Raw genomic sequence first — 57,671 nt, 5'->3', positions numbered from 1 at the left:
CCCAAACAGATAGGAATTATGACCGGTATTTTTGCTGTATCAATGAACCTTACCGCAGCTTTGGCATCAGGTTTCAGCGTAAAAATCGGAGAATGGACAGGGTTTGGATGGCGTGGATCTTTAGGAGTTTGGCTGGTAATTGCCGCTTTGGCATTTCTGGTTCTGATTCTGGAATTTATCTTCAACAAAAAGAATACGGACCAGCCGAAAGCTACAATCAGTACCTCAGATTTTAATATGTTCAAATCTTCCCAGGCCTGGAATATCAGTATATTTATGGGATTACAGTCTTTATTTTATTATTGCCTGGTTGCCTGGCTTCCTTCATTTCTTGCAGATTATCATATGCCGAGTGATAGCTCAGGATGGGTTTTCTTTGTGATTCAGATTACGATGATCCCGGTAACGTTCTGCTGTCCTATTATTGCCAGTAAAATGAAAGATCAGAGAATGATGATCGTTTTTGTGTGTACCTTAATGTTTGTCAGCACAATGATGTTTGTATTCATGAAATCAAACTGGATCTACGTAAATGCTGTTATTATAGGCATTGCCAACGGATTATCTTTCAGCCTTTCTATTCTATTTTTTTCAACGAGAACCAAAAGCAGCATCAATGCCGTGAAGATCTCCGGAATGGCACAATCTGTAGGATATCTGATTGCTGCGTTTGGCCCTCCAGTATTTGGTAAACTTCATGATTGGGACGTTTCCTGGAACAGCTCATTTTATTTTATGAGTAGTGCCGTATTAGTCATGTTCTTTTTTGGAATGAAAGCGGCCAAAAACAAATATGTAGAAGATTAAAAAAATTAACCCCGAATGCCTTTGGATTGAAAAAAGGTATTCGGGGCTTTTTTATTGTATATAAAAGATGTAGAATCTTATTTTGAGGCTTTCAAAGATTTTAATTTTGCAGCCAGCAAACTGCTCACTTCTACTGCAACATTTCTTTTCCCCGCTTCTACGGATGCCGAAGAAATACTGGCATTAATTTCCGGGATATAAATAGCATCGGTTCCCAAACCTCCACCATGGTTATAAGCCATCATGCCTCCACTTTTAATTTTTCTGATTCCCAGGCAATAGTTGATTTCCAAATTGGGTGGAACGTCCGTATACATCAATTGTAATACTTTTGGATTTTTAATTATTTTTCCGTTAAACAGCATTTGGAAAAACTGAGCCATTTCTTTCACATTGGAAGCTATTCCACCACCACCGTAGAGATCCCATGATGGGTTTAGATCTTTGATCTGCCAATCAAACTGTCTCCAATATTGATTAACCAATGGAAGTGAACTTTCCGGTTTTTTCTCCAGCTGAATAAACCATGTACTTTTAATTCCAAGCTTTTTATAGTTCAAAAGACTTCTTAAGGCTTCATAGAATGGCTTTCCTGTTTTCTGTTCAATAATTTCAGAGATCAGAACATAATTGATATCTGCATACCTAAAAACAGTTCCGGGCTCCCCCACTTTTTTCTCTTTTCCAGCCAAAGCAATCTGTTCATCCCTCGTCCAATTATAGGTTTTATGGGTATTGATAAAACTGAAATAATTTTCCGTCACATAATCATTGATACCTGCAGTATGTGATAAAAGGTGGCGCAGATTTATTTTTTCCACATCATATCCATCATCGGAAAGAACTTTTAAAGTCTTTGCGCTGAGAAGATTTTTGATAGGAGTATCAATGCTCAATTTACCGTTTTCTACCAATCTAAGGATCGCTGCAGCCATGTAAGGCTTTGTTGTACTGGCAATCAGAAGAGGTTGCGCGGGATCGATAGGTTGTTGATTATCTTTTCCGTTTTTTCCGACAGCATAGCTCCATGAGATTTTATGGTCCGGAGATTCTACATCAACAATTAACCCAATCATTTCAGGATGAGCATTGTACGTGGAATCTACTATTTTTTTGAACAGGGCTTCTGTATTTTGTGCAAAAACATGAGCACTGAAAGCTACTGAAGCAGTGATTGAAAGGATAAGTCTCATAAGAATCGATTAGACGCAAAAATATTAAATCTTTTCTTAAAAAGCGTTCATCAGTTAGGAAAGAACAACTTGTTCATTATCATTTAACACAAAACATCTTTTTTCCAATCCTTTTTCATTCATTTTTTTCTGAATAAAGTTTCTATCTTCTTTACAATGGCTTACTGCTTCCAAATGAGTAACCCATACGGAAGCTTCCGGGGCGTATTCGCAGACTTTAGCAATATCTTCACTGGTCATAATAATAGGGTCTCCTACTACAAAAGTAGCAGCCCCACCGGCTACAATAATATGCTGAGGTTGATACCTACTGATCTCTGCTGCAATATCATCATACCAAATACTGTCTCCAACGATGTAAACGGATTCTTTTTCTGTCTTCAATACAAAACCGTTCACCAGCCCCATTTTCTCACCGATTTCCCCGGTTCCGTGCTGTCCTTTCGTGATAGAAATTTCAATATTATTCCAAAGGATGGAAGTATTGATAGGAAGAACATTTAAAAATCCTTGTTGAGCGATCTGGTCTGCAATAATTTCGGAACACAGTATAGGTGTATTCTTATCAACAAGTTCTATTGCTTTGGCATCCCAGTGATCCGGATGAAGATGGGTAACTGCAACGGCATCCACTGTTTGTAATTTTTCTATCAGCTCTTTTTCACTGAATGGAAGATCTACCAAAGGGTTCAACATTTCGTTATCTGTCATAGGAAACACTCCTAGAGATCCTTTTTCTCCAAGCATAGGGTCTATCAGTATAGAAGTTCCGTTAATATTCAATTCTAATGTGGCGTTGCGCCAAAGGTGTAATTTCATTTTGTTTACATTTGTATTACAAAACTATGGTGAGATCTGGGTAAAACAATCGAGGGTTACTAAAAGGTTAACCATATACATTCAAGTAATTTATGAATTTTGAAGAATTTAAAAACTGTGGTTTGAGAAAAAGCCTGGATATTCTTTCCGGAAAGTGGAAACCATTGATCTTACACAGTCTTTTCGAAGAAGAAAAAGTACGTTTTGTAGAACTATGGAGAAAAATGCCGAGAGTGTCCAAAAAAGTACTTTCCGAACAGCTAAAACAGCTGGAAGACGATCATATCATTCAACGGATTGAAGTGTATAATTTCCCTCCCGAAGTGTATTACAAACTGACCGAAAAAGGAGAAAAACTTGGCCCTATATTAAACCAACTGCATGCATGGGGCAATGAATTGAATTCGTAACAACATATATTATATTCAAACAAAGACTTTTAAAAAGACTGTTTTGGGGATATTTTGAATGATTTCGAGAAGATTTTATATATTAGCCCAAAATACAAAAGTTGCTTCTATTTTAATAAAAACTATAACCTTACCATTTTACAAATGAAAAGAATTATTATTTCAATTTACGGTGCATTTTGCATCTCTGTTACTGCACAGACTTCTCCTCCACCAACTCTTCAAAGATCGATTACTCCTTCCCGCGGATTGACAATCAATACAAGAAAAAGTACGTTAATTGAAAAACGGACGACCCATTTAAATAATTTCAAAAATTTAAATATCCAGAAAATTGTCACCAAAGATGTGTCGGACAATTCATCAGAAAGCCTTCTGGGAATTATGTATGAATACGAAACATTTGATGAGATCTCAAGAAAAACACTGACTATTGATAAGAATGAACTTGGTAAATTAATTCAGGCTCTTCAAACGATGGAACAGAAAGAGAATGAGAAAAACAGTCAGGAAGCAAAGTATAAATTTGTAACGACCAATAATATTGAATTTGGAAGTGTTTATCGTGAAAAATCTTCCAGCTGGGCTCATTATATAAAAATTCCTTCCTCTTATTACCATCAGAATTTAACTGAATTTTCTAAGGAAGAATTGAAGTACCTGATCAAGATTCTAAAGAATGCTGAACAGGAGCTATAAAGCTCATTTTACTATTTTACAACCTTATAGACTTTTGAAATCTATAAGGTTGTATATAGATTAATCTCCGAACTGATTCAGAACTTCCAGAATATTCTGATAAACAGATTCCAGCTCTTCCGCTGTGATACAATATGGCGGCACCAGATACAGTACATTTCCTAGTGGACGCATAATGATTCCGCGTTGTAAAAATTCCTGGTAAAGCTTTTTTCCTATTTCATTAAAATAGGAAGTTCCATGCCCTGTTTTGAAATCAAAAGCTAAGATTGTTCCGATCTGACGGGCATTTTCTACCTGAGAATGATTCGAAAGTACTTTTAAAAATTCTGAATGCTGATGAGTGATCCGTTTGATATTCATTTGAGTTTCTTCTTTAAGTAGCAGTTCCATACTGGCCAAAGCTGCAGTACATGCTAGAGGGTTAGCTGTAAAAGAATGACCATGGAATAACGTTCTGTGATGATCTTCCGACAAAAAGGCATTATAGATTTCATCTGAACAGGTGGTGACTCCCATAGGCATCGTCCCGCCTGTTAACCCTTTTGAGAAGCACATAATATCCGGTTTTTCCGTCAGATAATTGGCAGCAAAAAGATTCCCGGTTCTTCCGAATCCTGTAAAAACTTCATCCTGAACCATAAGAATCCCCTGTTCTCTACAGATTTTCATGAGAGCATTCAGATCTTCTGCTTTGTACATCAGCATTCCGGCCGCTCCCTGAACCAAAGGCTCGTAGATGATGCAGGCTACTTCATCAGCAAGTTCCTGCAGCTGAAGTCTCAGGTCCTCTATATTTTCAGCATTGGGAGTATCTATAAAAATGACTTCAAACAGCATACTTTCAAAAGGTTGCGTCCAATAGCTTTTTCCACTTACCGACATCGCTCCGAAAGTATCTCCATGATATGCATTTTTGAAGGCCAGGATCTTAGTCTTTTTTTCATCCTGATTATGAGCATATTGAATACACATCTTCAAAGCAACCTCCACGGCTGTAGATCCATTGTCCGAATAAAAAACCTTTTTTTGGTTAAATGGAAGCAACTTCAGTAAGTTTTCTGAAAGCTGAACAGCCGGTTCATGGGTAAAACCCGCAAAAATAATCTGTTCTGCAGTATTCAATTGTTCAAAAACACGTTGTGCAATATAAGGATGCGAATGGCCATGCAGAGTAACCCACCATGAAGAAACTACATCCATATATTCTTTTCCTTCTTCATCATAAAGATAAAGCCCTTTTCCTTTCACAATAGGGATAATGCTGTTGGCAGTCTTCATTTGTGTATAAGGATGCCAGTTGACTGCTTTATCCCTTTCCTGAAGACTGGTTGGTGTTATTGTATCCATATATTGATATCATATGTATTGATGAATGATAAGTTTGGAAATATTAATTTGAAAACATAAATGAGTTATTGATATCTTTTATATCGTATTTAGTTATCGTGCTATCAACACAATAAATCAGATAACAGTTTTACAATAAACTTAAGAATGCTCATTATTAAAATTCCTAAACCCATCACTCATTATTTATAATTATTTAGCAACAGGTTTCTTTTTTCATCATCGGTTTAAGACCAAGAGTTTGCAACATTTGCATATCTTCGGACACGCCCGGATTAGGAGTTACCAGAAGCGTTTCTCTTTCTCCTGTAAAAATAGAATTGGCCCCTGCCATAAAGCACCATGCCTGTTCTGTTTCATCCATTTCTATACGCCCTGCACTTAATCTCACCATTGAAGAAGGCATTACAATTCTTGCCGTAGCAATCATTCTTACCATTTCCCACGTATCTACTTTTTCATTGTTTTCCAATGGTGTTCCTTCTACTCTTGCTAATGCGTTGATGGGAACAGATTCTGGATGTTTAGGCATCGTTGCCAGTGTTAAAAGCATTGAAATTCTGTCTCTATGGGTTTCTCCAAGCCCGATAATTCCACCGGAGCATACTGTAATTCCCGCTTTACGAACGTTATTGATCGTATTGATTCTATTGTCAAACGTTCTGGTAGAGATGATTTCTTCATAATACTGCTCTGAAGTATCAAGGTTATGGTTATAGGCATACAAACCTGCTTCCTGAAGTCTTATAGCCTGTTCTTCTGTAAGCATTCCCAAGGTACAACAAACCTCTAATCCAAGATCATTTACTCCTTTTACCATATCAATCACACGGTCGAAATCACGGTTATTACGAACCTCTCGCCATGCTGCAGCCATGCAGAAACGGGATGATCCGCTATCTTTAGCTTTCTGTGCATGAGCAATAACTGTTTCTGTAGGCAGTAAAGCCTGTACTTTGATATTGGTATGATATCGGGCTGCCTGCCCACAATAAGAACAATCTTCCGGGCAACCTCCCGTTTTGATGGACAATAATGTGGAGATCTGTACTTCGGAAGGATCATGCCATTCTCTGTGTACAGTCGCTGCTTTATAAATCAGTTCCATAAGAGGTAAATGGTAGATTTCCTCAATCTCTTCTTTAGTCCAGTTGTTTCTAATTTCTGTTTTTTGATCCATTATCATAATTTTGTTATTGTTAATTGTTTTGCAGCAGCTTTTATCTGCTCTTTTTCAGTACTATCGACTTCAGGAATCCTGATAATTTTTGTTTCCTTATTCACAAATCCGCAAATCACGCGTTCTGTATCTTCCGGAAAACTTCCATTAAGGATTAAAAAACCCAACGGGATATTTCTTTGTTGTAAAGCCATGATTGACAACAAACTGTGATTGATACATCCTAAATAATTCCTTACAACAAGTGCTGCCGGCAGGTGTAATTTTTCGATCAGATCAATCATAAATGTGTGGTCGGAAAGTGGTACCATTAAACCTCCGGCTCCCTCTACAATCAAAGGCTGATCGGTTTCCGGAAGCTGAAATTCATCAAGACTGATCGTTATATTTTCTTCCCGCGCAGACTGATGAGGTGATGCTGCCAATTGTAAACGATAGGTTTCCGGATAGCATTTTTCACAGTCTGTCCAGGCTTCAATTTTATGACTGTCTGTATGATGAAGATCTCCGGATTGCACCGGCTTCCAGTATTCCGCTTTAAAATATTGAACCAAAATGGCTGAGCAAGCGGTTTTCCCAATTTCGGTTCCTATTCCTGTAATAAATAATTTCATAATGTTGTCATGAGAAAGCTGATCGAAAAAGACAATCTGAAATTTTATTCTTCTGTCTTTACCTTTCGCTTTATATAAATTCTCTGATGATTTCTGTAAGTCTTACAATTTCTTTTTCCGTATTAAAGCTGTGAAGACAGATTCTGAGTCTTTCACTCCCTTCTTTCACTGTTGGACTATAGATGGCGTAGGTTAAAAAACCTTCTCCATGCAAAGTTTGCTGCATTTGTTTAAGTCTTTGATTATTGGTCACAACAATCGCCTGAACAGGACTCTTTTCCGAGGAAGGAGAATTCAGGTTTTGGCTTCGGAATAGTTGAATGTTTTCATGAAGCTTTTCAGATAATTCCTGATGGGCTTTCAAAAATTCATATCCGGCCTTAATGCTTTCCCATTGAAAATCCTGTGCGGAAGTGGTATAAATAAACGGTGATGCAAAGTTGATCAGATAAGATTTTACCATTTCATTACAAAGTATTGCTGCTCCGTATGATCCTAATGCTTTTCCATACGTAACAACTGTTGCCAAAACATTTTCCTGCAACTGATACTGATCGATCAAACCATAACCAAAAACTCCAAAAGCATGGGCTTCATCTACGATTAAATCAGCATTATACTTTTTGGCGAGCTCCGCAATTTCTGAAATAGGAGCAAAATCTCCCTCCATAGAGTACAGACTTTCTACAGCAATATAGCAATGACCGCTCTGCCTTCGTAATATATCTTCTAAATCCTCCACGTTATTATGTAAGAATTTCAATTTCCGGGCATTTGACAATCTGCAGCCATCATGCACAGAGCGATGGATCTGCTCATCCACAATAATAGTATCATGGCGGTTGGGAAGCGTTGAAAACAAAGCCAGATTAGCATTATATCCTGACGGAAAAAGCAATGCGGTCGGAAACTGATGCTGTTTAGTAATAAATTCTTCATTTAAAGCTACAATACTGCTATTTCCGCTAATCAATCTCGAACCAGTACTTCCTGAAAGCAATTGAGGATTTTCATTTACTTTCTGAAGCAAAATATTCTGAAGTTCTTTATTTCTGGCCAATCCCAGATAATCATTCGAATAGAAGTCCACACCTTGAGAGTCAAGTCTTACACTTCGTAATGTACCTTCCTCCCTCCTTTTCTCAAGAGCCTGTTGGAAATACTCGGTATGATTATGCATAATTTAACTGAGTCACCTCCTCTGTAATAGCATTCATCCATTGCTCATGCAATTCTTTCTCAATCGTCAGAACATGATCTGCGTGTGTTTTCCAATCTGCAGAAAAATCATTAAGCTGATTGATCATCTCTTCCAAATGTCCTTCTTCTTCCAGAATAATAGATTTCACCATAATTTTTGAAGACACTTTCGTTAAAACATCCTGATATACGGGATATAAATCATCGGCCCTGACTTCTATGGCATATGTCACAAAAAGATATGCGGCATATTTTAAATCTTCTTTATTTAATTGAAATGCTTCCTGAAGGTACCTGCAAGCTTTGACATCTAGGGAATGAAGATACTGTCTTGTTGCAATAGGCGCCAGAAGTTCCTGGCTTTCGTAGGTTTTGCAAAGCTCAGGGTTTATCTTTCCTATCTGTTTTTTCAGATAGTATGCATGACGATGTTCTTCAGCAGCGTGCTTCAACTGGATCTGAGTCACCAATACCGGATGTTCACATTTCGAAATTTTTCTTGCTCCGGCATTTTCCATGAAAGAAAGCGTGTTCAGCCATTTGGCATGAGTAGAGCCATCCTGAACAATCTTTTCTAAAAGATGATGAAATTCCATAGATTTTTATTTTGATGTCAAAAGTAGTATATTGCCGGATGGTTACATGGTGCCAGTTTTGATATTATGGATAGTCCGGTTAAAATTCCTTATGAAAGTTTTATAAAAATTAACAGAAAGTCTGAAACGTCAATTTATTTACAGATTGCCAATCAGCTCATCAATGCTATACAAAGAGGTGTTTTACCTTTTGGAACAAAACTTCCCGGAACGCGTACCTTCAGTGAAATGCTCGATATTCACCGTAATACTGCTGTAGCGGTATATGATGAGCTTTCTGCACAGGGCTGGACAGAAAGTTTACCCAACAAGGGGACATTCATTATTGGAAAAGAACAGGAAAAACCTGTAAAAATGAATGATTTTGAGCAAAAAAACCTTCAAAACTATCCAAAAACTACTGGATTTGCATTCAAAACATCAAACATCCTGGATAATCCGTTTGAGCATTCCGATTGCGAATATGTATTCAATGATGGGGTTCCTGATATCAGACTTACCCAAATCGGGCAGCATTCCCGGTTTTACAGCTCTATTCTGAAGCGTAAATCTCATCAAAAGATATCCGGACACTATAATCATGATGGAAGTGAATTTTTTAAAGAACATTTGTCCAGATATCTCAATCTATCCCGCGGATTACCTATTTCTAAGAACAATCTTCTAATCACAAGAAGTACGGAAATGAGTATTTATATTGTTTCCGAAATTTTACTTTCCCCTGGTGATGTGGTGCTGGTAGGAGCATTAAGTTACTTCTCCGTCAATATGATCTTCATGAAAGCAGGTGTAAATATGGTTTCCATACCCATTGATGAGGAAGGAATCATTGTAGAAAGCGTTCGGGAGGCTTGTAAAAAACAGAAGATCAGAATGCTGTACCTTACGCCTCACCACCACTATCCTACTACTGTCGCCCTAAGTGCTCAAAGAAGACTGGAACTTCTGGAACTTGCTCAGGAATATGGATTCATCATTCTCGAAGACGATTACGATTATGAATTTCATTATGACAAAAGCCCAATTTTACCTTTGGCAAGCGCAGACACCCACGGAATGGTAATCTATATAGGTTCATTTGGTAAATCACTGGCTCCCGGTTTCCGGACCGGTTTTATTGTAGCTCCCGAAAATCTGATGGCCGAAATGAGAAAATACCTCGGAATTATTGATAGGCAGGGCGATATTTTAATGGAAAGAGCCCTTGGAGAAATGATTGCTGAAGGGGAAATCAACCGTTATTTGAAGAAATCTTTAAAAATCTATCAGGAAAGGAGAGATCATCTCTGCGCTTTACTTCAGGAAAACCTTGGAGATCTTATTCGTTTTCAGAAACCTTCCGGTGGATTGGCGATATGGCTGGAATGGAATATCCCGGTTAATCTAATGCAACTCAGTCGTAATTGCGCCCGCGAAAATTTGTTTATTCCTAAAACCCTTCTTTATCAAAATAAATCCCTCACCGCCATACGATTAGGATTTGGAGATCTTGATGATAATGAAATGGAAAAAAGTATTGAAATTTTTTCAAAAAACTCAAAATTGTTCACCTAGCTTATCATTTTGGGGATTTTTCAACGCTCCATTTTGATGAATTTTCATCCTTTTTGGCTCTTTTTTATATTACATTTTCGTTAATTTTCAAGGTTATTGCAATTATTTTTGTCTCATTTTGGGACTGTGAAAAAATTAATTATATCGCATAAATCATCATAAAAGGTATCATTCATTTGTGATTTATTGTTAACGTACTCACGTTGGTTTGAAATATGTGACAAAAATCATTTTGATTTTTTGCTCAATAATATTTTATATTTACTCCATTATTTTTAATTGTTCTAAATAAATGAAACGACAATATGCACTTTCAGTCATTTTATTGGCTGCCTTTACTGCACATACTTCTGCGCAAACCAAGCAGGATAGTATTACCACAAAAGATATCAATGAAGTTATTCTGGTATCTTCACGTTCTCCGAAGCAAATCAGCGACATTCCGGGGACAGTCTGGATCATTGGGGAAAAAGAGCTCCAGACACAAATAAGAGGCGGTGCCGGGTTGAAAGAGGTATTGGGAAATATGATTCCTGGGTTTGATTTTGGAAATCAGGGAAGAACAAATTATGCCCAAAATATGAGGGGAAGAAATGTTCTGGTGATGCTTAACGGAGTTTCACTGAACAGCACAAGAGCTGCCAGCAGACAATTTGATGCGATAGATCCTTTTAACATCGAAAGAATTGAAGTTCTGTCGGGTGCATCGGCTATTTATGGAGGAGATTCTACAGGAGGAATCATCAACATTATCACTAAAAAACCAACGTCTGACAAACTTGCTTTTGAAACTTCTGTAGGACTTAAAACAGGTTTTCACAAAGATGATCTGGATAAAAGAATTGCACAGTCGATAGCAGGGGGTAATGATAAAGTGAAATTCAGATTAGGAGCTGCTTTTACACAAAACGAAGGTGCTTTTGATGCGAATGGAAACCAAATCATTACAGATGTAAAACAGGCAGACTACCAATACAACAGATCGATCGATCTTTTGGGAGGTCTAAGTGTAAAATTGAGTCCTGATCAGGATTTAAGTCTCGATCTTCAATATTACAATTCTAAAGTCAGAAATAAAAAATGGCTTTCTTTTGGTCCTGGATTTACGGGATTCACCACTAAAAATCCTGATCTGATCAATGTTCTTGGAGGAGCGGATTCTGATGTCGTTCCACGTACAGAGCGTTTTATGGCGAATCTTCAATATAATTTACGCAATGTTCTGGGGGGGCATAATTTGCTTGTTCAGGCTTATGGAAGACGTGAGGAGGCTGATTTCGGAGCCTCTTTTGCGGAAATTCCTAAACCTCCTGCAGGGGTTGTTTTGCCGGTTTTCCTTTCTTCAGGACGAGGAAATACAGATGTTTACGGAGCGAAAGCTGTTTTATCCAAAAAATGGAATGCCTTTAATTTCACTTATGGAGCAGACCTGGATTATGAAAAATTCAATGGAGATCAGGCTATTTTCAATCCGCAAATAAGCAGTGAATCCGGAGGATTGATCAATAAAGCAGATGCTTTTGTAGGAAGATATCCTGATACTAAAATATTTACACTCGCAGGTTTTATTCAGGCTGACTGGAATATTACCAAGCAACTTACCTTGTCCGGAGGAGTAAGACAGCAGTTTATCAATGTAAAACTGGATGATTTTGTCGGATTCAAAGAACAGGTGTATATGCACTTCGGATATGGTAATTCCGCAGATGTTGTAAAAGGCGGAAAGAACAATTACGACGTAACTTTACTGAACGGAAGTTTACTGTATAAATTTACCCCAGCCTGGCAGACATGGTTCAGTTTCTCTCAGGGATTCGCTGTTCCTGATGCTGCAAAATCTTATGGTTTCGGAAAGTACCAGCTGGATAACAACCGCTGGAAGCTTTTAAACAGCATGAATATTGCTGAGCAGCCTTTAAGTGGGATTAAAACAGATCAGATCGAACTTGGTTTCAGACATAACAGGACTTCAGAGTCGGGATTATATGCACAGGGTTCATTGTTCTACGCATTATCCAGCAAAACATTGAAAATTGACAACGCAGCATTCACTGTTTCTCTTCTTGATCAAAAACTAAGGAATTACGGTTTTGAAGGTGCTTTGGGATATCGTTTTGCTGAAGGACTTGAATTGGGAGGAAATGTTCTCCTGATGCAGTCTGAAACAAAAACGGTAGATAAAGGCTGGCAAAATCAGTCGGTATACACTACCAACCCTTCCAAGTTTATGGTTTTCACTGGCTGGAATGCAAAAAGATTTTCATTAAGACTGCAAATGCAGAACTCAATGAACTATACCGATTTGGCGGATATGAAAATTAATGGCTATACCCTATTCGATTTTATAGGAGATATAAAGCTGAACAAGGGAGTCATCAATTTTGGAATCCAGAATATATTCAATAAGCAATATACAACCATCTGGGGACAGCGTTCCGAATTTTTCTATGGAGCGCCTCAGAAAGCATTTGCTTATCAGGGCCGTGGAACAACGTTTTCTGTAGGCTACACGATTAATTATTAATTTCTTATCTATTATTTTTCACTGATATATTTTAAACCAATAAGAACATCAAAAATTGAATAACAGCTTATTTCCTTCATTAAAAGGACGGTTTAAAGTATATCAGTTTCCTTAATGTTTACATCAAAAAATTACTTGTAGAGAGTAAAAGCACACTAACTCACATATCTATGAATACATCAATTACCGAGCAGATTGTATCGGAGAAGGATAGCCTTTTCCCAAATCTGGAAAATTTATTCTGTGATATCAACATTCACGAATATCAGGATGCAATGCACAGAACACAGCAAAGTGTCATTGCTTTTTTAGAGGATACCCGCCAGCCTTTCAGTGGGGTTTCTCCCAAAGAGCTGAGAAAGCAGTTTGAATATATCGATCTCAATGCTCCCCCTATCAGCTATGAAGAGCTGTTTGACGAAGTAAATGATCTTTACACACAACACGCAATTGCCTTTCATCACCCTAAATATGTTGCCCATCTTAATTGTCCTGTAGTTATTCCTGCTGTGGCGGCAGAAGCAATGATCAGTTCTATCAATTCTTCATTGGATACCTGGGATCAGAGTGCCGGAGGAACTTTAATGGAACAGAAGCTTATAGAATGGACCTGCCAGGAAATTGGTTTTAACAAAACATCCGACGGAATTTTTACCAGTGGAGGTTCTCAAAGCAATTTGATGGGTATGCTATTGGCAAGAGATCATTATTCTGCTAAATTCCTTAATCATAATATTAAAAAAGACGGACTTCCTAAAGAAGCTCACCGTTTCAGGATTTTTGTTTCTGAAGCTGCTCATTTTAGTATTCAGAAAAGTGCTTCTATGCTGGGTCTTGGGGAACAGGCTGTTATTAAGATCAAAACAGACCGTTCTTTCAGAATGAATAGTGTATTGCTGGAAGATGCCGTAAGAAAAGAAATTGAAAACGGGAATATACCGATCGCTGTTGTAGCTACCGCAGGAACCACAGATTTCGGGAACGTAGATCCTCTTATCAATATTTCAGGGATTGCAAAAAAATACAATCTTTGGTTTCACGTAGATGCAGCGTACGGCTGTGCTTTACTTTTAACTGACAAACACCGCCATCTCATCAACGGAATCGAGGAAGCTGACTCCGTAACGGTGGATTATCATAAAGCTTTCTTCCAGCCTGTGAGCAGTAGTGGATTTTTGGTAAAGGATAAAAATTATTTCAGACTCATCACTCATTATGCAGATTATCTGAATCCTAAAGATCATGATGAAGATGAAATCCCTAACCAGGTTAATAAATCCATACAGACCACAAGACGTTTTGATGCGTTAAAACTTTGGTTTACCCTTAGGATTATCGGAAAAAAAGGCCTGGGTAACTATATTGACAGAATTATTACAACAGCCAGAGAAGCTGTGGAAGCTTTAGAGAATGATCCTCATTTTGAACTTTTAAATTCTTCGGACATTTCAGCTCTTGTCTTCCGCTATTCGGCCGATCCTTTTAAAACGTTTGACCTGAACAGGATCAATACATACATCAAATCACAACTCTATAAACAAGGAAACGCCCTTACAGCAGGAACCAAAGTAAATGGACAGTTCTATCTGAAATTTACCATACTCAATCCTCTCACTACAATCGAAGACATTAAATCTATACTTAACATCATAAAAAAATACGGAAATGAATACATTGAAGTCAACTAATATATCTGAATACGCAGAAAAGATCAATTACACCTCCCTGATCAACTGCTACCTTAAAGAGTTTACCAACTGGAGCCGTTATATGGGCATTCCTAAATATGACGAAGCCATTGCTGCTTATCTCAAAGAAACTCCGACAAATCTACACATAAGAATAGATTTTTCATCAATAGGATGCGATGTTTACGTACCTGTTGCCTATTTTTCTGAAAGTGGAAGACATCTTTTCGACTTCCCTGTACTGATGAGAGTTCTGGCTACTGATGAGGTTTCAGAGCTTGATGTTTACGGTTTTATGACGCTTACAGCGGAATATTCAAAAGAAATTCATCCTGGGATAGACTCCACTAATGTTTTAGAAAGATTAAACAACAGCATCGACAATCTGACAGAGTACCTCTATCATTCAGTACATACGAAAAAACCGATTAATGATCTGGAAATGTCTTTCATTGAAGCAGAACAGTCTCTTATCCTTGGGCATATTCTGCATCCGGTTCCAAAATCAAAACAAGGTTTCAATGGTGAAGATCTACTGAAATATTCTCCTGAAACTTCCGGAAGATTCCAACTGTTTTATTTTCTTATAAATCCTGAGAATATGATTGAAAAAAATGCTGACGGAGAACTTGTAAGTAAAGAATTGGCTGAGAAAATCTACCCGATCCTTAATGAAGAACATAAAAAACTTTGGGATCAGCATCCTGAATATCACATTCTTCCAATGCACCCCTGGGAGGCAGACTATCTATTAAGTCAGCAAAATGTACAGATTATGGAAGAGCAGGGAATTCTTTTTGCTCTAGGACATTACGGAGAATACTTCACTCCTACTTCATCGGTAAGAACGGTATACAGCGAAGACAACAAGTGGATGTTCAAATTTTCGCTGCATGTAAAAATCACCAATTCCGAAAGAATTAATTTATATCCGGAGCTGCACCGTGGGTATGATATCAGTATGCTTCTTAAAACAGATTGGGGAAAAAACCTTCAGAGAGATTTCCCTGAGATCGATTTTATGGTTGACCCTGCTTTTATGGCTGTTACCTTTGATGGTAAAGTGATTAACGGGTTCAATATCAGCATCAGACGAAATCCTTTCCAGGGCGAGAATAAAAACAAAAATGTAACCCTTTTGGCTGCTTTATGTCAGGATGGAATTCTTGGAAAACCTTCAAGATTACAGAATATCATCACTACTACTGCTGAAAAACTGGGACAATCTACAGAAAAAATTGCCGTAGAATGGTTCAAACAATATCTACATCTTTGTGTAAGGCCTATTGTAAGAATCCTAAATACTTACGGACTTGCCTGTGAGTTCCACCAACAGAATGTAATGATAGAGCTTGATAAGAATGGATTCCCTGCAAAAATATATTTTAGAGACAATCAGGGATTCTTTTTCAGAGAAGGACGAAAAGAACTGGTTTCCGCTGCACTTCCGGGAATTGCCGATGAAAGTCAATCGATCATTGATGAAGAATCTCTAGCTCCAAAGTACACGTATTATCTGGTAACGAATAATATTCTGGGAGTAGTGAATGCATTGGGATGCAACAGACTAGTTGAAGAGAAAAAGTTAATCAATTTGGTTTACAAGGCATTCAAAGAACTTGAAAATGAAGACGAAACAGGTCTTGTTAACTATATTACCAACAAAAGAAACTGGTATACAAAAGGAAACCTGATCACCAGCTTACAGAACATCAATGAGGCAGACGAATCTCTGGAATATCCTGCTGTTTTCCTGGATACTCCTAATCCTCTTACCAAATATTTCTACAGCCAGAAACTGATCAAACCTACAACAACCGAAACAGTATATTCCCGTCATTTTGAAAACGAGAACATAACCATCAGCATCAGACCTTTTGATATTGAAAATGATTTTGAGATGATTCACGAATGGTTCAATATGGAACACGCCAAACCTTACTGGAAAATGGATGGCCCGAAAAGAGATCTTGAACTTTGGTTCAGAACGATTCTTCCAAGTGATGAGCAGCACAGTTTTATCGGAGAAATTAATGGTATTCCGCAATTCAGTTTTGAACCATACTGGCCAATGAGAGACATTGTAGGAGCGTATTATGATTCTCTTCCTACAGACTATGGAACTCACTTTTTTGTTGCTGAAACCCGTAAAGACAAAAAGTATTCTTTCGAATCTTTCCAGGTAGCATTAGACTATATTTTCTCTCTTCCTGAGGTAGGAAAATGTATTGGAGAAGCATCTGTAGAAGCGGTTCCTACAGACAGACTGATTACAAAACTGGGCTATACAAGAGAAGGGATCATTACCATGCCTCATAAAACAGCTTACCTTACTTTCTGTACCCGTGAAAATTACTGGGAAAAGTGCCCGGAAAGCAAATTGGAGATCAATAACGCTTAAATAAAGAGATCTCTTACAGATTAAATAATTAAAGCTTCGGCTCTACTCACAAAGCTATACCTGATGAATGGAGCTGAAGCATTTCAACACGACTTTTTAAAATATAAAACATTGAAAAACAACACAATACACGATATTATCGGGATCGGAATTGGTCCTTTCAACCTTGGCTTAGCAGCCCTTCTTGAGCCTGTGGATACTGTTTCCGCATTATTCCTTGATCAGGCTGAAGGATTTGACTGGCATCCGGGACTGATGCTGGATAATGCTACCCTACAGGTTCCTTTCATGGCAGATCTGGTAACAATGGCAGATCCAAAAAGCAAATACAGCTTTCTCAACTTTTTAAAGGAAACCGACCGTCTTTATAAATTTTATATCAGAGAAGATTTCTTTATTTTAAGAAAAGAATACAATCTGTACTGTCAATGGGCCGCCAATCAGCTACAAAGCTGCCTGTTTGGGAAAAAGGTAGAGAATATCATATTTAATGATGCTGAAAATGTTTTTGTCATTGATGTTCTGGACCTTAAAAACAACGACGTAAAAAAATATTACGCTAAAAAGATCGTATTGGGAACAGGTACACAGCCTAATTTACCTTCATTCATGCAGGATAAAGACTTCCCGAACGTCATTCACACCTCTGAATATCTTAATAATAAAGAAAATATTCTCAATGCCCAATCCGTTTCCATCATTGGTTCCGGACAAAGTGCAGCAGAAATTTTTCAGGATCTTCTTCCGGAAACTGAAGAAGGAATATTCATGAGTTGGTTTACAAGACCAGACCGCTTCTTCCCTATGGAATATTCAAAATTAACTCTTGAACTTACTTCCCCGGAATATGTAGACCATTTTCACAATATGCCGGCTTCACAGCGAAAAGCAATCCTTGCCAAGCAGCCTCCTCTTTATAAGGGAATCAATTTTGATCTCATCAACGACATCTTTGATACATTATACGGAATGAGTGTAGGAAATGTACCTCTGAATGTCGCATTAAGACCAAGCTGTCAACTGGACAGTATTTCTCCTGAAGGAAACTCTTATGCCATGAACTTCACGCATATGCAGGACAACGCAACGTTCACTCATATTTCAGATTATATTATTCTGGCAACAGGCTACAAATATAAAGAACCCAAATTCTTAAAAGGAATAGAAAATCTTATTCAGAGAACCGAAGAAGGATTGTTTGAAGTAAGCAGATATTACACGATAGATCAGGCAGAGAACATTTTTGTTCAGAATGCTGAGCTTCATACGCACGGTTTTGTAACCCCGGACCTTGGAATGGGAGCTTACCGAAATGCTTTGATCATTAATGCTATTGCCGGAAAAGAGATCTATAAAGTAGAAAAAAGAATCGCTTTCCAGGAGTTTAATACCCAAAAGACATGGACCGCAAAACATTCATCTTAGAAGGTGATATGAAAAAGGTCATGTGGGAAACTTCATGGCCTGCCGTTGCGGCTATCGTACTCTACGGAATCAATAATTTTCTGGATGCTATCTTCGTAGGATATCTCATCAATACACAGGCTTTGGCTGCTGTAGGAATGGCATATCCTCTCTCTCAGATCGTACTGGGACTGGGAAGATTAGCAGGAACAGGAGCCGGGGCTGCTGTAAGTATTTGGATTGGAGAAGATAACAAAGATAAACTTTACAGATTATTCGGGAGTTTCAATGTATTATGTGTCTGTTTCTCTATTTTGTGTGCGGTTCCTGCTTATATCTATGCCCATGAATTAATGGCCATGATGGGAGCAAAAGGCAACCTGCAAACCATTGCTGTGGAATACTTCCGGGTAACCTTAGTAGGAACTATTTTCTGGATCTACGGTTTAGCTTTAAATATGCTCGTAAGGGCCGAAGGTAAGATGAAAACCGCCGCTTTAATGATCACTGTAGGACTTGTAATTGACATTATCCTGAAACCTGTTTTTATCTCTGTATTAGGATGGGGTGTGGCCGGGGCCGCGTGGGCTACCAATTGTGGAATGCTCATTTATTCTTTATTAGGTTTCTATTATTATGCTAAAGGAAAAAGTTCTTTTTCTACCAATTGGAAATCCTTTGCTTATGATAAAACGATTGCAAAAAGAATCGTGAAGCTGGGCCTTCCCGAAATGATTCTGTCTGTGATGGGCGTTATTCAGAGTATTATCATCTTCAATGCGATTGCAGCGTATGGTACCGAAAGAGATATTTCTTTCTTTACCGTTCTGAACAGATTTTTCCTCTTTTTACTGACCCCATTGTTTGGACTGATGAGAGGTTTGCAGCCTGTAGTGGGTATTAATTTTGGTGCAGGACAGTTTGACAGAGCTGGAAAGTTCCTTAAAACGTATATTCTGGCCGGTGTAGGTATCCTTTTGCCTTTCTTTCTGGTTGCTTTGATTTTCCCGGAACAACTGATTGGTCTGATGCTTCCGGGGTATTCCGCAGAACATCATCAGATCCTAGATTTCAGATTGTTCTTTTCGGTATTGCCTCTGCTTCCCGTAACGGTATTGGCACTTTCCTACTATCCGGCAGTGAATCAGAGCAAGAAGGCAAGCTTTCTTGTTTTCTTCCGACAGATCATTCTTTACATTCCTTTGATGCTGATTCTGCCTCATTATTTTGGTGTGAAAAGTATTTATTGGGGAAGCGCATTGATAGAATTAGTCGTGGGAATTGTCACTTTATTTTTGCTTAAAAACTATAAATTCAAGTTAAACAAATTTAGAAATAACTACACTTAAATCATTATATAACAACAATATAAAATCCAACATATCAATCTTTTGTTTTATTGTAACTCTGAGGGCCTTTCCTCAGGGTTTTTATTTTTATAATATTTCAACAAAACAATAATTAAGTGAAACATTTCTCAATAAAATGCGACATATACTTTTGAATATCAACCAAAAGCAAATATTTAATTTAAAAACTATCCATCATGACAACACAAAAAATCACATTTGTTACAAAAAAACTAATCGGTCTCCCAATGGTCCTTTTTACCGTTGGAATCTATGCACAGAACCAGACCAAAACTCTGGACAGCCTTTTTACAGCTTTATACAATCAGAAAAAATTCAACGGAAATGTACTGGTAGCTGATAAAGGCAAACCTATTTTCGAAAAAAGCTATGGACTGGCAGATGAAAAAACAGGACGTAAGCTGGATGTAAACACTACATTTGAACTGGCCTCGGTATCCAAGCAATTTACAGCAATGGGAGTTGTTCTGTTACAAAAAGCAGGAAAGCTGAATTACGATGACAAAATTTCAAAGTACATTCCTGAGCTGTCGTTTTATGATAAAATTACCGTAAGAAATCTTCTCAACCATACCAGCGGACTTCCTGACTATATGGAATTGCTTGAAAAAAACTGGGACAAAACTAAATTTGCCACCAATGATGATATTATCCGTGAGTTTGCAAAACATAAACCTGCTCTTGAGTTTGAACCCAACCAACAATTTGAATACAGCAATACAGGATATGCACTTTTGGCAAGTATTATAGAACGTGTTTCCAAAAAAAGCTTCGGAGAATTTCTAAGCCAGAATATTTTCAAACCCTTAGGGATGGATCATACCCTGATATACAGAAGTCGATATCAACCTACATCGATTGCCAATTACGCATTAGGATATGAAGCCGATCAATCAGGAAACAAATTTCTTCCGGACAGCAAAGGAAAAGAATATTACAGTTATTATCTGGATGGTATTGTAGGTGACGGAATGGTGAATTCTACTCTGGAAGATCTTCTGAAATGGGACAGAGCATTGTATACCGACAAACTGGTAAACGAAAATGATAAAAAACTGATTTTTAATGATATCACTACCGCTAATGGAAAAGAAACCAATTATGGTTTTGGATGGCTCATTAAAAACAAGACCAAATATGGAAAAATTGTCAACCATTCCGGAGGCTGGGCCGGCTACGCTACTTTTATAGAAAGACATATAGATAACGATAAAACCTTTATTATTCTTCAAAATAATATGACTCCTTCCACAAAAATTCCTGGCGAAAGCGTTCGAAAAATCCTGTATAATGAAAAGCTAGCCACCGAAAGTATAAAAACGGCTCAATTAACGGCCGATCAGCTTCAGAAGTATATAGGAACCTACTCTGCCAAAGACTTCCCAATGAAGCTGAAGATATTTGTAAAAGATGGTGCACTGCATGGTCAGGCTTTAGCAGAAGGACAAAACGCTTTCCCTATGGTTGCTTATGAAAATCATATTTTCAAATTCGATAATGCTGATATTAGAATGGCTTTTGATCCCAACAAACACACTATAGATTTTAAACAGGGAGGAGCCTCAAGTTATCTATTCTCAAAAGAAGAATAATTACGATTAGAAAAGAAAAAAGCTTTTCTGCCCGTATTCTGAAAAATAAAAACCCTCATACAAATGAGGGTTTTTAAATTTATTGCTTGAAAAATCGGTCAAATAGTGCCAATTGTTCGGATAATGATCTGCTCCAGTATTCAGTAACATGACCTCCAAGAGATTCTGTATACAGATGCTGTATCTTTTGCTCAGTAAGTTTTTTATGAAAATTTCTGTTCATGCCAATCATTTGGGTATCATCCGTTCCACAGTCAAAAATATACTGCTGACCAGCTCCGGCCATAAGTTTTATTTTATTATCCGTCAGAAAACCGGGATTTATTGACTCTATCGGACCGAGTACTTTATTCACCATATATTTCTGATAACCTTCACCAAAGGAAGGGAAATCTAAAGCTCCACATGAACTTCCTACAATCCCAAATGTTTTACTGTAAGTCACTCCAATATTAGTCGCTCCATAACCTCCCATACTCCATCCTAAAATACCTCTGTATTTCTTTTCAGCTTTCACAGGATAATTCTTATCGATAAATTCCACAAGCTCCTTTCCTATAAACGTCTGATATTGCGAATCTTTCACAATTGGACTATCCACGTACCATGAACTGAAATTTCCGTCCGGTAACACATAAATCGTTTTATTCTGCTGAGCTTTCTGCACAAGATCAGGAATATCCTCTTTAATGATTCTGTCGGGGTTACCACTGAAACCATGAAGAATATAGACCGATGGATAGGTCGTTTTGGGCTGTATAGTAGGAGTAATGATAATAGTTTTGATCTTTTTATTCATCTTCGGACTGAAAACTTCCTGATGAATAATTTTTTGTGCCGACAACTGTACAAAAGCCGTCAGAACCAATACAATGTTGAATAACTTTTTCATGCTGAGAAATATTTAATTAATAATACGCATAACATCAGAGTGCATCTTGTATAAATTTAAATCGTTTTTTATTTTAAATAAAATATTTAACAGATTAAGCTTCTAAGAATGGGTATTTCTGTCCAAAAAAGACAGAATAAGATTAAAATAACAGGAGAAAACTGGTTTTACACATTCATTTTTGCTTTACTACAGATACACTCTGATCTTATGATGATACAAAGATCTTCTGAAAAAAGCGAAAAAGCCTCAACATATGTTGAAGCCTTTGTTAATTTATTTCCTTTTTTATGCGGCTAAGCTGCGTAGGCGTGATGCCCAGATAAGAAGCAATATGATGCTGTTTCAGCCTTTTGTAAAGAGATGGGTTCTCAAGAAGCTGTATATACCGTTGTTTTGCGGTTTCATACTTTAAAGAAACTTCCAGGGGTTCTTTCTTTACTACCCAGTTTTTTTCCAGATAGTGCATCTGAAAAAGGGCAAGATCATGATGTTTTGCCAAGAGATCTCTATAGGCTTTTACCGGATATTGGATCACCGAGCAGTCTTCCAAAGCAATGATACTGAAATTACTGGGTTCATTTTGTATAATGGCAGCAGTGGAAGCCACAAAGCTGTTTTCTTCAAAAAAAATCTTATAAATGTTATCTCCCTGTTGGTCTGTTGTATAATATCCTACCAGCCCGGATTTTATAAAATAATAATACCTCGCCATATTTCCTGCTTCCAAAAGAAGATCATTTTTGCTGTACTCTTCTTCAGTACAAATATTGATCAGTGCAGCCATAGTCTCATCAGAGAGTGGATAATACTGATTGATCTGATGTGAAAATTCTAAGGTATTCATATTGAAAAATCCGTGTATCGGGTAAATGGTTACTATTTTAATCCAACATTTTTTTCATCATCAGGTCGGTCTGTTCCTCTTCTCCAAGTCTGAAAATATGTTTATCGAATTCTACAAATCCGTTTTTTCTGTAAAAGTTGAGAGCCCTGATGTTTTCTTCCCAAACTCCCAGCCAAACGTAAGATTTCTTAAGGTGCTGGGCCATTTCCACCGCCTGGTCATACAAAAGCTGACCTACCTTTTTACCATGGTGGCTTTTCTTTACATAGATTCTTTCAATTTCAAGACTGGTTTCATCCTGTAATTCGGTTTGTGCCTTTCCTGAGTTGACTTTCAGATAACCAACAGGATTATCTTCTTCCCAGGCAATATAAAAATGCGAATCTGGATTGCTGAGTTCTGATTTCACTTTTTCTATATTAAAACTCTCTTCCAGATATTTTTTCATAGCTTCCTCAGAATTGTCTTCTGCAAAAGTTTCAGAAAAAGTCTGGATTCCAAGATGTTGGATTGTTTCCCAATCTTCAGACACAGCTTTATTGATAATAATTGAAATCATAACCACCAGATTTTATGAGAATAATATTTTCTTAAATGCTTCAGAAGCCAAATGTACCTGTACACTCCAGTCATCCGCAGCATCACTTCCTGCATCATCAGAAATGTATTTCAGGCATAGAAAAGGAATATTTTCTTTCTGAGCAATGAGTGCCAAAGGATAAGCTTCCATGTCTACAATATTATAATCTGTTTCAGTGTGGTTCATTTCAAAGCTGTCCCCGCTTCCACAGATACCTTCTTTTAAAGCATCCATTTTAAGGCCATATTCCAAAACAGGTGGCACTCCGGATAATGGCGTTTCATACAATTTAAACCCAAGTCCTCTCACATCCATATCTCTTTGGATAAATTTTGTACAGCATACCACTTCTCCTTTATGAAATCCCTTACTTCCTGCAGAACCTAAATTGACAATTAATTTTGGCTTTCTCTGGTGAATTTCCCGGGTAAGTTCTATTGCTGCATTTACTTTTCCTATTCCTGTTATCAGTTTATTTTTCCCGTCAAACACCGTCCCTGCTTCTGAATCCAGTGCGAATACAAAAAGAGTATCTGCAATCGGATAATGAAGTTCATTATTAATTTTTATCATTGAAATATTGGATTTTCTACAGCATTTTTACTGCTTTACAAAGATACAACAGTTATGATGAAGAATCAATCTTAAATAAAAATAACCCCCAAAACAATCGAAACTGTTTGGGGGTATATATTTAAATGCTGCATCCGTCAGCGTCACATGAAGCTCCGCTTTCTCCGGAAAGATCCTTGAAAGGACTCACCGTTTCTTTATAGGTTTGCTGGAGAGCGTTTTCAAAAACCTCTACCGGCTGAGCTCCGGAAACCGCATATTTACCGTTCAAAACAAAGAAAGGAACTCCGGAAACACCATTGTTTCTTGCTTCCATAATGTCCTGGTTCACTTCATAATCCAGCTGATCAGAGGTAACCGCCTGTATTGCTTCTTCTCTGTCAATTCCCAAATTTTCGGCTAAAGAAACCAACACTTCAGTATCTCCTACATTTTTTCCATCGATAAAATGAGCGATAAATAAAGCTTCTTCCATCTCATTAGATTTTTGATGCTTTTTTGCCAGATGAAGTAATCTATGTGCACTGAAAGTATTTGTAATTAAAGCTGTATCGAAGTTAAAATCAATACCAGCCCCTTTTCCCATTTGCGTTACCTGGCTTAACATTTGTGTAGCCTGCGCTTCAGGAAAACCTTTTTTCTCTCTAAAGTATTCAATAGTATTCTTCGTCTCTTTAGGATCTAAAGTTGGATCCAGCTGAAAACTCTTCCACTCTACTTCCACTTCTCCTTTGAATGGCAGTTTTTCCAAAGCCTGTTCAAAATTATTTTTTCCGATATAGCAAAACGGACACATTACATCCGACCATATTTCTATTTTCATTGTATTTTATATTAAATTGAATACTACAAATTTAGCAAATTTCATTAATGTAACAAAATTTATTACAATTTAATTTTAACAGGTAGATAGCTCACGGGTACGTTTTTCAATCAGACTTCTTACAATCATCATTGAGAATGCAAGCAGTCCAAAAACAAAACCAATCCATGGAATGTATTGTGCTCCTTGTGTAACAATAATCCAACCTCCAAGTGTAGTTCCTAAGGTAACTCCAAGGTTTCCAAATGAAGTTGCCAGGCTATTCGCAAATTCCAATGCATGCGGTGCAGATGAGATCATATAGGTTGAAGCATTCAAAAAGCTTGGCGAATAAAGAAATCCCCAAATACCAATGACTATAATCGTTGCCCACAGATTGCCATCCGAAACATAAAAGAGAATCGGTATAAGAATCGTTCCCGAAAGGAAAAAAGCAGTTGTTCCGGCTACATTTTTATTCAGCATTTTACCTGCAATCCAATTGGCCAGAATTCCTATAACTCCAAATAACAGAAGCATATAACTGATCATTGAAGTATTCATTCCTTTGGCTTTACTCAGATAATCAGCAAAGTAACTATAGGTAGAAAACCAAGCCGTAATCATGAAAAAATTAGTCAATGTACTTAAAATAAACAGGGGCTTTCTTAAAATAGTAAGCTGACTGCCATAAGACTTCTTTTCTTTTACCGGAATAGAAGGTAACATCAACTGAATTACCACTAAAGCAATGAGACTTACCACGGTTTGTATCATAAAAGAATATTCCCATGAAAAAAGGCCCGATATCCATGTAGCAAAAGGTACAGTGGTTACCATAGCAATGGTTACTCCATTAAATACGATGCTCATCAGTTCGTTTTTCTTATTTTCATCGGCCTGAGATACAGCAACGGACAAAGCAGTTGCAATATAAACTGGCTGCAAAAAAGCGGGAAGTATTCTTACAATCATTAACAGCCAGAAAGGAGGAGAAAAAGAGGAAACTATTCCGGTGATCAGAAACATAAAAATAGAGGCTATCATTATTTTTTTCCGGTCAATTCCTGAAGTAAGCAGAGTCATAAAAGGCCCCGTTAATGCAATCACCAAGGCAAAAGCACTCAGTAAATACCCGGCTTTATCTATACTGATTTTATAATGTTCTGCTACCTGTGGAAGAATTCCGATGATTCCAAACTCCGTGGTTATAACAGCAATGAGTCCCAGAGATCCAATGTAAGCGTATTTTTTCATTACAGATTTTCTTGGATATTTTCAAAATTCTGATGGGCAAAAGAAGCCATTTCATCGATTGCCATCTGTGTTTCATCCAATATTTCTCCCATATGCATAAACCCATGGATCATATCTTTGTAAAGACTGGTATGTAGAGGTACTCCCGCATTTTTCATGTTTTCAGAAAGTTGCTTTCCATCATCTATCAAAGGATCATGCTCTGCCAAAATAATCAAAGTAGCTGGAGTTTCTTTAAAATCTTTTATTAAAACAGGGATCGCAAGAGGGTTATCTGCTTCATGTTCAGGAAGGTAATGATTCCAGGCTTCTACTCCACCTGGTTTGTTGAGAACAGGCCCATTTTCATAGGTTTTCCAGGATTCTGAATTCAGACTATTATCAGCAGCAGGGTAAATCAACACCTGAAACTTGAAATACTTTCCGATTTGTGTAGAAACAGCGGTTGCAAGAGCCCCTCCTGCACTGTCACCTATAATTCCGATATTGTTTGTGTCAATTCCTAAGGTTTTTGCATTTTCTACAACCCACTCAACAGTATCTATACAGTCATTAAACCCTGCAGGGAAAGGATGCTCCGGAGCAAGACGATAATCTACAAAAATAATTACTGAACTGGTCGTATTAGCCAGTTTTCGGGCTACAGCATCGTGAGTTTCATATCCCCCCGCAATAAACCAACCGCCGTGAATATAAATAATTGCAGACGTGTTTTGAGTATCCTTCCCTTTTGGACGATAGATGCGAACCGGAATTGAGTGATTTTCTTTTGGAATATTGAATTCTTCGATCAACGCAACAGATTCTTTTTTCCCGCTGAGCTGAAGAGACATTGCTTCAAGATATTTACGCGTTCCGTCTAATGAATCTTTTACATTGAATGGCTGTATTTTCTCTAAATGATCTAATATTTGGATAACTTTATGTGTTAATTGCATTGTTACTTTTAAATTGAGGTTACTACTTTTTTGCAGTGAACGTAAGCGCTATTGTTCTTTACTGCTCTATATTTTCGTTTTCTGTTGGCAAAATTAAAACCTAAACCTTACATTTGCACGGTATACAGCGAATTGTATGGTACTAACAAATTTGTAAGTAATGGGAAAAATAAAAGAAACTTCAACCAACAGCATCAATAGACAATATATGCATGAATGTGATCTTACCTATGCTGTATGTAAGATTGGCGGAAGATGGAAACTCCTGATTTTAGATAAATTGAAGGATGAAAAAAAGCGTTTCAGCGAGCTTAGAAAAGCCATTTCAGGAATAACGGAAAGAATGTTAACTCTTCAGTTGAGAGAGCTTGAAAAAGAAGGATTACTAAAAAGAACCGTACACGCTCAGGTACCACCAAGAGTAGATTATGAACTTACAGCTATTGCCAAAGAGCTTATCCCTATCTGGAATTCTTTGAGTGAATGGGGCGGAAAACACAGAAATCTCATCCAGACACAGGAAATGCTCGAAGAACAGCCTTAATCTGGATTTTTATTCAAATATTGAATGGATATAAAAAAACGTAAAGATTAAAATTTTTAAGACTTTACGTTTTTCTTTTAGGGATTAATTTTCTGCTTTATTTACTTTTTGACTAAAAAGAATATGGGCAATAAGCGCTAATACTCCAAATGTGGCTCCAACGAAACAAACACCACCCCATTGTGCCTTCTGCCACGCCACAGAAGCCAGCCATGTTCCTAAAGAACCTCCAATGAAGTAAGAAACCATATAGACGGTATTCAGACGGTTAACGGCATTAGATTTTATCAGGAAATAATTGGTTTGATTCATAATGTGGCTCGACTGCACGCCAAGATCTACCAAAATCACTCCTACAATCAGTCCCCAATAGGTTTCTCCTGCAAAATAAGTGAATCCCCAGCTTCCTATTACAATAAGAAGTGAATACAATATAATTCTATTGATATCCATATATTTCTGTAATTTCCCAACTTTAGCCGCAGCCAAAGCTCCTACCGCACCTGCCAGCCCAAAACTCCCGACAACAGAAGATCCGGCATTAAACGGCGGTTTCTCCATATGAAAAACCAACGTGGTAAACAGCGCGCACATAGACCCAAAAGCCATCGCTCCACGGAAGGATGCCAACTGAAGAATAGGCTGTGTTTTCGCAAGATGAGCTACGGAACGCATTAATTCTTTATATGTTCCTTTAAAGTTGGGGTGCAACTCAGGAAGCATTTTGTAAACTGCTATCCACACTAAGATCATTAGCCCTGCCGCAATACCAAACATAGCTCTCCATCCCCAGACTTCTCCTACAATACCGCCCACAAAACGGGAAAGAAGAATACCCAACAACAATCCGGACATGACAAGCCCGATATTAGAAGATTTCTCTTTATCTGATGAAAGTTCTGCTGCGATCGGAACAAAAAGTTGTGGAATAACAGACGTTGCTCCAATCAGTAAGCTCGCGGCATACAACATCCAGAGCTCATTGGCAAAAGTCATCCATAACAAGGAACCGAAGACAAGAAAAAGATCAATGAGAATCAATTTTTTACGGAAAAATTTATCACCAAGCGGTACAATCAGTAATAATCCTAATGCATATCCAATCTGAGTGAGTACAGAGATTCGACTCGCTGCACTTTCCGAAACATGAAGATCATCAGAAATAAGAGCCAGTAAAGGCTGATTATAGTAATTATTGGCGACTACAAGCCCTGAAATAACAGCCATTAACCATATCACTGTACGGGAAATACCGTTGGTAGAATTCTCCTGCATATTAGAAATAAAATTTTAATGAATAGAAAAGCCAGTCAGGATGATCAGAATCTTAATGAAACAAAAACAGCATCTGATATCTATTGCTTTTTAAGAGATCAAAGGTAGTTATTTTAATAACAACACATTATTAATTTAATCTGTCATAGTAAGAGATTGTTTAAATTTATCAATTGGATGTTCGATTAAAAAGATGACATACTGAGGGCTTATTTTTTGCCGCAAAGCTTTCATTTTTGAAACTGTTGATTCTAAGAGAACAAAGAACAGCATCAACTTTGCTGATTCGTCAAAGCTTACCTATAAACAGACCACTTCATCAGCGACAAAGCTACATTACTTTGCCCTTTGAAATTAAAGCAGAATTATTAAAAAACTGAAACAGCAACGTCGTGTGGAGCTCATAGATCCCCGGATCTCTATCCTTTTGATTATGAAAACTATACAAAAGCTTTGAAAAACGGTTTAAATCATTGGAATATTTCCCGCTGTAAAATTGCTTTTGTTGATCACGCTGATTGATGGAAAACCTTTGAAATTTTAGAAATATTAAAGAAATTTGCATCATGAAAATCATTCCCCTCAAAGAAGGCAATTTCTCTGCAAGCAAATCCAAAGACTTTACTCTTTTAACAGAAGAAAACTTTGACACTGTGAAAGGTATCAAAATGTCTGTACAACCTTTCCTCATCATTACCGAAAATGATTATATCCTTTTAGACGCAGGAATTGGTTGGAAAAACGACCAGGGAATTTCAGTTCTTTCTACAATCCTTGACAAAAACGGGATCGCCCCAGCTCAGATTACCAAACTGCTGCTTTCACATCTTCATAAAGATCATATTGACGGTGCGGTTAAATTAAATAATGAAGGTAATTTTGAATCCGTATTTCCCAATGCCGAAATTTATATTCAAAAACGGGAACTGGATTTTGCTTTGGAAAATAAAGAAAATCCTTCTTTCGATTTTGCAAGACTTGAACAACTGATCGCCTTACCCAATATTATCTGGATGGAAGATAATGAAGGGCAAATTACAAATGAAATTTTTTACGAAGTAGTTGGCGGCCACACTCCTTTTATGCAGGTTTTTTGGATCAGAGAAAAAGGAGAAACCGTATTTTATGGTGCTGATGATCTTCCGCAAGCCTCTTATTTGAAATATCATTTGGCCTATAAAAGTGATTTTGACGGCAGAAAAGCTATGGAACTAAGATTAAAATGGGAAAAAGAAGCCCGGAAAGAGGGCTGGAAAATACTTCTTTACCACGATTTGGAACAATCTGTTATTGAGCTGTAAGTCTAAAAAATGGTTTAAATTTCATTAAACCATTTATAGATATCAAATTCGGAAGGGATGTTGAGTTTTTTTCTGATCCGGTTTTTACGGTTTTGAATGGCTTTTGGCGTCACAAAGATATAAGTAGCAATTTCTTTTGTCGTCATGTTAAGCTTAAGGTAAATGCAGAATATCAGTTCAGAATTTTTTAAGGCGGGCTGAATGGCAGATAACTTGTTGAAAAAATCCGGATATACCAATCTGAATTTATTCAGCAAACGAGGAGAATTTGCTTTGGCTAATGCTATGATTTCATCTTGTACAAGAATTCTCTGATTTAAATCCTCTACATTGGATTCAGTTGTTTTGTTTTTCATAATTTTTCTCATCGCTAAAAATTCCTGATGCGGTAACTTTATTACATCAGTACAAGCTCTTTTCTATTACCAATGTGTTTATTGATAATACTGCACACATAATAAAATAATTTTCACCGATCCGAAATTCAATTGCTTTCAAAATGATTTGATACTCCATGAGATCATAATCAGATCAGAATATTATTTTATTTTTTATGTAAAGCAAAGAAAGAAAAAATGATTAAAATTTTGTTAAAACTGCGTACCACATACATACCACGTTCTATTTTTTGTCAAAACACCACAAATCCTTTCTTGAAAGAGCTTTTCTATTGTTTATAGTCGTTTTTTTAACGATGGATAAATGTAACAGATTCTTCAGGTACTTTTTTATGATCTCGATCAATACTTTTTAGTATTTTCAGAAAAGGTTTATAGAAAAATCAAGTAATTTATCTTAGGCTACACTTATGATGAACACGAGAATTAATACAAAAAAAAGGCTTGAAAAAACTTTATTTTCAAGCCTATTAGGATTTATAAATTATTTTCTACCACGATTAAATGCTCAAAATAGGTATCACAACCTTCAAAATCGAAATATTTTTCCGCTAAAAGAGCCGCCTGGTATGGCAGAGGTAGATATTTCCCCCACTTCGAAAAGTCTATTGTACCGGGCAATTCTTCTAATAGTTCTATGAGAAGCATATTCACATCCTTACTCATCATCTTATTTTTCAAAATACTGATAAATTCTGAAGAAGTACAGTCTTCAATTTCAAATGAACTGTCGGTGTCACTGAGCACACTCTTTACGCCAAAATTCTTAAAAAGAAAATGAAGTGTTCTATTAATTTTTGAACCTGTAAAAGAATAGAATGTCAGATTTTCATTACTGTTTAATAAAGGTCTTTCCTTTTTGAAATCATTAATTGTAAAAATAGAAAACTCTTTTCTGAGTAAGTTTATAATATCTTGTGCAGCTTCTTCTAAAAAATCATATTTTTCTTTTGAAATGAGGATTTCCAACATTTTCTCCCTGATTTTATAGGCTATATCGGCAGGGTCCCCAAAAAACATAGGCTTTTTTCCATCCATAGCCGGGATCACCTCTATTTTCTTAGTTTGATAATCAATATCAATAATGCTCCAGATCTTGGCAGACAGATAAATATTTTCATTGGGTCTTATCTGTGGAGAAAGAGGAAGTTCACCAATTTTCACTCCATTTCCGGACACTTTGAAAAATACCGGAGTTTCAAAAAGGCTGTAGAAATCTTTAGTGTTCACCACACTTTCGCCCTCAATACCAATAATTACCTCATTGCCAACCTTTTCCAGAAAATCAATTCCAATCAAATGAGTAATGATTTCTTCTATTGCTTCTGTTTCAATGTTTGAAAATGTAAGATTGACTTGTATTTCGTTTAATAATTGAGGTATTGAAATCCCGGAAGAACCTTTAACCATTGATAAAATCTGATGAACCAATACATCATAAGGCTTATTATTGACAGGAATAGGTTCTATATAGTTTTCTTTATACAATAACCAACACGCCAAAGATTGCAGCAGGCTCCATTTCCCTGTAGCATATAGAAAAAGGTTGCTTGCTTTACCTTCCCGCCTTCCGCTTCGGCCAACCCGCTGAATCAGAGAAGCGATGCTGTGTGTAGCATCAATCTGTACGACCTCATCAACGTTGCCAATATCAATTCCAAGTTCGAGTGTTGAAGTACAGGAAATACAGAAGTTTTGTAACGTGGAATTTTTTGCAAAAAACTCTACATATTCACGGGTATCCTTATCTACAGAGGAATGATGGGAAAAGTAATTTTTGTGACCACCTACTCTTTCTGAAATCTGTTTCAGTTTTACGGCAACTTCTTCTACTCTCCCTCTTGCATTGGGAAAGATGAGAACTTTGCTGTCTCTGGTCTTAACATACAGATCCTTCAGAAGGGCCAACGGAAGTTCCTCAACAGTTCCTCCAAAGTATTTAAACACGGCATTAATCGGTTTGGGAGTTGTATCTCTGATGATTTTTGTACGGTCAGGATCTCCCAGAAAAGATTTGAGTTCCTGATACTGATTAACATCACTTACGGTTGCAGAAAGCCCAACAACACTGAATTTTTTAGTATTAATTCTTTGCAGTCGGTTCAATAAAGATTGCAGATGAGTTCCACGATCGGAACCCAGAAAAGAATGAATCTCGTCGATAACAATATACTCTAAGCCGGAAAACAGATGCTGTATATTATAAGGCTTATTGGCAAACATTGCTTCCAGAGATTCCGGAGTGATAAGAACAATACCTTCGGGGCTTTTCAAAAGTCTGTCTTTTGCACCTTTGGAGGCTTCTCCGTGCCATTTTGTGACGGGAACATCAAGGTATTCGCAAAGACTTTCAACTCTTATAAACTGATCGTTGATCAAAGCGATCAAGGGGGAAATATATAAAACTTTCACCCCGGTTTCTTTAAAATTGACTTTGGATAAGATAGGGAGAAAAGCAGCCTCAGTTTTACCTGAAGCTGTTCTTGATATAAGTATATAATTGTTGTCTGTTGGGATGATCCTTTGAATAGCCGCTTCCTGAATGGGCCTTAAACTTTCCCATTTTTTATCCCGAATATATTTTCTGATAGGTTCAGAAAGTTGGTCGAATGCTGTCATAGTTCCTCAATACTATCTATAAGGATCAGATCATTCGGTCGTTCATCGGCAATTTCTATTTCTCCGAACAGTCTTCTTTTATCAACTTCAGGATTTTGTCTGATAATGTTGAGAATATTTAAGAAGTCGCGAATTACCTCTCTTGGTGTAAGAAACTCTGAAGCTCCGGGTTTGTTGAACATTTCTTCCATAAAAGAAGAGATTTCATCATCTGTGATATTGAGTTCTGTTTTATAATTAAAATCAAAGATCAGCTTCAGCTTTTTAAGCAATACAAATATTTCATTGTGGTTCAAAGGCATCAGTTTGATCACCGGTTGGGCAAAATCCCGCAGTTCGGCAGTTTCAAACTTATTGGCTTCCAGTCTTGATTTAAGAGCCTGATAGCTGAAAAGTCCCCTCCTTTCATTTTCCATAAAATCCTTGGTTCCGGCAAAATTGATAAATAGATTCGAAACCTTTCCCTGGAAACAATCATTATAAATGGATAATATCTTCTCATAATTTTTATCGCGGGAAGCCGTCACAGATATTTTATAAAGGTTAATGGCTTCATCCAGGTTGATCATAAAGCCACTGTATCCCATGCTTACGAATAACTTACAGAAGTTTTTAAGCATATCATAATAGTTAGAATCGTTGATGATTTCTCTAATCCCCAGATCCTGTCTGGCTTCTGTTTTTGTGGTGTACTCGCCTTTCAGCCATTTCAAGGCATTTCTGCGTAAAAGGTCATCTCCCTTAATGTAGCCTTCGTAATATTTTACAATAGCAGAGCCAAAATCAAACCCGCTAACTTCTGTGATGTCATTCACCGTTTTCATAATGGAATTTTGAATCAGTCCCAGATATTGATCACTTCTTATTTCTATCAGAGAGATATGATTTTCTTCTGCTGTTTTTGTAATAACCTGCTCGATCCATTTTTCAAGTAAAGTCTGCAAAGCTCCTCCTTCCGGCTTCGTCTGAATGGCAATATTATCCATGATGGCAGAATAAAGAATAACACTCTTACCATCATTGGCATATAATCTATTGTCCGGAGTGAAATCTGCATTGGCAACAACGAACTTTTGTTTTAGAGCGACTGTATTGAGAAGGTGAAGCATAAAAGATTTTCCGCTACCAAAGTCTCCGATCCAGAATTTAACAAGACTCAGTCCGTTTTTCACATCTTCTAAAGAGTTTATAACGGCATTGATCTCTTCGGAACGTCCTACCGTAATATGCTGTACCCCAATTTTAGGCACTACACCGCTTACCAGAGAGTTGATAATGGAGGTTGCTTCTTTGGGTTTAATATTGTCAATCATTGTTTAATAGTTTTTGGTAATAATTTGTGTTCATAATAAAATATTCATCTTCCTCTTCAATCAAAACATCATCAAGAATTTCAAAACAGCATTCGTTGATAGAATCTATGGTAGATCCCATGAATAAACCTTTTGTTTTGATAAGATCTCCAAGATCAGTCTGAAGCATATTGAAGCTGTTCTTTTCAAATACATCTAGGATGTCTTTCTGAATGGCTGTTAAATTCAATTCATCAAGATATTTAGAAATTTGATTTTCTGGAGTCTGAGAACGTATAGTAATGGTCAGTTCTTCTTGATCATCCGCTAAGACTGTTTCTGTAACAATTTCCTCTTCTTCGCTATTAAGAATCTGTCCCAGGATATCTGCGGTTTCAGAATGCTGAGCCTGAATATCTTTAATGGCTTCGGGATCAATGGTAATTCTTTTTCTTTTGGGTTGATAAAGCTGATTGGCCTTTTCGATAGCGGTTTCCAGATTTCTGTCGCCAATAAAATCATTCAGTATTTTTTCAAAATCTGTAAGTTGCTCCTGGCTGGAAAATAAGCTCTTCTGAATGGTTTTGTTCAGTTTTCTATGGTCGAATTTGGAAGAATTCAGATCTTTTTCCAGATAGTGAATGTAAAGTCGTAAGGCACAGGTACGGTCAAAATCTGCCACAAATTTGGAGGCCTCAAAAAAGATGATATCCAAAGATGGGTTTTTAACGTTAACATCCGCAAGTCTGAAAATTTCTCTCTCAAAAGCAACCGGATTAGAATAATCTTCCTTGATCAGCTCAAACTTAGTCTTCCATCGGTTGGTGTTATTTTCATTGAGGATAATATTTGTTTTATAGTCTGCATCCAGCACCAAATGCTGATTGTCTGAAAGAAAAATTTCAAGTTTAGAAACGATCTTTTTGTTGTACAGATGAAGAATATCCGGTTCGTTGTAGTTAAAATCAGTATTAATTTTTCTTTTAATACCATAAATTTCCCGGATATTGTTTTCACATAATTTGAGAATATGGTTGAAAATTTCTGTCTGTACAGAATCATAGGTATAGCTGTAATTCAGGCTTTCTTTTCTGTAATTATAGCGGAGGCATACAATAATTTCAGACAGTTCTTCAATGACCGTCGAATAGGATTTATTGATCGGAATACAGTGTTTGTCAAGATAATCAAGAGCTCTCAAAAACTGTTTTAAGATTTGAATTTTACAATATTCAATTTCATTAAAAACATTCCCGGAGAAGGACATCTTATCCAGCATTGTACTCTGATGATCATTCAGATTGAGTTTTCTGCTGTATTTTTTTCCTATTTTCCAGATATCAGGATCATAAGAATTCGGTTCTATCTTTTGTTCATTTTCGGAAAAAGAATGAGTATTCCCCAAATAGATAGGGACATTGGCATTTCCGGAAACATCAATTATAGAATCGTCTGTGTATAATGGAGAGTTATCACTCTGCATAGCGGCATCTGGTATTTTCGGTTATTCTGTTTCTTTTTTAGAATTGATCACCTTTACACGCTGTTACCATACCTTTAGACCTCTGTAAATCCGAATTTTCAAAAAGAGTCATTCTTATACAATTGAGTGATGGGTTAATGAGCTTCATTAAAGGGAAATCAATTCTCTAATATAGCAATATATTACCTCAAAAGTATTGAAAACAGGGAAATATTATTTACGGTTTCCCGTAATAAAAAAGATAAATTGACAATAAATGAGGTACTGTTTACCAATAACAACTGCAAAAAGCCAACTCTTCTTCCTTCAACTTTATTCAGCATCAAGCTGCTTCTGAAACTCTTCCAGATATTGGGTAATGTGAATTCCGTCTGCCAGTCCATGATGTGCTTCAATAGAAACGGGAAGGTATTTTCTGCCGTCACGTATATTGAATTTTCCAAAAGAGATCTTCGGTATAGATTCTCCTGTATTAAAGTCCGTAGGATGTAGAATAGCACTGAAGGAGCTCCACGGAATTGTAGTATGTCTTACATGATCTTTTCCCAGTCTTTCATTTCTGATGCGAAGTCCTGAAGTTTCATGTACGCCTTTTATCTCTTCCTGTAAAGCTGCATTAAAGGTTTCAAAATCTTCCGAAAAACGGGTAAATGAAAAACCAAAGGTTCCATCGGGTCTACCAATGGTACTTCCTGCATGAAGGGTATCAAACTGAACAACCTGTCCGTCAACAATTCTCAATTTCAGTTCATCTACAGTATTCACCGCGACCATCGATTTATGAAAATAATAGGCAAAGAATGAATAGCCTTTCTTTTTTGCAACATCATAAGCCTTGGTACAGTCTACCTCTGTGGTAAAACCGAAATAAGGGCTTGCCATACCGGAAAAAAATTCAAAATGCTCTTTTCTGTTCCATTTTTCAAGGTCTACGATCTTCATTGATTTTTTATTTGGGTGCAAATTTCAGGATTTTTTATCGGTTTTTATATATAAGAGCAGTAAAAATTAAAAACGAGGAAATCAGGATTACTCTTTATGATTTTGAACAATAGCCTTCAAAGTCTTATTTTTGATGAAATATTTATCTGATGTTTGATGTCCTTCTTGCCCATATTCAGAATAAGGTTGCTATAACCGATGATCAGAAAAAACAGCTAGAATCTTTTTTCACACTTAAAAAACTTAAAAAGAAGCAATATCTGCTTCAGGAAGGGGATGTCTGTAAATGTCTGTCTTTTGTAAGCAAAGGATTACTGAAGTCTTATTTTCCGGATGAAAAAGGAAATGAACATATTAATATGTTTGCATTTGAAGGTTGGTGGATTTCCGATTTCAACAGTTTCATCCATCAGGAAAAAGCAGTCCTCACAATTGATGCCATAGAAGAAACAGAAGTTCTGATGATCACTCTGGAAGAGTATAATCAAATGCTGCTGGAAATTCCTGTAATGGACCGTTATTTCAGAATTCTCTATCAAAACAGCCTTGTAACCAAAGACTATCGGCTTATTGTTTCCAATGGATATACGGCCGAAGAAAAGTATCTGCAACTTGCCCAACGAAATCATGAAATGATCAAAAGGGTTCCTCACAATCTTATAGCGTCTTATTTGGGGCTCGCTCCTGAAACCATAAGCAGGATACGTAAGAAGATTTCTCAGAATAATACTTGATCCAGATCAAGCCAAACACATGACTCAGATCAAGTGTACAGGCTGCCAACCTCCATAATTTTGTGAAGAAATTTTACAATACTTATGGAAAATATTGCATTGGTAGTTGGGGCTACCGGAATTACAGGAAGTAATCTTGCAGAAGAGCTTATTTCACAGGGTTGGACAACCTATGGACTGTCCAGAAATCCAAATAACATCATTCCCAACCTTATCCCTATTAAGGCAGATCTTATGGATGAGCAAAACCTTACAGAAGCTCTGGAGGGAATCTCTCCTACTCATATTTATTTTACCACCTGGATGCGGAATGATACGGAAGAAGAAAATATTCGCGTCAATAGTGCATTGGTAAGAAATCTGTTGAACGTTCTATCTGCAAAAAAATCGGTGCAGCACGTTGCATTGGTAACAGGGCTCAAACATTATCTGGGACCTTTTGAGGCGTATGCCAAACAAGGTGTACTTCCCGAAACCCCAGTCAGAGAAGAACATCCCAGACTTCCTCTCCCTAATTTTTATTATGCACAGGAAGATGAAGTCTACAAAGCTTCTGAAAGAGATGGTTTTACGTGGAGTATTCACAGACCTCATACCGTTGTAGGCTACGCAGTGGGTAATCTAATGAATATTGGAGCAACATTAGCTGTATACGCCAGCATTTGTAAAGAAACGGGAAGAAAATTTATCTGGCCGGGATCCGAAGCTCAATGGAACGGAGTATCTGATGTTACTGATGCCAAAGTACTGGCTCAACAACTGGTATGGGCCTCTACTACGGAATCTGCAAAAAATCAGGCATTTAATATCACCAATGGAGATGTTTTCAGATGGAAATGGCTTTGGAAAAGACTTGCAGACTGGTTTAACATTGAATATGAAGGCTTTGAAGGATCCATAAAGCCTCTGGAAAAAGAACTTGAGAACGATCACCAGATCTGGAAAGAAATTGCCGAAAAATATAATTTGAACGAGGCTCGTCTGGAACGTTTGTCTTCGGCATGGCATACCGATCTTGATCTCGGAAGACCTCTGGAAGTGATGTGTGATATGTCCGGAAGCCGAAAATTAGGATTCTCAGCATTCAAAAGCACAGAAGATTCTTTCATTGAAGTATTTGAAAGATTGAGAGCTGAAAAAATGATTCCTTAATCAAGTTTTGGGAATCAAATAATTTCTTTGAAAGAAATATATTCTTAGGAATGCACGAATATTTTTTATTCGTGCATTCCTTGTTTTCATAAATAAACATAGGCACACACCTCATTTTTTCTTCCTCTAAAAATGAAAAAAAATATATTTATTGTTAGATTTGTATCTTTCAAGATATTATAAGTAAAAACTAAACCATGATTAAGATTAAAGCACTCATTGCCGTTTTCATCACGTCTTCTACTCTTGGCTTTGCCCAAAACTGTACGTGTGAAACCAATTTCCAATGGGTAAAAAAAACGTTCGAAGAAAATGATGCCGGATTTCAATACGTTATTGACAAAAAAGGAATGCCCGCTTACCAGGCTCACAATACAGACTTTCTAAGTAAAATAAAAAACTCAAAATCTGATACTGAATGTTTACAAAATATCTATGATTGGATGAAATTCTTCAGATCCGGACATTTCTCCATTTCAAAAATTGAAAATAAAAATCAACAACCTCAACCAGCAGCCGTTAAAGAACAGCCCAAAAGTGAAATTGTTACAGTAGACCTTGAAAAGTTCAAAAAGGAAGTTCTTTCCAAAAAAGAATCCGATATTGAAGGCATTTGGGAAGCTGAACCTTATGTAATAGGCATAAAAAAAATAGGTAATGGCTATAAAGGATTTATCATTCAATCCGGAGCAGAAAACTGGAAACCTTATGAATTGAAACTGACGATCAATGCAGATCAGTCAAAAGGGGTTTTCTATCTGAGAGACAAATCAGGTCAGGAAGTAAATCAGATCCGATTTATGGGAAAAAATTATCTTCAAATGGGAAGTTTTGTTTTAAAAAGACTTTCTCCAAAATTTGAAAGGGAAGAAAATATTGAAACCTATCTTCAGGCTATACAAACCCAGAAACCTTTTTTAAAAGAACTAAATAAAACCACACTTCTTCTACGTATTCCGACATTTAACGGTGCCATGAAAAAAGACATCGACAGTGTGATTATAGCCAATAAATCAAAAATTGAAAGTACAGAAAATCTGATTATAGACATCAGGAATAACGGCGGCGGAAGCGATAACAGTTTCTCAGAAATAATCCCTTATCTCTATACCAATCCTATCAGAAGCATCAGAGCACAGATGTATTCTACGAAACTGAACAACCAAAGAATGCTGGATCTGTATGATAATTATGAAAAATACGGAATCCCAAAAGAAGAAAGAGAATTCCTTAAAAAAGCATATGATAAACTGAATGCCAACTTAGGCAAGTTTGTGTCCATACAGGATGACAACAACATTCTGAGCATTGATAAATCAGACAAAATCTTCCCTTTTCCAAAAAATGTAGGAATTATCATCAATAAAGGAAACGGAAGTACTGCCGAAGAATTTTTACTCGCAGCAAAACAAAGTAAAAAAGTAAAGCTTTTCGGAACCACAACTGCCGGAGTTCTTGATATCTCCAATATGTATTTCCTCAACTCTCCCTGCAACGAGTTTAAATTGGGCTACAGCCTTTCAAAAAGTTTCCGAATTCCGGATATGGCGATTGACGAAAAAGGAATTCAGCCGGATTACTTTATAGACAGTACAATCCCGGAACATCAATGGATTGATTTCGTGAATGATATCCTTAATACAAAATAAAATAAGAGGTTGTTTCGTAAAGAGACAACCTTTTTTCATCCTATACATGGGTGCTTTAATCACTTCAAATGCGCAAGCTACTTTTATGAATTCTACCACAGTTTAATAAAATATCAATACTTTATTATAATTTGGTTAAGTTTTTGAAGCCTATTCTCCAAACCAGTCACACCATTGAAATTAATCACATTTACCAAAAAAGGAATATATTGTCCTCAGGGGAAGTTCTACATTGATCCGTGGAGACCTGTTGATATGGCTGTCATTACTCACGGGCACGCCGATCATGCCCGCTGGGGAATGAAAAAATACCTTTGTCATCACTTTACAAAACCTATTCTCTATCAAAGAATCGGTGCAGATATAGAATGTCAAAGTGTAGAATATGGAGAAACAGTCACAATCAATGGCGTAAAACTTTCTCTTCATCCTGCAGGACATATCATTGGATCGGCCCAGGTAAGACTGGAATATAAAGGATACATAGCTGTTATTTCAGGAGATTATAAAGTTCAGGAAGATGGTTTAAGTACTCCTTTTGAACTGGTACAGTGTAATGAATTTGTAACAGAAAGCACCTTTGGACTTCCTATATACAATTGGCTCGAAGTTAACGATCTCAATAAAAAATTGCAAACCTGGGTACTAAAAAACCAGGAAAACCATAAAACCTCGGTATTTATAGGATATTCGTTGGGTAAAGCTCAACGTATTATGAAAGCAGTTGAAGGCTTAGGCAAGATATACGTTCATTATTCCATTGGCAAGCTAAATGAAGCTTTTGAAACAGTAGGAATTCACCTTCCGGAGTACACCATTGCAGATTTCAGAGAGCGCCCCAAAGAAATGGAACATGAGATCGTGATTGTTCCGCCTGCTTTATTAGACAGCAGTATCATTAAGAAAATTCCGGATCCCGCCACAGCAATATGTTCCGGTTGGATGCAGGTTCGGGGAGCCAGAAGATGGCGAAGTGCCGATGCAGGATTTGCCATGAGCGATCATGCAGACTGGAAGGGCCTATTACAGACCGTAAAAGCAACTGAAGCAGAAATTGTTCATGTTACCCACGGGCAAACAGAAGTGTTTTCAAAATATCTTAATGAAATCGGAGTTCATGCAGATGTTGTAGAAACCTTATTCGGTGACGATGATGATGAAAAGGAAAACCTTGAAAATCAAAAGCCATGAGACATTTTGCAGAGCTGATCAATGCATTGGAAACCACCAATAAAACCAATGCCAAAATTGATGCGATTATCGATTATCTGGAACGTGCTCCGGATGAAGATAAAGTATGGTTCATCGCTTTATTTACCGGAAAAAGACCCAAAAGAAATGTCAATACCAATTACATGAAAGAATGGGCTCTGGAAATTACCGGACTCCCTCTATGGCTCTTTCAGGAAAGCTATTCTTCCGTGGGAGATCTCGGAGAAACCCTTTCTTTAATACTTCCTCCGCCACAGACAAAAATTGAGCGTACACTATCTCAATGGATGAATGACATTGTTCATTTAAAAGATAAAACAGAGCAGGAAAAGAAAGAATTTGTACTGAACTCATGGAACGGACTGGATTATACCGAAAGACTCATTTTCAACAAACTGATTGGCGGAAGTTTCCGGATCGGAGTTTCTGATAAAACACTCATTAACGCTCTCACAAAGTTTTCCGGACAGGAATCCAGTGCATTAATGCATAGCCTGATGGGAAAATGGCAACCTGAAGAAGCTTCTTTTCACGAACTGATTTCAGCAGAAAATGTAAACCCGGATAATTCAAAACCATATCCTTTCTGCCTTGCTTATCCTTTAGAAAAAGAACTCCCCGAGCTGGGTGAACCGTCAGAATGGATCGCAGAATACAAATGGGACGGAATTCGCGGTCAAATCATTCGTAGAAATGATGAAGTGTTCATTTGGTCAAGAGGAGAAGAACTTGTTACCGACCAGTTCCCGGAAATTGTGGAAACGGTTCTGGCGATGAAAGGAAACTTTGTATTAGACGGAGAAATACTGGCGGTAAAAGAAGGAAAAGTTTTAAATTTTAATGAATTACAAAAAAGACTCAACAGAAAATCCTTAACCAAGAAAATGCTCTCGGAAATTCCCATCGAAGTATTTGCTTATGATCTTCTGGAACTTGAAAATACCGATCTGAGAGAAAAACCAATCTCAGGGAGAAGAGCAATGCTTGAAGAATTATTATTAAATGAGTCTCCACAAAATATAAGTCTTTCCCGAAGTATCGATTTTGAAAAATGGGAAGATCTCAACCTCATCAGAGAACATTCCAGAGAGGTCAACAGTGAAGGCCTGATGCTGAAACAGAAAAATTCACCCTATCATTCCGGCCGAAAAAAAGGAGACTGGTGGAAATGGAAAATCAATCCGTTTACAATAGACACTGTACTCATTTACGCTCAAAAAGGAAGCGGTAGACGAAGCGCCTACTATACTGACTATACTTTTGCCGTAAAAAATGGAGATGCCTTAGTAACAATAGCAAAAGCCTATTCAGGATTAACCGATAAAGAAATTATGGAAGTCAGCAAGTTTGTAACGAAAAATGCCATTGAAAAGTTTGGCCCGGTACGAACCGTAAAAGCAGAACTCGTTTTTGAAATCGCTTTTGAAGGAATAGGTTTCAGCAACCGTCACAAAAGCGGAGTCGCATTAAGATTTCCCAGAATTGTAAGGTGGCGGAAAGATAAAACAGTAGATGAAATTGATAACCTTGAAGAAATTAAAAAATTAATACAATAGTTTGGCAACCTTTGAACATACCGACGGATTTAAAATCATTCAGCAATGGATGACTGATAAAGGCATATCCCCATTTAAATTTCAGACAGATACCTGGAGAAAATTCGGGAATGGTTACAGCGGAATGGTTGTTGCCCCTACGGGTTTTGGGAAGACATTTTCTGTATTCCTGGGATTGGTTTCAGATTTTCTGAATCACCCTGATCAATATAAAAAAGGACTGAAAATGATATGGATCAGTCCGCTGCGCTCTTTAGCCAAAGATATCGCCAAAGCCATGCAGGAAGCTATTGATGAAATCGGGCTGGATTGGGCGGTTGGAGTAAGGAATGGAGATACCGACCCAAAAGTAAGACAGCAGCAGATCAAAAAAATGCCTGAAATTCTTGTGGTAACTCCGGAAAGTCTTCATTTGCTTTTAGCACAGAAAAATCATGAAACCTTTTTTCGTGATATGAAGTGTATCGCAGTAGATGAATTGCATGAATTATTAGGTTCAAAACGTGGTGTGATGGTGGAACTGGGAATTTCTCAGCTTAGAAAATATGTTCCTCATCTTATCATATGGGGAATAACCGCTACCATCGGTAATTTGGATGAAGCTATGGAAGTTCTTATTCCTTATGATTGTAAAAAAGTAAAAATTACCGCCAAAGAACAGAAAAAGATAGATATTCTCCCCGTTTTTCCGGATGAAATTGAAATATTGCCTTGGGCAGGACATTTAGGAAACAAACTGGCTGATAAAGTTGTGCCGATTATTCTCAACTCAAAATCGACCATTGTTTTTACCAATACCAGGAGCCAGAGTGAAATGTGGTATCAGCTGCTGTTGGATGCTCATCCCGATTTTGCAGGACAAATTGCCATCCATCACAGTTCTATTGATGCGCACTTAAGAATATGGATTGAAGAAAATCTAAGCTCAGGAAAATTAAAAGCCGTTGTTTCTACCTCTTCCCTGGATTTGGGAATTGACTTTAAACCTGTTGATACTGTTATTCAGATTGGTTCAGCAAAGGGAGTCGCCAGATTTCTTCAACGGGCCGGCCGAAGTGGGCACTCCCCTTTTGAAACGTCAAAAATTTATTGTGTTCCTACCCATTCTCTGGAACTGATTGAAGTTTCCGCCTTAAAAGAAGCTGTAAAACAAAAAGTGGTAGAACCCCGTGAACCTCAGGTTTTATGTTTCGATGTATTGGTTCAGTTTCTGATGACGCTTGCTGTAGGCAATGGTTTTTATCCTGAGGAAACGTATGAAAGAATAAAAAAAGTATATGCTTTTCAGGAAATTATGGATGAAGAATGGAAGAGCATCCTCGAATTTCTCACCATTGGCGGCAGTGTGTTAAAAAACTATGAAGAATTCCATAAAATAGTCATTATGGAAGATGGGCTGTACAAAGTTACTTCGCGGAAAATCGCCATGCTTCACCGGATGAATATGGGAGTAATCGTAAGTGATGCCATGCTGAAAGTTAAATTTATTTCCGGAGGGTATATTGGAATGATTGAAGAATATTTTATCTCAAAACTGAAAAAAGAAGAAAAATTTATCCTGGCAGGACGTACCCTTGAAGTGGCTATGATTAAAGATATGACCGTGTATGTAAGATCGGCAAAAGGAAAAGCGCTGGTTCCGAGTTATCTGGGGGGCAGGCTACCTCTAAGCTCCAATTTGGGCCACTTCTTAAGAGAAAAACTGTCACATGCTTTAAATCCTAAAGCATCAGAAAAAGAACTGAAATTCCTTCATCCCCTATTAATTAATCAGGAAGAAAACTCCCACATTCCTAAAGAGGACGAATTTTTAGTAGAGATGATTAAAAATCGTGAAGGATATCATCTATTTATGTATCCTTTCGAAGGTCGTCTTGTGCATGAAGTAATGGCTGCCCTGATCGCTTATCGCATTTCGAAGCTGGCCCCTATTTCTTTTTCCATGGCTATGAATGATTATGGATTTGAGCTGTTCAGCGATAAAGAAATTCCCCTGAATGAAGATAACTTACAACAGATTTTAACCCGCGACAATCTGATGAATGATGTAATTGCCAGTATCAACTCTGCAGAAATGGCAAGAAGAAAATTTCGTGATATTGCGGTAATCTCAGGGATGGTGATTCAAAATTATGCAGGGAAACAAAGATCCAATAAATCTTTACAGAGCTCTGCAGGACTCATCTTTAAAGTACTTGAAGATTACGATCCCAATCATTTCCTTATCAAACAAGCCTATACCGAAGTTTTCAATATGCAATTGCAGGAACAGAGACTCGTGAAAGCCTTTAAAAGAATTGAAAAATCGGAAATTATTATAAAATATTCCCGCTCTTTTACCCCTTTAAGCTTTCCGATAAAAGTAGATAGCTTGAGGCAGACACTTTCCAGTGAAGGACTGGATGCCAGAATTAGGAGAATGTTGAAAATGTAAAAAAAACGCCAGTATTTCTTTAATTGTTGTGAAAAATGAAATGATAATTCATCCTGTAAAAGCCCTCTGTTTTTTTGTGAAAATGTACATAAACTTATCGTTAAAATCCTTTGAAAAGTTTAATAATCGCCGTAACTTAGAGTAACTTCTTTGAAGATTAAAATAAAGTGTACAAATGACAAAATTATTCTTAGTCCGTCACGGACAGTCGCTCTGGAACCTCGAAAACCGGTTTACAGGATGGCAGGATATAGATATCACAGAAACAGGTATTGAGGAAGCTAAAAAAGCAGGTATCGCTTTAAAGGGACAGAAAATAAATATTGCATTTACTTCCGCTTTAATCCGTGCACAGCATACTCTTACCATTATTCTTAACGAAATGGGTGAAAAAAACATCCCGATTGTTATTGATAAAGCCCTAAATGAACGTTCCTATGGCAATCTTGAAGGACTCAACAAAGCTGAAACAGCATTAAAATATGGTGATGAACAGGTTCATATCTGGCGCAGATCCTACGATGTAGAACCTCCCGGAGGAGAAAGCCTGAAAGATACCTACAACCGGGTTATCCCTTATTACGAAAGTAAAATTGCTCCTCTGCTGAAACAGGGAGAAGACGTTCTGATTGTGGCCCACGGAAATAGCCTTCGTGCCCTCATCATGTATCTGGAACACCTGTCTCCTGAAGAAATTCTGGAAAGAGAAATTGCTACCGGAATTCCTCTGACTTATACTTTTGATGAAAACTTTCATGTAAGCAGAAAACAAGCCTGATCTACGTAACAACAAAAACAAGTTAGCCACCGTGTTTATAGCCACCAAAAACATTTCTATACAAAACGAAACCTTCATTCTCACCAATCAGCGTGCTGCATTCTGGGAAAAAGAAAAAGCATTGATTCTTTCCGATCTTCATATTGGAAAAACGGCCCATTTTCGCAAAAATGGAATTGCACTGGCTAATCATATCATGAAAAGTGATCTGGAAAGATTATCTGCCCTGATTGAATACTTCCGGCCAGAAAAATTTATTATAGTCGGCGATCTTCTTCATGCCGGTGATAATTCTGACGTAGATGAGTTCTGCACGTGGAGAAATCAATATTCTGAAATAGAATTTGATCTCATAGAAGGAAATCACGACCGCATTTCTAAAACTTTGGAAAAAAAACTGTGTCTCAGCAATACAACTGAGGTTATGGAAATAAATGGCTTCACCTTCATTCACGAGTACGAAAAGAAAAGACCAGGATTTCAGATTACGGGGCACATTCACCCAGGAATTGTTTTACATTCTTCTGTAAAAAGTATTCGGCTTCCGTGTTTTGCGGTCAGCGAAAATCAGTTGTTATTGCCTGCTTTTAGTGAATTTACGGGATTAGATACTAAAAATCTTCCTAAAAAGAGTCAATTTTTTGTATTTACAGATGCTGAGATCTACGAGATATAATCGTTCTGAAAAATTTTAAATTACAATTTTAGAAACATCTGAAAAGTGACTTCAGAATTAAATATAATATTTATGATTCCTCTTACTGAAATTGCTTAGGTCTTTTTTTCTGAGCAGCGTGCATCACTATTTCATCAATCCGTTTTTGTCTGGTTTCTGCTCTCTTTGCCATAATGATCCATTGTAGCAGCATTTTTTTTACCGATTTGCTTAAACTTTCGAAATACTCATGGGCATCGACATTTATTTTAAATGCTTCATTCAGGTCATCGGGAATCTGAAGATCTTCCACACTATCCAAAATATTCCAGGATCCATTTTCCTGAGCAATCCGTATGGTTTCTAAGCCAGCCTTTGTCATCAGGTTATTTTCTATCAGTTTTACAACTTTTTCTTTGTTGATTTTCGACCAGGTGCTGTTAGGTTTCCGTCTGCTGAACAACTGCATAAAAGAGTTTTCATCAATTGTTTTCCTTGTACTGTCAATCCAGCCAAAGCAAAGAGCCTCATCTACCAGTTCCGTCCAGTAAATTATCGGAAGATTTGATTTTTTAGTATTACAGACAAGCCATATGGACTGCTCTGACTGATGATTTTTCTCCAGCCATTCCCTCCATTCAGCTTTTGTATTCACATAAACAGTTAATCTTTCCGGAGCAGTTCCCATACCTTATATATTTATTGTTTCTGTAAAGTTCGAAAATATCATTGACAACAGTTTGTCAGTAAACAATTAAGACAGACTTTTCAATACAGTGAAATTACAATAAAAAGATAATGCATTCAAATTCTCAGTCTTTTATTCTTCTTTGAACCAATTCATTATGTTAAAAACAATACAATTTCTTCTTCATTAACAAATTATAAACTAAAGATCTGAAATAATTAATACGGTCAGAAATACGAGTAACAGTAGATGATCTAGACTATGAATAAAATCACATCCTGAAGATTTAATACTCAATTTAAAAATAAATAATCATCTTTGCAGCCTTAAAATCAAACACGCTAGTTTATTTCATGAGCATTATTTTTAAAAAGCGACTTATTATAGCGCTTGTATTACCTACTGCGGCCTTGTATTATGGTCAGAGTACGAAAGATTCATTAGAAAAGTCAAAATCTATTGATGAGGTGATGTTGGTAGGTAGAAACCTTTCCCAAACGGCCAAAGAAAGAAAAACTCCTGTTGCAGTTTCCACCATTAAAGCGGCAGAAATTCAGGAAAAATTAGGAAATAGAGAATTTCCTGAAATTATGAAGTCTACCCCATCCGTTTACGTTACCAAAGTAGGTGGAGGGTTTGGAGACAGCAGAATCAATATGAGAGGTTTTGACGGAGCCAATATTGCCGTTATTATCAACGGACAGCCTGTTAATGACATGCAGGGAGGTACCGTTTATTGGTCAAACTGGACTGGATTGGCGGATATTGCAAGCACAATTCAGATTCAGAGAGGTTTGGGAGCTTCAAAATTTGTTGTTCCATCTGTAGGAGGAACCATCAACATCGTGACGAAAGCTACCGATGCTGAGCAAAAAGCAATGATTAAGGGAGAAGTGGGTAACGACAACTACTCCAGAATCTCAGCGATGTATTCTTCTGGGTTAAAAAACAAATGGGGAACAACAGTATTGCTTTCCCGTTGGCAAGGTGATGGTTACATCAACGGAACAAAAGGAGAAGGATATTCTTGGTTTTTCTCAACAGGATTTAAGCCTAATGAAAAGCATGCCTTCAACTTCATTGCTACCGGAGCGCCACAGGTACACGATACAAGAAGATCTTCTGCAACCGGAGCCAATGTAGCAACACTTCAGCAGTTTGAAACGTACGGAAGAAGATACAATCCACAAACAGGAATGCTGAACGGTTCTCAATTCAACTTAGCCCCTAACTTCTATCACAAACCTATCGCTTCATTAAACTGGGACTGGAATATGAACGATAACCTGAAATTATCTACGGTTCTTTATGGTTCATGGGGACGTGGTGGTGGTGGTACCGGACTTAACGGTTCCATTAAAAATGCCAGCGGACAAACCATGAATTTCATGAATTATGGTGCAGGTGGAGATGGTACAATCAACTGGGATATGATCTACCGTTATAACAGAGGCGGTATGGTAACTGATTATAATGGAAATACCTTCCAAAAACCAACCTTTACAGCTCCTGCAGGTTCTCCTGGTGATTACAACGGACAATATGTAGCTACTCTAAACGGTTCCAACGGAATTGTAAGAAAGCAAAGTATTAATGCTCACGACTGGTACGGAGTAATTGCTGACCTTAATTACAAAAAGAACAACTGGACTTTTAACGGAGGTCTTGATCTTAAAACTTATAAAGGAGCATTGTATGATATTGTAACTGATATGTTGGGATCAGATGCATTATTTGTTCCTAATACAGCCAATGCACCGAAAGGATACTATATTAATCAAACTGTAAAGCCAGAGCCTCTTACTAAGCTTAAAGATGCACAAAAAGTATCTATCTATAATGAAGGTTTGGTAAAATGGGCAGGGATCTATGGAATGGTAGAATACAGTTCTGAAAAGCTGAGTGCTTCTGTTCAGGGATCCGTTTCTGAGCAATATTACAAGAGAAGAGATTATATGCTGTATACTCCTGGAAACCAAGAAACAAAATGGTACCACAAAACAGGATATATCGTAAAAGGAGGTGCTAACTACAACATAGACGAGCATCATAATGTATTCTTCAATACAGGGGTTATTTCAAGACAACCTTTATTCAATGCCTTATTCCCATCTAACCAAAACATCTACAACGATGCAAAGAACGAGAGAATTTTCTCTGTGGAACTGGGATATGGTTTCAAATCCCGATATGTAGACGTGAATATCAATGCATACAGAACGCAGTGGGATGACCGATTTATTTCAAGAACATTTAATGCTACAGCTTCAGATGTTGCAAAATTCTCACAGTTAACCCTTGGAAATGCTTATTTTTATAACGCTCTGAATGTAGGACAATTACACCAGGGAATTGAATTGGAAGCAAAAGCAAGACCTTTTACCAATCTTAAACTTAGAGGAATGGTATCTCTAGGAAACTGGAAGTATAAAGGCAATGCCAACTTCAACATCCTGGATGTTCAAAGCAATCAGGAAATTGCAGGGGCAACAGGAGCCATCAACATTAAAGATTTAAAAGTTGGTGATGCTGCACAAACCACGGCAAGCATTGGTGCAGACTATAATATTACCAAGGCTTTCAGTATTGATGCTAACTGGGAATATTATGACAAGCTATATGCACAGTTCAACCCAATCAATTTCCTTACGGAAGCAGCAAGAGAAAAAGGAATTGTAAAGTTACCAAGCTATCATTTATTTGATGTGGGGGCTTCTTACAAATTCACGATTGATACAAAGAAATCTCTAACACTAAGAGCGAATGTATACAACGTATTCAACAAATATTATATTTCTGAATTAAGCACAAACATTTTCGCAGGTGATAAAATTACCAGCGGACCGGATGCCGGAAAAACATATCAGGATGCTGGTAGAGTTTACCAGGGTGTCGCTGATGGCAATACAGGATTCTTAGGTTTCGGAAGAACCTGGTCTGTTGCAGCTACGTTGAGATTCTAATACAATACGTTTACATAACGAATTCAATAAACCCGCCAGGATTTGGCGGGTTTGTTTATTTATAAGACCTGAAAGATTTACAATCTCTATTGTAAGAAAAAATACAAAAAGAATAAAAATAAACAATATATAGTATTTTTTAATATCAAAACACTAATTAAAGCGAAAATAATTCGTTAAAATTAAAATCATTATATTAGTAATTACTAATCAACAAAATATTATATTATGAAAAAAGCAATTTTATTTTTTTCAGGATGTTTCATGCTCTTATCTTGCAGCAGTGAAAGAGAATTGGAAAAGCAGGATCAATTGATAAACGACAGGAATTCGGATGTAAATAAAACCATCACATCTTCCTATAAATCGCCCTACAAAGCAGGAATCACTGATAATTATGGATTAATGATGCGTTACATCAATAAAACAAATTATACTTTGGTACTGACACCTTATGTAAGCTTTATTACGGAAAAGATGCAAAAGTCCTTTAATCTCCCTACTGTCATCAATGGCTATCCTGATCTTACGACAGTTTCCATTCCTCCATTTAATATTGGACCCAATCAGACCATCAATAATCAGTCATGTGGAATGGTTTTACAACATTCGCTTTCCACTCCCTGTCCCAGTTCTCTTATCCTTTATGATTTTAGTATTTATCCTTCAATCAATTTTTCTGCCTTAGCTGAAAATTCAAAGATTCATTACTTCAAATATGAAATATTGGCAGGATCAGAATTGGTTCAGTCCGGTTATCTGAAACAAAAATTCATGGATGACTATGATGATATTTCAACGATTCCAAGTTTCGATCCTCATTGGATTCCACACGGAAAAGTGACCGATCTATATAGTAGCTTTCAGACCGTCACCATGTATAATGCAGTTACCAAGGAAATTTGTCTGACCAATGAGCCTGGAACTTCCAATCCTGTTCTTAGTGAAATCAACTTTACAGATCCTTATACATCAAGTTCACATACCTTAAAATACTATACGACTGCGTCCGATGCAAGAATTGAACTTCAGTAAAAATACCAAACGGGTCATACTTTTCAGTATGCCCCGTTCAAGATTGCATTAATCGCTGTTATTTTGAATTCTTCACCTGCAAAGCCCTCTGATAAAAAGACTGGTTTGCTATTTTTTCTTCTGCTTCATCAATGGCAGTTAGCAGATTGTTTTTATTGTCTGCAATATCTCCCAAAATTTGAGCCATGAGTTCCCAAACGGGTTTCATTTTATCAATGAGCTCCTGACCTTTTGAAGTGAGTTTAAAAAGTCTTTTTCGTTCATCCTGCCTGTCTTTTTCCCATTGGATCAGCTCCAGTTTTTCAAGTTCCTTAAGCAGCGTTATGGTAGACGGATGTGTGTACCCGATCTCGTTGGCTATTTCTACAACACTAGCTATCTCTTTTTTATAAATAGTGAAAATAACCGGAAACCATTTCAATTCAAAATCAATTCCGAATGCTTTATAGATAAGCGCTCCATCTTTCCTCAGTTGCTCACTGAGACGGTGCAGCCTTGTGGATATGGCAAGAATCCCTGCTTCATTGATTACATTCATACGGTATCAAATTTTAAATGATAAAACACATCATCGGCACTCATGAGCGGGAACAGAACCGGAAGATTTTCTTTTTCAATTTTAATAAAATAATTACGTTCATAAAAACGTTGAGCAGCCTTCAGTACATTGACCGTACCCAGATAGAGATCATCGATTTTCTGTTCTTTACAAAATACTATTAACGTTTCCAGAAGAATCTGTGCAATATTAAACTCTTTTCCTCTGTATTCTTTTTTCACAAACATCTTTCTGATGGCCCCTGCTTTTTCGTCAAATTTAACCAAAGCAATGGAACCTACCAATTCGCCTTCTGCAAAAGCGCCCCAGAAATTACCTCCCTTTTCATGATAAAAGCTTTCAATTTCTATTAAATCGGGCTGGTCTTCTACGGTTATCGGAATATTGAATTCGTTTTGCTGAATATTCAGAATCAATGCTATTGCTTGTTCTGAAAATGAATTACCTATTGACTGGATCTGTAATTTCATAACAATTAATTTTAAAGTATAAAACTACGTAGTTAAATACATATATCCAAATAAGATTTAAATTTTAACATAGTTTACAATAAAAAACGTATGCCATTTCTGACATACGTTTTTGTATAAGGAATGATAGATGACTGTTATTTCCAGCCTCCTCCTAATGCCTGATAAAGCTCTACACCTGCTTTCATTTTATTGTAGCGGGCATTAGAAATGTTAAGCTCCGCATTCAATGAATTTACGCTGGCATTCAATACCTCAAGATAATTGGCCATACCATAGTTCACCAATTCCTGAGAATAATCAACTGATTTTTTGTAGGCATCCAGTTCTTTTTGCTTCAATTCAATAAATGAATCCTGAACAGAGTACACTCTGATAGCATCAGAAACCTCTTTTCCGGCAGTAAGAACGGTTTTTCTAAAGTTCAAATAAGCCGTTTCCTGGTTAGCTAAACTAACGTCATAATTGGTCTTAATCTGTCTTTTATTCAAAATCGGTTGCGCCAATCCAGCTACTACATTCGCAAATAGGGAATTCACGCTGAAAAGGTGGTCTATATCTACAGACTGTACTCCTCCGCTACCGGTAAGTTTTAAAGTCGGATAAAATTGTGCTTTCGCAGAATTGGTTAACTCAAAAGCATTCATTAAGCCGTACTCTGCTTTCATTACGTCCGGACGGTTGGCTAAAAGTTGTGCAGGGTATCCCAGTTTCAAATCAATGGGAAGATTCTGAGCTTCTAAGGTAGATCTTTCAATAGTTTGTGATGGTTCTCCCATCAGAAGGCTCATGGTGTTTTCAAGCTGTTGGATCTGTGTATCAATATCAATCAATAAAGATTTTGCATTGAAAACAAGGGCTTCACTTTGCTGTACTGCTACTTCTGTAACGGTTCCTGAAGTTTTTAAAGCTTTCGTTGTTTCCAGGTTTTTCTCACGTACTGCAATGGTTTCTGAAATGATCTTCTTTTGAGCATCAAATGTCAACAATTGATAATAAGCCGAAGCAATAGAAGATACAAGGCTGCTTTTTACCGCTTTATGTGCTGCAACAGTTCCTAAATAAGTCGCAAGCTGTGCTTTTTCCTGTGCTTTCAGTTTCCCCCAAAGATCCGCTTCCCAACCGATACTTGTTGTAATATCAAACTGGTTCACATAACGTCTTGAACCGATAATCTGTCCAAACTGAGTGTTGATAGACTGCGTCTGGAAGGTATAATTCGGGCCGATAGATACTGTAGGCTGATAAGCAGCTTTGCTTTGTTTAAGATATGCTTCTGCAGAATTGATACTTTGCAGAGCAATTCTGATATCCAGGTTGTTGTCTAAAGCTTTGGAAATATGCTTCTGAAGTATAGGATCGGTAAATATCTCCTTCCAGGAAATATTCGCGATATTGGTACTGTCTGAAGGAAGCATATCGGTACGGAACAGCTTTTCGTCTACAACATTCTTCGGTCTTTCATATTCTTTTCTCGCCATACAGGATGAGATGGCTCCGAGTATGAAAACTGAAAAAGTAATTCCTTTTATGATGTTTAATAAACTCTTCATTATTTAAAATTAGAAGTTAGAATCCAGAAATCAGAAGTTAGTTTCAACGTAATCGCTAAGCCTAACTTCTAAGATCCGAATCATTATTTTTTATTCAGCTAAATTGATTTCTTCTTTTTTGATAGGTTTAACTTTTTCCTGTAGTGTTTCAAAAATCACATAAAGAACCGGAATTACAAATAATCCTAAAATAGTTCCTATCAATAGTCCTATCGCAGCACCTGTCGCAATAGATCTGTTACCTACTGCTCCAATTCCACTTGCCAATACTAGCGGCAATAGACCGAAGATAAAGGCAAATGATGTCATCAGGATCGGTCTTATTCTGGCTTTAGCTGCATTGATGGCCGACATTACAATGGTTTCACCGTGATGTCTTCTCTGCACCGCAAATTCGACAATAAGGATCGCATTTTTCGCCAAGAGTCCAACAAGCATGATCAGGGCAATCTGGAAGTAAATATTGTTTTCCAAGCCCATAATCTTCTGTCCGAAATAAGCTCCCATTACCCCAAGAGGAAGAGAAATAATAACAATCAGCGGAAGAATATAACTTTCATACTGTGCAGAAAGGATAAAGTAAACGAAGATTAAACTTAATCCGAAAATTAAAAGCGTCTGAGATCCTGAGTTTAATTCTTCTCTGGTTAATCCGGTAAATTCTACTGCGTAATTCTGATTCAGGGTTTCATTAGCCACCTGCTGTACAGCGGTAATGGCATCTCCGGAACTGTATCCTTCAGAGTTAGCACCTGTTACCTTCACTGAAGTAAAGAGGTTATAACGGCTTACGGATTGTGGTCCGTATGCTTTATTAAGCGTTACAAACTGTGATATCGGAGACATTACTCCAGAACCTGTTCTTACATAAAGCTCATTCAGGTTATCAATAGTTTTTCTATTATCCGGAAGAGCCTGAACCATTACTCTGAACTGCTTTCCGTATTTGGTAAAGTCAGCAGTATAAATTCCTCCTATATATCCCTGCATCGTAGCCAAGATATCACTTACAGATACTCCCAGCTGTTTTGCCAGCGGAACATTGATGTCCATCTGATACTGAGGATATTTTGTGTTAAATGAAGTCTGAGCAAATTGAATCTCCGGTCTCTGCATCAGCTTACCGATGAATTCATTGGTTTTGTTATCCAGATCCGCATATTCTCCCCCTGCTTTATCCAGCAATACCATTTCAAAACCGGCACTGTTACCAAATCCTGGTACACTCGGCGGTTGGAAGAATACGACTTTCGCATCAGGAACAGCTCCTACAATTCCGAATAGTCTTTTCGTGATATCTTCAGAACTCTGTCCTGCACTTTTTCTTTCTTCAAAAGGTTTTAGTTTAATGAAGGCAAGACCGTTATTACTTCCGTTCCCAGATAAGAAACCTCTACCTGTAGATATGGTTACGTTCTGTACTCCCGGAACTTTCAGTGCATTGGCCTGAAGTGTTTTCAGAACATTATAAGTTCTTTCCATAGAAGCACCTGGAGGAAGCTGCACATCAGTAAAGATAATCCCTCTGTCCTCAGTAGGTACGAAACCTTTTTTCATGCTGCTGCTTGCCCAATATAAAATACCTCCTGTAATAGCAAAAATAACAAGGGTAACCCATTTATGTCTCAACAGGAATACAAATCCTCTTCCGTAACGGTCGGTAGTTGTTTTGAAAGCGATATTGAACTTATAGAAGAACTTCTGTAGAAAGTTCATGCTCTGATACTTTTCGTGGTGCTCTGCGTGAGGTTTTAAGAATAGTGAACATAAAACCGGACTCAAAGTCAAGGCATTAATCGCAGAAATGATAATCGCAATAATCAGAGTAATACCAAACTGCTGGTAGAATACTCCTGTAGGACCTGTAATGAAGGTCACCGGGATAAATACTGCCGCCATTACCAAAGTAATAGAGATAATAGCCCCTGTAATCTCATCCATGGCTTCTACCGTTGCTTTTTTAGCATCTGAAATACCATGTTCCATTTTGGCGTGGACGGCTTCCACCACTACAATCGCGTCATCCACCACAATACCGATGGCCAGTACCAAAGCGAATAAGGTTAAAAGGTTCAATGAATATCCGAATAAATTCAGGAAGAAGAAAGCCCCCACAATAGATACCGGAACTGCAATAGCCGGAATTAATGTAGATCTGAAATCCTGAAGGAATATATATACCACAATAAATACCAGAATAAATGCCTCAATAAGGGTGTGTACCACCTTTTCTATGGAAGCATCCAGGAATTCGTTGGTATCGAAGTTGAATGTATATTTAATTCCTTTAGGGAAAGTTCCTTCCGCTGACTTCAGATAAGCTTTGATATTTTTAATAATTTCCTGAGCATTGGAACCCGGTGTCTGGAAAATACCCATACTGATAGAAGGGTTGTTTCCGTTCTCCCCGATTCCTGTGTATGACTGACCTGCCAGTTCTACTTTGGCAACGTCTTTCAACATCAGGTTCTGACCATCCGGAAGCGCTTTAATGATGATATTATCATATTGCCCTTTATCGTTGAATTTACCTACATATTTGATGATATATTCAAAAGAGCTACCACTGTTTTGTCCGATAGAACCTGCAGCGGCTTCTCTACTCTGCTCGTTGATAGCGTTGGTAACATCTGTAGGAGTAACTCCGTAAGCAGCCATTTTTGCAGGATCAAGCCAAACTCTCATTGAGTAGTTCTTACCTCCGAAAACGTTGGCATCCCCTACACCATTTACCCTTTTAAGGTTTGGAATAATATTGATATTCAAAAAGTTCTGAAGGTATACATCATCAAGATCCTTGTTTTCAGAATAGAAAGACATATACATCAAGGCGCTCGTCTGCTGCTTCTGGGTTACAACCCCGGAACGGGTTACTTCAGAAGGAAGCAAAGGCGTTGCTCTGGCTACACGGTTCTGTACGTTTACCGCAGCAATATCCGGGTCGATTCCCTGTTTAAAGAAAACCTGGATTTGAGCAGAACCGTCATTTCCGGTAGATGAAGTGATATAATCCATCCCTTCAACCCCGTTAATCTGTTCTTCCAAAGGAACGACCACACTTTTCATTACAGTTTCCGCATTGGCTCCCG

Annotated in this window: 47 protein-coding genes (2 of these 47 running past the window's edge); 22 read left to right on the top strand and 25 right to left on the bottom strand. The window is 37.4% G+C overall.

The window, feature by feature from the left end; genetic code table 11:
* Window positions 1-807, top strand: the 3' portion of a protein-coding gene (locus ACL9RH_RS04740) for a CynX/NimT family MFS transporter (RefSeq protein ID WP_422692192.1). The gene continues 399 nt to the left of window position 1, outside the view; the window shows 807 of its 1,206 coding nt (coding positions 400-1,206); its start codon lies off the left edge, out of view; the stop codon is at window positions 805-807.
* 77 nt (window positions 808-884) lie between these two features.
* On the opposite strand, the gene ACL9RH_RS04735 is transcribed toward ACL9RH_RS04740, so the two are convergent.
* Complete coding sequence (locus ACL9RH_RS04735; RefSeq protein ID WP_422692191.1) at window positions 885-2,000, bottom strand: serine hydrolase domain-containing protein; 1,116 nt, start codon at window positions 1,998-2,000, stop codon at window positions 885-887.
* A 54-nt stretch (window positions 2,001-2,054) separates the two neighbouring features.
* On the bottom strand, window positions 2,055-2,819 hold the full coding sequence (locus tag ACL9RH_RS04730) for an MBL fold metallo-hydrolase (protein ID WP_422692190.1): 765 nt from the start codon (window positions 2,817-2,819) through the stop codon (window positions 2,055-2,057).
* 92 nt (window positions 2,820-2,911) lie between these two features.
* Here ACL9RH_RS04730 and ACL9RH_RS04725 point away from each other — a divergent pair, with 92 nt between their 5' ends.
* Window positions 2,912-3,229, top strand: coding sequence for a winged helix-turn-helix transcriptional regulator (locus tag ACL9RH_RS04725; protein WP_422692189.1), 318 nt, complete (start codon window positions 2,912-2,914; stop codon window positions 3,227-3,229).
* A gap of 144 nt (window positions 3,230-3,373) precedes the next feature.
* Window positions 3,374-3,928 (top strand): hypothetical protein, encoded by a 555-nt coding sequence (locus tag ACL9RH_RS04720; protein WP_422692188.1) that lies wholly within the window; start codon window positions 3,374-3,376, stop codon window positions 3,926-3,928.
* Window positions 3,929-3,988: 60 nt separating this feature from the next.
* Here the strand turns inward: ACL9RH_RS04720 and bioA are convergent, their stop codons facing one another.
* From bioA to ACL9RH_RS04695, 5 genes are all read right to left on the bottom strand, one after another.
* Window positions 3,989-5,278, bottom strand: a complete 1,290-nt coding sequence (gene bioA / locus ACL9RH_RS04715) for an adenosylmethionine--8-amino-7-oxononanoate transaminase (RefSeq protein ID WP_422692187.1) — start codon at window positions 5,276-5,278, stop codon at window positions 3,989-3,991.
* Window positions 5,279-5,474: 196 nt separating this feature from the next.
* Window positions 5,475-6,458, bottom strand: coding sequence for a biotin synthase BioB (gene bioB, locus ACL9RH_RS04710; RefSeq protein ID WP_422692186.1), 984 nt, complete (start codon window positions 6,456-6,458; stop codon window positions 5,475-5,477).
* Between the two features lie 2 nt (window positions 6,459-6,460).
* A complete protein-coding gene (bioD, locus tag ACL9RH_RS04705; protein ID WP_422692185.1) occupies window positions 6,461-7,072 on the bottom strand; it encodes a dethiobiotin synthase in 612 nt (203 codons plus the stop codon).
* A 70-nt stretch (window positions 7,073-7,142) separates the two neighbouring features.
* A complete protein-coding gene (locus ACL9RH_RS04700) occupies window positions 7,143-8,252 on the bottom strand; it encodes an aminotransferase class I/II-fold pyridoxal phosphate-dependent enzyme (RefSeq protein ID WP_422692184.1) in 1,110 nt (369 codons plus the stop codon).
* Entirely contained in the window at window positions 8,245-8,868 is a 624-nt protein-coding gene (locus tag ACL9RH_RS04695; RefSeq protein ID WP_422692183.1) for a hypothetical protein, read from the bottom strand. The genes ACL9RH_RS04700 and ACL9RH_RS04695 overlap by 8 nt, the downstream gene beginning before the upstream one ends.
* Window positions 8,869-8,934: 66 nt before the next feature.
* Between ACL9RH_RS04695 and ACL9RH_RS04690 the strand changes: the two genes are divergently transcribed.
* From ACL9RH_RS04690 to ACL9RH_RS04660, 7 genes are all read left to right on the top strand, one after another.
* Window positions 8,935-10,422, top strand: coding sequence for a PLP-dependent aminotransferase family protein (locus ACL9RH_RS04690; RefSeq protein WP_422692182.1), 1,488 nt, complete (start codon window positions 8,935-8,937; stop codon window positions 10,420-10,422).
* A 292-nt stretch (window positions 10,423-10,714) separates the two neighbouring features.
* Complete coding sequence (locus tag ACL9RH_RS04685; protein WP_422692181.1) at window positions 10,715-12,946, top strand: TonB-dependent receptor; 2,232 nt, start codon at window positions 10,715-10,717, stop codon at window positions 12,944-12,946.
* Window positions 12,947-13,116: 170 nt separating this feature from the next.
* Entirely contained in the window at window positions 13,117-14,634 is a 1,518-nt protein-coding gene (locus tag ACL9RH_RS04680) for a pyridoxal phosphate-dependent decarboxylase family protein (protein ID WP_422692180.1), read from the top strand.
* Window positions 14,612-17,035, top strand: a complete 2,424-nt coding sequence (locus ACL9RH_RS04675) for a GNAT family N-acetyltransferase (protein ID WP_422692179.1) — start codon at window positions 14,612-14,614, stop codon at window positions 17,033-17,035. The genes ACL9RH_RS04680 and ACL9RH_RS04675 overlap by 23 nt, the downstream gene beginning before the upstream one ends.
* Before the next feature lie 111 nt (window positions 17,036-17,146).
* On the top strand, window positions 17,147-18,460 hold the full coding sequence (locus ACL9RH_RS04670) for a lysine N(6)-hydroxylase/L-ornithine N(5)-oxygenase family protein (RefSeq protein ID WP_422692178.1): 1,314 nt from the start codon (window positions 17,147-17,149) through the stop codon (window positions 18,458-18,460).
* Window positions 18,436-19,788, top strand: coding sequence for an MATE family efflux transporter (locus ACL9RH_RS04665; protein WP_422692177.1), 1,353 nt, complete (start codon window positions 18,436-18,438; stop codon window positions 19,786-19,788). The genes ACL9RH_RS04670 and ACL9RH_RS04665 overlap by 25 nt, the downstream gene beginning before the upstream one ends.
* Before the next feature lie 197 nt (window positions 19,789-19,985).
* Window positions 19,986-21,401: a serine hydrolase domain-containing protein gene (locus ACL9RH_RS04660; protein WP_422692176.1), complete on the top strand. Its 1,416-nt coding sequence runs from the start codon at window positions 19,986-19,988 to the stop codon at window positions 21,399-21,401.
* A 79-nt stretch (window positions 21,402-21,480) separates the two neighbouring features.
* Here the strand turns inward: ACL9RH_RS04660 and ACL9RH_RS04655 are convergent, their stop codons facing one another.
* The 7 genes from ACL9RH_RS04655 to ACL9RH_RS04625 all read right to left on the bottom strand — a co-directional run bounded on the left by ACL9RH_RS04655 (window position 21,481) and on the right by ACL9RH_RS04625 (window position 27,290).
* Window positions 21,481-22,293 carry an alpha/beta hydrolase gene (locus ACL9RH_RS04655; protein WP_422692175.1) on the bottom strand — a complete coding sequence of 271 codons (813 nt, stop codon included), beginning with the start codon at window positions 22,291-22,293 and terminating at the stop codon, window positions 21,481-21,483.
* Between the two features lie 271 nt (window positions 22,294-22,564).
* The gene (locus ACL9RH_RS04650) at window positions 22,565-23,140 is read right to left on the bottom strand and encodes a Crp/Fnr family transcriptional regulator (RefSeq protein ID WP_422692174.1); all 576 of its coding nucleotides are present in this window, start codon (window positions 23,138-23,140) and stop codon (window positions 22,565-22,567) included.
* Between the two features lie 37 nt (window positions 23,141-23,177).
* A complete protein-coding gene (locus tag ACL9RH_RS04645; RefSeq protein ID WP_422692173.1) occupies window positions 23,178-23,699 on the bottom strand; it encodes a GNAT family N-acetyltransferase in 522 nt (173 codons plus the stop codon).
* 12 nt (window positions 23,700-23,711) lie between these two features.
* Window positions 23,712-24,293: a nucleosidase gene (locus ACL9RH_RS04640; RefSeq protein WP_422692172.1), complete on the bottom strand. Its 582-nt coding sequence runs from the start codon at window positions 24,291-24,293 to the stop codon at window positions 23,712-23,714.
* A 121-nt stretch (window positions 24,294-24,414) separates the two neighbouring features.
* Entirely contained in the window at window positions 24,415-25,116 is a 702-nt protein-coding gene (locus ACL9RH_RS04635; RefSeq protein ID WP_422692171.1) for a DsbA family oxidoreductase, read from the bottom strand.
* Between the two features lie 75 nt (window positions 25,117-25,191).
* A complete protein-coding gene (locus ACL9RH_RS04630; RefSeq protein WP_422692170.1) occupies window positions 25,192-26,352 on the bottom strand; it encodes an MFS transporter in 1,161 nt (386 codons plus the stop codon).
* Window positions 26,352-27,290, bottom strand: coding sequence for an alpha/beta hydrolase (locus ACL9RH_RS04625; protein WP_422692169.1), 939 nt, complete (start codon window positions 27,288-27,290; stop codon window positions 26,352-26,354). The genes ACL9RH_RS04630 and ACL9RH_RS04625 overlap by 1 nt, the downstream gene beginning before the upstream one ends.
* A 160-nt stretch (window positions 27,291-27,450) precedes the next feature.
* Here ACL9RH_RS04625 and ACL9RH_RS04620 point away from each other — a divergent pair, with 160 nt between their 5' ends.
* A complete protein-coding gene (locus ACL9RH_RS04620) occupies window positions 27,451-27,834 on the top strand; it encodes a winged helix-turn-helix transcriptional regulator (RefSeq protein WP_422692168.1) in 384 nt (127 codons plus the stop codon).
* Between the two features lie 84 nt (window positions 27,835-27,918).
* Here the strand turns inward: ACL9RH_RS04620 and ACL9RH_RS04615 are convergent, their stop codons facing one another.
* The gene (locus ACL9RH_RS04615; protein WP_422692167.1) at window positions 27,919-29,109 is read right to left on the bottom strand and encodes an MFS transporter; all 1,191 of its coding nucleotides are present in this window, start codon (window positions 29,107-29,109) and stop codon (window positions 27,919-27,921) included.
* A 566-nt stretch (window positions 29,110-29,675) separates the two neighbouring features.
* Between ACL9RH_RS04615 and ACL9RH_RS04610 the strand changes: the two genes are divergently transcribed.
* Window positions 29,676-30,410: an MBL fold metallo-hydrolase gene (locus ACL9RH_RS04610; RefSeq protein ID WP_422692166.1), complete on the top strand. Its 735-nt coding sequence runs from the start codon at window positions 29,676-29,678 to the stop codon at window positions 30,408-30,410.
* Window positions 30,411-30,424: 14 nt separating this feature from the next.
* Here ACL9RH_RS04610 and ACL9RH_RS04605 read toward each other — a convergent pair whose 3' ends face one another.
* The 5 genes from ACL9RH_RS04605 to ACL9RH_RS04585 form a co-directional block, all read right to left on the bottom strand.
* Entirely contained in the window at window positions 30,425-30,766 is a 342-nt protein-coding gene (locus tag ACL9RH_RS04605) for a helix-turn-helix transcriptional regulator (RefSeq protein ID WP_422692165.1), read from the bottom strand.
* A gap of 519 nt (window positions 30,767-31,285) precedes the next feature.
* The gene (locus ACL9RH_RS04600) at window positions 31,286-33,427 is read right to left on the bottom strand and encodes a DEAD/DEAH box helicase (RefSeq protein ID WP_422692164.1); all 2,142 of its coding nucleotides are present in this window, start codon (window positions 33,425-33,427) and stop codon (window positions 31,286-31,288) included.
* Window positions 33,424-34,740: an ATP-binding protein gene (locus ACL9RH_RS04595; RefSeq protein WP_422692163.1), complete on the bottom strand. Its 1,317-nt coding sequence runs from the start codon at window positions 34,738-34,740 to the stop codon at window positions 33,424-33,426. Before ACL9RH_RS04595 ends, ACL9RH_RS04600 begins: the two co-directional genes overlap by 4 nt.
* A complete protein-coding gene (locus ACL9RH_RS04590) occupies window positions 34,733-36,202 on the bottom strand; it encodes a tellurite resistance TerB C-terminal domain-containing protein (protein WP_422692162.1) in 1,470 nt (489 codons plus the stop codon). Before ACL9RH_RS04590 ends, ACL9RH_RS04595 begins: the two co-directional genes overlap by 8 nt.
* 312 nt (window positions 36,203-36,514) lie before the next feature.
* Window positions 36,515-37,144 carry a CatA-like O-acetyltransferase gene (locus ACL9RH_RS04585; protein ID WP_422692161.1) on the bottom strand — a complete coding sequence of 210 codons (630 nt, stop codon included), beginning with the start codon at window positions 37,142-37,144 and terminating at the stop codon, window positions 36,515-36,517.
* Between the two features lie 149 nt (window positions 37,145-37,293).
* Between ACL9RH_RS04585 and ACL9RH_RS04580 the strand changes: the two genes are divergently transcribed.
* From ACL9RH_RS04580 to pdeM, 8 genes are all read left to right on the top strand, one after another.
* Window positions 37,294-37,878: a Crp/Fnr family transcriptional regulator gene (locus tag ACL9RH_RS04580; RefSeq protein ID WP_422692160.1), complete on the top strand. Its 585-nt coding sequence runs from the start codon at window positions 37,294-37,296 to the stop codon at window positions 37,876-37,878.
* An 84-nt stretch (window positions 37,879-37,962) separates the two neighbouring features.
* Window positions 37,963-39,030 (top strand): SDR family oxidoreductase, encoded by a 1,068-nt coding sequence (locus ACL9RH_RS04575; RefSeq protein ID WP_422692159.1) that lies wholly within the window; start codon window positions 37,963-37,965, stop codon window positions 39,028-39,030.
* A 197-nt stretch (window positions 39,031-39,227) separates the two neighbouring features.
* Complete coding sequence (locus ACL9RH_RS04570) at window positions 39,228-40,679, top strand: S41 family peptidase (protein WP_422692158.1); 1,452 nt, start codon at window positions 39,228-39,230, stop codon at window positions 40,677-40,679.
* Window positions 40,680-40,853: 174 nt separating this feature from the next.
* On the top strand, window positions 40,854-41,870 hold the full coding sequence (locus ACL9RH_RS04565; protein WP_422692157.1) for a ligase-associated DNA damage response exonuclease: 1,017 nt from the start codon (window positions 40,854-40,856) through the stop codon (window positions 41,868-41,870).
* On the top strand, window positions 41,867-43,447 hold the full coding sequence (locus ACL9RH_RS04560) for an ATP-dependent DNA ligase (RefSeq protein ID WP_422692156.1): 1,581 nt from the start codon (window positions 41,867-41,869) through the stop codon (window positions 43,445-43,447). Before ACL9RH_RS04565 ends, ACL9RH_RS04560 begins: the two co-directional genes overlap by 4 nt.
* Window position 43,448: 1 nt before the next feature.
* Window positions 43,449-45,881, top strand: a complete 2,433-nt coding sequence (locus ACL9RH_RS04555; RefSeq protein ID WP_422692155.1) for a ligase-associated DNA damage response DEXH box helicase — start codon at window positions 43,449-43,451, stop codon at window positions 45,879-45,881.
* 175 nt (window positions 45,882-46,056) lie between these two features.
* The gene (locus tag ACL9RH_RS04550) at window positions 46,057-46,659 is read left to right on the top strand and encodes a 2,3-bisphosphoglycerate-dependent phosphoglycerate mutase (RefSeq protein ID WP_422692154.1); all 603 of its coding nucleotides are present in this window, start codon (window positions 46,057-46,059) and stop codon (window positions 46,657-46,659) included.
* Window positions 46,660-46,690: 31 nt separating this feature from the next.
* Window positions 46,691-47,335 (top strand): ligase-associated DNA damage response endonuclease PdeM, encoded by a 645-nt coding sequence (gene pdeM, locus ACL9RH_RS04545; RefSeq protein ID WP_422692153.1) that lies wholly within the window; start codon window positions 46,691-46,693, stop codon window positions 47,333-47,335.
* 82 nt (window positions 47,336-47,417) lie between these two features.
* On the opposite strand, the gene ACL9RH_RS04540 is transcribed toward pdeM, so the two are convergent.
* Window positions 47,418-48,002, bottom strand: a complete 585-nt coding sequence (locus tag ACL9RH_RS04540) for a YdeI/OmpD-associated family protein (protein WP_422692152.1) — start codon at window positions 48,000-48,002, stop codon at window positions 47,418-47,420.
* Window positions 48,003-48,355: 353 nt separating this feature from the next.
* On the opposite strand from ACL9RH_RS04540, the gene ACL9RH_RS04535 reads away from it, so the two are divergent.
* Both ACL9RH_RS04535 and ACL9RH_RS04530 read left to right on the top strand, forming a co-directional pair.
* Window positions 48,356-50,965 carry a TonB-dependent receptor gene (locus ACL9RH_RS04535; protein WP_422692151.1) on the top strand — a complete coding sequence of 870 codons (2,610 nt, stop codon included), beginning with the start codon at window positions 48,356-48,358 and terminating at the stop codon, window positions 50,963-50,965.
* Window positions 50,966-51,193: 228 nt separating this feature from the next.
* Window positions 51,194-52,000: a hypothetical protein gene (locus tag ACL9RH_RS04530; protein WP_422692150.1), complete on the top strand. Its 807-nt coding sequence runs from the start codon at window positions 51,194-51,196 to the stop codon at window positions 51,998-52,000.
* 58 nt (window positions 52,001-52,058) lie between these two features.
* On the opposite strand, the gene ACL9RH_RS04525 is transcribed toward ACL9RH_RS04530, so the two are convergent.
* The 4 genes from ACL9RH_RS04525 to ACL9RH_RS04510 form a co-directional block, all read right to left on the bottom strand.
* Window positions 52,059-52,538, bottom strand: a complete 480-nt coding sequence (locus ACL9RH_RS04525; RefSeq protein ID WP_422692149.1) for a MarR family winged helix-turn-helix transcriptional regulator — start codon at window positions 52,536-52,538, stop codon at window positions 52,059-52,061.
* Window positions 52,535-53,029: a GNAT family N-acetyltransferase gene (locus ACL9RH_RS04520; RefSeq protein ID WP_422692148.1), complete on the bottom strand. Its 495-nt coding sequence runs from the start codon at window positions 53,027-53,029 to the stop codon at window positions 52,535-52,537. Before ACL9RH_RS04520 ends, ACL9RH_RS04525 begins: the two co-directional genes overlap by 4 nt.
* Window positions 53,030-53,166: 137 nt before the next feature.
* Window positions 53,167-54,582 carry an efflux transporter outer membrane subunit gene (locus tag ACL9RH_RS04515; protein WP_422692147.1) on the bottom strand — a complete coding sequence of 472 codons (1,416 nt, stop codon included), beginning with the start codon at window positions 54,580-54,582 and terminating at the stop codon, window positions 53,167-53,169.
* A 90-nt stretch (window positions 54,583-54,672) separates the two neighbouring features.
* Window positions 54,673-57,671, bottom strand: partial view of an efflux RND transporter permease subunit gene (locus tag ACL9RH_RS04510; RefSeq protein WP_422692146.1) — the 3' portion only. It continues 148 nt past the right edge of the window; the window shows 2,999 of its 3,147 coding nt (coding positions 149-3,147); the start codon falls outside the window, past its right edge; the stop codon is at window positions 54,673-54,675.

The sequence above is a fragment of the Chryseobacterium sp. Mn2064 genome, from assembly GCF_049319685.1.
In the GTDB taxonomy this organism is placed as follows: Bacteria; Bacteroidota; Bacteroidia; order Flavobacteriales; family Weeksellaceae; genus Chryseobacterium.
This window is presented reverse-complemented; position numbering and strand designations above follow the sequence as displayed.

Bases quoted from the DNA above. Each gene is read 5' to 3' on its own strand.
- ACL9RH_RS04735 (WP_422692191.1), bottom strand. From the start codon at position 2,000: ATGAGACTTATCCTTTCAATCACTGCTTCAGTAGCTTTCAGTGCTCAT.
- ACL9RH_RS04730 (WP_422692190.1), bottom strand. From the start codon at position 2,819: ATGAAATTACACCTTTGGCGCAACGCCACATTAGAATTGAATATTAAC.
- ACL9RH_RS04725 (WP_422692189.1), top strand. From the start codon at position 2,912: ATGAATTTTGAAGAATTTAAAAACTGTGGTTTGAGAAAAAGCCTGGAT.
- ACL9RH_RS04720 (WP_422692188.1), top strand. From the start codon at position 3,374: ATGAAAAGAATTATTATTTCAATTTACGGTGCATTTTGCATCTCTGTT.
- bioA (WP_422692187.1), bottom strand. From the start codon at position 5,278: ATGGATACAATAACACCAACCAGTCTTCAGGAAAGGGATAAAGCAGTC.
- bioB (WP_422692186.1), bottom strand. From the start codon at position 6,458: ATGGATCAAAAAACAGAAATTAGAAACAACTGGACTAAAGAAGAGATT.
- bioD (WP_422692185.1), bottom strand. From the start codon at position 7,072: ATGAAATTATTTATTACAGGAATAGGAACCGAAATTGGGAAAACCGCT.
- ACL9RH_RS04700 (WP_422692184.1), bottom strand. From the start codon at position 8,252: ATGCATAATCATACCGAGTATTTCCAACAGGCTCTTGAGAAAAGGAGG.
- ACL9RH_RS04695 (WP_422692183.1), bottom strand. From the start codon at position 8,868: ATGGAATTTCATCATCTTTTAGAAAAGATTGTTCAGGATGGCTCTACT.
- ACL9RH_RS04690 (WP_422692182.1), top strand. From the start codon at position 8,935: ATGGATAGTCCGGTTAAAATTCCTTATGAAAGTTTTATAAAAATTAAC.
- ACL9RH_RS04685 (WP_422692181.1), top strand. From the start codon at position 10,715: ATGAAACGACAATATGCACTTTCAGTCATTTTATTGGCTGCCTTTACT.
- ACL9RH_RS04680 (WP_422692180.1), top strand. From the start codon at position 13,117: ATGAATACATCAATTACCGAGCAGATTGTATCGGAGAAGGATAGCCTT.
- ACL9RH_RS04675 (WP_422692179.1), top strand. From the start codon at position 14,612: ATGAATACATTGAAGTCAACTAATATATCTGAATACGCAGAAAAGATC.
- ACL9RH_RS04665 (WP_422692177.1), top strand. From the start codon at position 18,436: ATGGACCGCAAAACATTCATCTTAGAAGGTGATATGAAAAAGGTCATG.
- ACL9RH_RS04660 (WP_422692176.1), top strand. From the start codon at position 19,986: ATGACAACACAAAAAATCACATTTGTTACAAAAAAACTAATCGGTCTC.
- ACL9RH_RS04655 (WP_422692175.1), bottom strand. From the start codon at position 22,293: ATGAAAAAGTTATTCAACATTGTATTGGTTCTGACGGCTTTTGTACAG.
- ACL9RH_RS04650 (WP_422692174.1), bottom strand. From the start codon at position 23,140: ATGAATACCTTAGAATTTTCACATCAGATCAATCAGTATTATCCACTC.
- ACL9RH_RS04645 (WP_422692173.1), bottom strand. From the start codon at position 23,699: ATGATTTCAATTATTATCAATAAAGCTGTGTCTGAAGATTGGGAAACA.
- ACL9RH_RS04640 (WP_422692172.1), bottom strand. From the start codon at position 24,293: ATGATAAAAATTAATAATGAACTTCATTATCCGATTGCAGATACTCTT.
- ACL9RH_RS04635 (WP_422692171.1), bottom strand. From the start codon at position 25,116: ATGAAAATAGAAATATGGTCGGATGTAATGTGTCCGTTTTGCTATATC.
- ACL9RH_RS04630 (WP_422692170.1), bottom strand. From the start codon at position 26,352: ATGAAAAAATACGCTTACATTGGATCTCTGGGACTCATTGCTGTTATA.
- ACL9RH_RS04625 (WP_422692169.1), bottom strand. From the start codon at position 27,290: ATGCAATTAACACATAAAGTTATCCAAATATTAGATCATTTAGAGAAA.
- ACL9RH_RS04620 (WP_422692168.1), top strand. From the start codon at position 27,451: ATGGGAAAAATAAAAGAAACTTCAACCAACAGCATCAATAGACAATAT.
- ACL9RH_RS04615 (WP_422692167.1), bottom strand. From the start codon at position 29,109: ATGCAGGAGAATTCTACCAACGGTATTTCCCGTACAGTGATATGGTTA.
- ACL9RH_RS04610 (WP_422692166.1), top strand. From the start codon at position 29,676: ATGAAAATCATTCCCCTCAAAGAAGGCAATTTCTCTGCAAGCAAATCC.
- ACL9RH_RS04605 (WP_422692165.1), bottom strand. From the start codon at position 30,766: ATGAAAAACAAAACAACTGAATCCAATGTAGAGGATTTAAATCAGAGA.
- ACL9RH_RS04600 (WP_422692164.1), bottom strand. From the start codon at position 33,427: ATGACAGCATTCGACCAACTTTCTGAACCTATCAGAAAATATATTCGG.
- ACL9RH_RS04595 (WP_422692163.1), bottom strand. From the start codon at position 34,740: ATGATTGACAATATTAAACCCAAAGAAGCAACCTCCATTATCAACTCT.
- ACL9RH_RS04590 (WP_422692162.1), bottom strand. From the start codon at position 36,202: ATGCAGAGTGATAACTCTCCATTATACACAGACGATTCTATAATTGAT.
- ACL9RH_RS04585 (WP_422692161.1), bottom strand. From the start codon at position 37,144: ATGAAGATCGTAGACCTTGAAAAATGGAACAGAAAAGAGCATTTTGAA.
- ACL9RH_RS04580 (WP_422692160.1), top strand. From the start codon at position 37,294: ATGTTTGATGTCCTTCTTGCCCATATTCAGAATAAGGTTGCTATAACC.
- ACL9RH_RS04575 (WP_422692159.1), top strand. From the start codon at position 37,963: ATGGAAAATATTGCATTGGTAGTTGGGGCTACCGGAATTACAGGAAGT.
- ACL9RH_RS04570 (WP_422692158.1), top strand. From the start codon at position 39,228: ATGATTAAGATTAAAGCACTCATTGCCGTTTTCATCACGTCTTCTACT.
- ACL9RH_RS04560 (WP_422692156.1), top strand. From the start codon at position 41,867: ATGAGACATTTTGCAGAGCTGATCAATGCATTGGAAACCACCAATAAA.
- ACL9RH_RS04550 (WP_422692154.1), top strand. From the start codon at position 46,057: ATGACAAAATTATTCTTAGTCCGTCACGGACAGTCGCTCTGGAACCTC.
- ACL9RH_RS04540 (WP_422692152.1), bottom strand. From the start codon at position 48,002: ATGGGAACTGCTCCGGAAAGATTAACTGTTTATGTGAATACAAAAGCT.
- ACL9RH_RS04535 (WP_422692151.1), top strand. From the start codon at position 48,356: ATGAGCATTATTTTTAAAAAGCGACTTATTATAGCGCTTGTATTACCT.
- ACL9RH_RS04530 (WP_422692150.1), top strand. From the start codon at position 51,194: ATGAAAAAAGCAATTTTATTTTTTTCAGGATGTTTCATGCTCTTATCT.
- ACL9RH_RS04525 (WP_422692149.1), bottom strand. From the start codon at position 52,538: ATGAATGTAATCAATGAAGCAGGGATTCTTGCCATATCCACAAGGCTG.
- ACL9RH_RS04520 (WP_422692148.1), bottom strand. From the start codon at position 53,029: ATGAAATTACAGATCCAGTCAATAGGTAATTCATTTTCAGAACAAGCA.
- ACL9RH_RS04515 (WP_422692147.1), bottom strand. From the start codon at position 54,582: ATGAAGAGTTTATTAAACATCATAAAAGGAATTACTTTTTCAGTTTTC.